Origin of the sequence: Novosphingobium profundi (assembly GCF_020524485.1) — a bacterium.
Lineage (GTDB): Bacteria > Pseudomonadota > Alphaproteobacteria > Sphingomonadales > Sphingomonadaceae > Novosphingobium > Novosphingobium profundi_A.
Genome location: NZ_JAIVLF010000006.1, coordinates 282726 through 339036, shown reverse-complemented (window position 1 = coordinate 339036; position 56311 = coordinate 282726). Strand labels below are relative to the sequence as shown.

General features: G+C 65.7%; 51 protein-coding genes and 1 tRNA gene (1 of these 52 running past the window's edge). 22 read left to right on the top strand and 30 right to left on the bottom strand.

Features of this window, described 5'->3' with window-relative positions:
- Together LC060_RS17965 and LC060_RS17960 are read left to right on the top strand one after the other, a co-directional pair.
- On the top strand, window positions 1-704 hold the 3' portion of the coding sequence (locus LC060_RS17965; protein ID WP_226638239.1) for a DUF445 domain-containing protein. Its footprint begins 529 nt before the window's first position; the window shows 704 of its 1233 coding nt (coding positions 530-1233); the start codon falls outside the window, past its left edge; it ends in the stop codon at window positions 702-704.
- Window positions 701-1270, top strand: coding sequence for a GNAT family N-acetyltransferase (locus LC060_RS17960; RefSeq protein ID WP_226638044.1), 570 nt, complete (start codon window positions 701-703; stop codon window positions 1268-1270). Before LC060_RS17965 ends, LC060_RS17960 begins: the two co-directional genes overlap by 4 nt.
- Here the strand turns inward: LC060_RS17960 and LC060_RS17955 are convergent.
- The 4 genes from LC060_RS17955 to sucC all read right to left on the bottom strand — a co-directional run bounded on the left by LC060_RS17955 (window position 1267) and on the right by sucC (window position 5477).
- Window positions 1267-2169 (bottom strand): TonB family protein, encoded by a 903-nt coding sequence (locus LC060_RS17955; RefSeq protein WP_226638042.1) that lies wholly within the window; start codon window positions 2167-2169, stop codon window positions 1267-1269. The genes LC060_RS17960 and LC060_RS17955 overlap by 4 nt on opposite strands.
- Window positions 2170-2319: 150 nt before the next feature.
- A complete protein-coding gene (locus LC060_RS17950; RefSeq protein WP_226638040.1) occupies window positions 2320-3249 on the bottom strand; it encodes an electron transfer flavoprotein subunit alpha/FixB family protein in 930 nt (309 codons plus the stop codon).
- A complete protein-coding gene (locus tag LC060_RS17945) occupies window positions 3249-3995 on the bottom strand; it encodes an electron transfer flavoprotein subunit beta/FixA family protein (RefSeq protein WP_226638038.1) in 747 nt (248 codons plus the stop codon). The genes LC060_RS17950 and LC060_RS17945 overlap by 1 nt, the downstream gene beginning before the upstream one ends.
- A gap of 285 nt (window positions 3996-4280) precedes the next feature.
- Complete coding sequence (gene sucC / locus LC060_RS17940) at window positions 4281-5477, bottom strand: ADP-forming succinate--CoA ligase subunit beta (RefSeq protein ID WP_148627032.1); 1197 nt, start codon at window positions 5475-5477, stop codon at window positions 4281-4283.
- Window positions 5478-5693: 216 nt separating this feature from the next.
- On the opposite strand from sucC, the gene LC060_RS17935 reads away from it, so the two are divergent.
- Entirely contained in the window at window positions 5694-6488 is a 795-nt protein-coding gene (locus LC060_RS17935) for a 3'(2'),5'-bisphosphate nucleotidase CysQ (protein WP_226638035.1), read from the top strand.
- Here LC060_RS17935 and LC060_RS17930 read toward each other — a convergent pair.
- Window positions 6476-6901, bottom strand: coding sequence for a hypothetical protein (locus LC060_RS17930; protein ID WP_226638033.1), 426 nt, complete (start codon window positions 6899-6901; stop codon window positions 6476-6478). The genes LC060_RS17935 and LC060_RS17930 overlap by 13 nt on opposite strands.
- A gap of 543 nt (window positions 6902-7444) precedes the next feature.
- Complete coding sequence (locus tag LC060_RS17925) at window positions 7445-8119, bottom strand: OmpA family protein (protein ID WP_226638031.1); 675 nt, start codon at window positions 8117-8119, stop codon at window positions 7445-7447.
- A gap of 193 nt (window positions 8120-8312) precedes the next feature.
- Here LC060_RS17925 and LC060_RS17920 point away from each other — a divergent pair, with 193 nt between their 5' ends.
- Entirely contained in the window at window positions 8313-9647 is a 1335-nt protein-coding gene (locus tag LC060_RS17920; protein WP_226638029.1) for a hemolysin family protein, read from the top strand.
- A 122-nt stretch (window positions 9648-9769) separates the two neighbouring features.
- Here LC060_RS17920 and LC060_RS17915 read toward each other — a convergent pair whose 3' ends face one another.
- The 10 genes from LC060_RS17915 to LC060_RS17870 all read right to left on the bottom strand — a co-directional run bounded on the left by LC060_RS17915 (window position 9770) and on the right by LC060_RS17870 (window position 18293).
- The gene (locus LC060_RS17915) at window positions 9770-10159 is read right to left on the bottom strand and encodes a hypothetical protein (protein ID WP_226638027.1); all 390 of its coding nucleotides are present in this window, start codon (window positions 10157-10159) and stop codon (window positions 9770-9772) included.
- 244 nt (window positions 10160-10403) lie between these two features.
- Window positions 10404-10820 (bottom strand): DUF3035 domain-containing protein, encoded by a 417-nt coding sequence (locus LC060_RS17910; protein ID WP_226638025.1) that lies wholly within the window; start codon window positions 10818-10820, stop codon window positions 10404-10406.
- A gap of 4 nt (window positions 10821-10824) precedes the next feature.
- A complete protein-coding gene (gene lspA, locus LC060_RS17905) occupies window positions 10825-11334 on the bottom strand; it encodes a signal peptidase II (protein ID WP_039392021.1) in 510 nt (169 codons plus the stop codon).
- A 5-nt stretch (window positions 11335-11339) separates the two neighbouring features.
- Window positions 11340-14162 (bottom strand): isoleucine--tRNA ligase, encoded by a 2823-nt coding sequence (gene ileS / locus LC060_RS17900; RefSeq protein WP_226638023.1) that lies wholly within the window; start codon window positions 14160-14162, stop codon window positions 11340-11342.
- Between the two features lie 75 nt (window positions 14163-14237).
- The gene (locus LC060_RS17895; protein WP_226638021.1) at window positions 14238-15170 is read right to left on the bottom strand and encodes a bifunctional riboflavin kinase/FAD synthetase; all 933 of its coding nucleotides are present in this window, start codon (window positions 15168-15170) and stop codon (window positions 14238-14240) included.
- Between the two features lie 9 nt (window positions 15171-15179).
- Window positions 15180-15662 (bottom strand): dihydrofolate reductase, encoded by a 483-nt coding sequence (locus LC060_RS17890; protein ID WP_226638019.1) that lies wholly within the window; start codon window positions 15660-15662, stop codon window positions 15180-15182.
- 8 nt (window positions 15663-15670) lie between these two features.
- Window positions 15671-16729 (bottom strand): 5-(carboxyamino)imidazole ribonucleotide synthase, encoded by a 1059-nt coding sequence (locus tag LC060_RS17885; RefSeq protein ID WP_226638017.1) that lies wholly within the window; start codon window positions 16727-16729, stop codon window positions 15671-15673.
- Between the two features lie 45 nt (window positions 16730-16774).
- Window positions 16775-17266, bottom strand: coding sequence for a 5-(carboxyamino)imidazole ribonucleotide mutase (purE, locus tag LC060_RS17880; RefSeq protein ID WP_226638010.1), 492 nt, complete (start codon window positions 17264-17266; stop codon window positions 16775-16777).
- A 1-nt stretch (window position 17267) separates the two neighbouring features.
- The gene (gpmA, locus tag LC060_RS17875; RefSeq protein WP_039390040.1) at window positions 17268-17960 is read right to left on the bottom strand and encodes a 2,3-diphosphoglycerate-dependent phosphoglycerate mutase; all 693 of its coding nucleotides are present in this window, start codon (window positions 17958-17960) and stop codon (window positions 17268-17270) included.
- Between the two features lie 87 nt (window positions 17961-18047).
- Window positions 18048-18293: a hypothetical protein gene (locus LC060_RS17870; protein WP_226638008.1), complete on the bottom strand. Its 246-nt coding sequence runs from the start codon at window positions 18291-18293 to the stop codon at window positions 18048-18050.
- Window positions 18294-18457: 164 nt separating this feature from the next.
- Between LC060_RS17870 and LC060_RS17865 the strand changes: the two genes are divergently transcribed.
- From LC060_RS17865 to LC060_RS17845, 5 genes are all read left to right on the top strand, one after another.
- Window positions 18458-18532: transfer RNA gene (locus LC060_RS17865), tRNA-Thr, on the top strand.
- A 206-nt stretch (window positions 18533-18738) separates the two neighbouring features.
- On the top strand, window positions 18739-21507 hold the full coding sequence (locus LC060_RS17860; protein WP_226638006.1) for a TonB-dependent receptor: 2769 nt from the start codon (window positions 18739-18741) through the stop codon (window positions 21505-21507).
- Window positions 21507-22613 (top strand): phytase, encoded by a 1107-nt coding sequence (locus LC060_RS17855; RefSeq protein WP_226638004.1) that lies wholly within the window; start codon window positions 21507-21509, stop codon window positions 22611-22613. The genes LC060_RS17860 and LC060_RS17855 overlap by 1 nt, the downstream gene beginning before the upstream one ends.
- A 66-nt stretch (window positions 22614-22679) precedes the next feature.
- Window positions 22680-23303, top strand: a complete 624-nt coding sequence (locus LC060_RS17850; RefSeq protein ID WP_226638002.1) for a lytic transglycosylase domain-containing protein — start codon at window positions 22680-22682, stop codon at window positions 23301-23303.
- Between the two features lie 100 nt (window positions 23304-23403).
- The gene (locus LC060_RS17845) at window positions 23404-23736 is read left to right on the top strand and encodes a DUF2322 family protein (RefSeq protein ID WP_226638001.1); all 333 of its coding nucleotides are present in this window, start codon (window positions 23404-23406) and stop codon (window positions 23734-23736) included.
- Window positions 23737-23952: 216 nt separating this feature from the next.
- On the opposite strand, the gene LC060_RS17840 is transcribed toward LC060_RS17845, so the two are convergent.
- A complete protein-coding gene (locus LC060_RS17840) occupies window positions 23953-24834 on the bottom strand; it encodes a UTP--glucose-1-phosphate uridylyltransferase (protein ID WP_226638000.1) in 882 nt (293 codons plus the stop codon).
- 142 nt (window positions 24835-24976) lie between these two features.
- On the opposite strand from LC060_RS17840, the gene murA reads away from it, so the two are divergent.
- Together murA and LC060_RS17830 are read left to right on the top strand one after the other, a co-directional pair.
- Window positions 24977-26260 (top strand): UDP-N-acetylglucosamine 1-carboxyvinyltransferase, encoded by a 1284-nt coding sequence (gene murA / locus LC060_RS17835; RefSeq protein WP_226637998.1) that lies wholly within the window; start codon window positions 24977-24979, stop codon window positions 26258-26260.
- A 70-nt stretch (window positions 26261-26330) separates the two neighbouring features.
- On the top strand, window positions 26331-26528 hold the full coding sequence (locus LC060_RS17830; RefSeq protein ID WP_226637996.1) for a hypothetical protein: 198 nt from the start codon (window positions 26331-26333) through the stop codon (window positions 26526-26528).
- A gap of 239 nt (window positions 26529-26767) precedes the next feature.
- Here LC060_RS17830 and LC060_RS17825 read toward each other — a convergent pair whose 3' ends face one another.
- Window positions 26768-27022 carry a ribbon-helix-helix domain-containing protein gene (locus LC060_RS17825; protein ID WP_226638238.1) on the bottom strand — a complete coding sequence of 85 codons (255 nt, stop codon included), beginning with the start codon at window positions 27020-27022 and terminating at the stop codon, window positions 26768-26770.
- A gap of 123 nt (window positions 27023-27145) precedes the next feature.
- On the opposite strand from LC060_RS17825, the gene LC060_RS17820 reads away from it, so the two are divergent.
- The gene (locus LC060_RS17820) at window positions 27146-27919 is read left to right on the top strand and encodes a helix-turn-helix domain-containing protein (protein ID WP_226637994.1); all 774 of its coding nucleotides are present in this window, start codon (window positions 27146-27148) and stop codon (window positions 27917-27919) included.
- A gap of 118 nt (window positions 27920-28037) precedes the next feature.
- Here LC060_RS17820 and phbB read toward each other — a convergent pair whose 3' ends face one another.
- On the bottom strand, window positions 28038-28760 hold the full coding sequence (gene phbB, locus LC060_RS17815; RefSeq protein WP_226637992.1) for an acetoacetyl-CoA reductase: 723 nt from the start codon (window positions 28758-28760) through the stop codon (window positions 28038-28040).
- Window positions 28761-28949: 189 nt separating this feature from the next.
- The gene (locus tag LC060_RS17810; RefSeq protein ID WP_226637990.1) at window positions 28950-29795 is read right to left on the bottom strand and encodes a hypothetical protein; all 846 of its coding nucleotides are present in this window, start codon (window positions 29793-29795) and stop codon (window positions 28950-28952) included.
- A gap of 303 nt (window positions 29796-30098) precedes the next feature.
- On the opposite strand from LC060_RS17810, the gene LC060_RS17805 reads away from it, so the two are divergent.
- From LC060_RS17805 to LC060_RS17785, 5 genes are all read left to right on the top strand, one after another.
- Window positions 30099-30566 carry a DUF3576 domain-containing protein gene (locus tag LC060_RS17805; protein ID WP_226637988.1) on the top strand — a complete coding sequence of 156 codons (468 nt, stop codon included), beginning with the start codon at window positions 30099-30101 and terminating at the stop codon, window positions 30564-30566.
- Between the two features lie 110 nt (window positions 30567-30676).
- Window positions 30677-33190: a leucine--tRNA ligase gene (leuS, locus tag LC060_RS17800; RefSeq protein ID WP_226637987.1), complete on the top strand. Its 2514-nt coding sequence runs from the start codon at window positions 30677-30679 to the stop codon at window positions 33188-33190.
- A complete protein-coding gene (lptE, locus tag LC060_RS17795) occupies window positions 33187-33696 on the top strand; it encodes an LPS assembly lipoprotein LptE (protein WP_039390055.1) in 510 nt (169 codons plus the stop codon). The genes leuS and lptE overlap by 4 nt, the downstream gene beginning before the upstream one ends.
- 6 nt (window positions 33697-33702) lie before the next feature.
- Window positions 33703-34758, top strand: coding sequence for a DNA polymerase III subunit delta (holA, locus tag LC060_RS17790; protein ID WP_226637985.1), 1056 nt, complete (start codon window positions 33703-33705; stop codon window positions 34756-34758).
- Window positions 34759-34880: 122 nt separating this feature from the next.
- The gene (locus tag LC060_RS17785) at window positions 34881-36281 is read left to right on the top strand and encodes a sugar transferase (protein ID WP_226637983.1); all 1401 of its coding nucleotides are present in this window, start codon (window positions 34881-34883) and stop codon (window positions 36279-36281) included.
- 97 nt (window positions 36282-36378) lie between these two features.
- Here LC060_RS17785 and LC060_RS17780 read toward each other — a convergent pair whose 3' ends face one another.
- Genes LC060_RS17780 through LC060_RS17770 form a run of 3 tightly spaced genes read right to left on the bottom strand, consistent with a single transcriptional unit; the run spans window position 36379 to window position 38192 of the window.
- Entirely contained in the window at window positions 36379-36900 is a 522-nt protein-coding gene (locus LC060_RS17780) for an LptA/OstA family protein (RefSeq protein ID WP_226637981.1), read from the bottom strand.
- Entirely contained in the window at window positions 36897-37547 is a 651-nt protein-coding gene (locus tag LC060_RS17775) for an LPS export ABC transporter periplasmic protein LptC (RefSeq protein WP_226637979.1), read from the bottom strand. The genes LC060_RS17780 and LC060_RS17775 overlap by 4 nt, the downstream gene beginning before the upstream one ends.
- 21 nt (window positions 37548-37568) lie before the next feature.
- A complete protein-coding gene (locus tag LC060_RS17770) occupies window positions 37569-38192 on the bottom strand; it encodes a ribonuclease D (RefSeq protein WP_213499809.1) in 624 nt (207 codons plus the stop codon).
- An 83-nt stretch (window positions 38193-38275) separates the two neighbouring features.
- Between LC060_RS17770 and ung the strand changes: the two genes are divergently transcribed.
- The gene (gene ung, locus LC060_RS17765) at window positions 38276-38992 is read left to right on the top strand and encodes a uracil-DNA glycosylase (RefSeq protein ID WP_226637977.1); all 717 of its coding nucleotides are present in this window, start codon (window positions 38276-38278) and stop codon (window positions 38990-38992) included.
- A gap of 99 nt (window positions 38993-39091) precedes the next feature.
- Window positions 39092-40636, top strand: coding sequence for a catalase (locus tag LC060_RS17760; protein WP_226637975.1), 1545 nt, complete (start codon window positions 39092-39094; stop codon window positions 40634-40636).
- A 154-nt stretch (window positions 40637-40790) separates the two neighbouring features.
- Here the strand turns inward: LC060_RS17760 and LC060_RS17755 are convergent, their stop codons facing one another.
- The 5 genes from LC060_RS17755 to LC060_RS17735 form a co-directional block, all read right to left on the bottom strand.
- Complete coding sequence (locus LC060_RS17755; protein ID WP_226637973.1) at window positions 40791-42554, bottom strand: methyl-accepting chemotaxis protein; 1764 nt, start codon at window positions 42552-42554, stop codon at window positions 40791-40793.
- Window positions 42555-42814: 260 nt separating this feature from the next.
- The gene (locus LC060_RS17750; protein WP_226637971.1) at window positions 42815-44248 is read right to left on the bottom strand and encodes a glutamate synthase subunit beta; all 1434 of its coding nucleotides are present in this window, start codon (window positions 44246-44248) and stop codon (window positions 42815-42817) included.
- 21 nt (window positions 44249-44269) lie between these two features.
- Entirely contained in the window at window positions 44270-48910 is a 4641-nt protein-coding gene (gene gltB / locus LC060_RS17745) for a glutamate synthase large subunit (RefSeq protein WP_226637969.1), read from the bottom strand.
- Between the two features lie 311 nt (window positions 48911-49221).
- Window positions 49222-51231: a hypothetical protein gene (locus tag LC060_RS17740; RefSeq protein WP_226637966.1), complete on the bottom strand. Its 2010-nt coding sequence runs from the start codon at window positions 51229-51231 to the stop codon at window positions 49222-49224.
- A 55-nt stretch (window positions 51232-51286) separates the two neighbouring features.
- Window positions 51287-52543: a TIGR04063 family PEP-CTERM/XrtA system glycosyltransferase gene (locus LC060_RS17735; RefSeq protein WP_226637960.1), complete on the bottom strand. Its 1257-nt coding sequence runs from the start codon at window positions 52541-52543 to the stop codon at window positions 51287-51289.
- A gap of 66 nt (window positions 52544-52609) precedes the next feature.
- On the opposite strand from LC060_RS17735, the gene LC060_RS17730 reads away from it, so the two are divergent.
- From LC060_RS17730 to ctrA, 3 genes are all read left to right on the top strand, one after another.
- A complete protein-coding gene (locus tag LC060_RS17730; RefSeq protein WP_226637957.1) occupies window positions 52610-52822 on the top strand; it encodes a hypothetical protein in 213 nt (70 codons plus the stop codon).
- On the top strand, window positions 52815-54194 hold the full coding sequence (locus LC060_RS17725) for a putative O-glycosylation ligase, exosortase A system-associated (RefSeq protein ID WP_226637955.1): 1380 nt from the start codon (window positions 52815-52817) through the stop codon (window positions 54192-54194). Before LC060_RS17730 ends, LC060_RS17725 begins: the two co-directional genes overlap by 8 nt.
- 218 nt (window positions 54195-54412) lie before the next feature.
- Window positions 54413-55108, top strand: a complete 696-nt coding sequence (ctrA, locus tag LC060_RS17720) for a response regulator transcription factor CtrA (protein WP_148627068.1) — start codon at window positions 54413-54415, stop codon at window positions 55106-55108.
- Between the two features lie 82 nt (window positions 55109-55190).
- On the opposite strand, the gene LC060_RS17715 is transcribed toward ctrA, so the two are convergent.
- Together LC060_RS17715 and LC060_RS17710 are read right to left on the bottom strand one after the other, a co-directional pair.
- Entirely contained in the window at window positions 55191-55892 is a 702-nt protein-coding gene (locus tag LC060_RS17715) for an LrgB family protein (protein ID WP_226637953.1), read from the bottom strand.
- Window positions 55889-56278 carry a CidA/LrgA family protein gene (locus tag LC060_RS17710; protein ID WP_226637951.1) on the bottom strand — a complete coding sequence of 130 codons (390 nt, stop codon included), beginning with the start codon at window positions 56276-56278 and terminating at the stop codon, window positions 55889-55891. Before LC060_RS17710 ends, LC060_RS17715 begins: the two co-directional genes overlap by 4 nt.
- Window positions 56279-56311 lie beyond the last annotated feature (33 nt).

Sequence of the window (56311 nt, the reverse complement as noted above, 5' to 3'; positions counted from 1 at the left end):
AGCGCCACCTGCCTGTCCTTGAGGCGATGCTGCGCAAGGTGGGAGAGGTGATCGAGGCCAACGAGCCGATGATCCGCGAGATGATTCACGCGCGCGCCAACACGATCATGCGCTGGACCGGCCTGGACGAGCGCCTTGCCAACGGGGTCCTCGACGGCACCTACCGCCTTCTGGCCGAGATCATCGTTCAGCCCGACCATCCCTTGCGCGGCAAGGTCGACGAGGCGCTGACGGCCCTCGTGCGCGACTTGCGCAGCGACCCGGAAATGCAGGCGCGGGTGGCGCGCATCAAGGCCGAACTGCTGGCCAATCCGGCGCTGGGCGCCTGGATCGAGGCGATGTGGGAGCGGGGCCGCACCGCGCTGCTCCAAGCCATGCGCAACCCTGATGCGGCGCTCTCCGGCTCGCTCGGCGCGACGCTGGGACAGGGCCTTGGCCAGCTTGGCGCGGCGCTTGGGGGCGACGCGCGCCTCCAGGTCATGGTCAACCGCTTTGCCCGCCGCACTCTCGTCGGCGTGAGTGCGCGCTACGGCAGTGAGATCGTGCGCCTCGTCTCCGAGACCGTGAAGCGCTGGGACGCCCAGACGGTCTCGGCCCGGATCGAGGGGGCGGTCGGCCGCGACCTCCAGTTCATCCGCATCAACGGGACGCTGGTGGGGGGCCTCTTCGGCCTTGCCATCCATACCGTGGAGCGTTTCCTGTGAGCCAGGAGCCCTGGCCCGAGGGCCTGACCGCGCCCCTGCTCACCACCGCGCGCTTTGAACTGTGGCAGCCGCGGGTGGGGGATCTGGCCGCGCACATGGCGCTTCTCGCCGATCCGGAGGTGACACGTTACCTCGCGCCCACACCGCCCGACCCGGAAAAGCACATGGAGCGTCTGATCCGCCATGCCGAAAGCTGGCTCCAGCACGGCTATGGGCTCTTCGCGGTGCGCCCGCATGGATCGGAGGCGATGATCGCGAGCTGCGGCCTGTTTCACTCGAACCGGGGCTTCGGCAAGGGCTTCGACGAGGTCACCGAGGCGGGCTGGATCGTGGCGCGCGACTGGTGGAGCCAGGGCGTGGCCCGCGAGGTCATGGAGGCGAGTCTCGCCTGGTTCGAGGAACGCCACGGCCCGCGCCGCATGGTCTGCATGATCGAGGAGGGCAACCTTGCGTCCGAGCGTCTTGCTACGGCGCTGGGCTTCGTCGCCTACGACCGCAAGGAGCCCGATGCCGAGGACCCGGTCGCGCTCAACCTTTACGAGCGTCAGCCTTCAGACCTGACCTAATTTAGTATGAAGGTGGCCGTGACAGCCCAGTAGCTCGTGACCGGGGTATCATCGGCAAGCCGCGCGGGCTCGAACGTGAGATTCGTCATCCGTTCGCATACCAGTTCGTCGAACCTGGGGTCATTCTGGGACAGGGGGACGCGGCAGCCCTGCATCTTTCCTTGCGGGTCGACCGTGACGACGACGTTGACGCGAGCTTGTGCGCCTTTGCGAATGAGATTCCTTGGAAATTTCAGACCCATCTGCCGGCGCAGTTCGCCATCTCCGGCAGGACGCGCTTCGTAGGCAACCTGATCCTGCACATCGGGATCGACGCCCCATTGGCGCAAGAGATCCCGAGTGCATGTGCGCAAGGCGGCCAGAGGCTTCTCGAGAGCGCCGGTATTGAATCTGAGTGTGCGGGGGCCGAGGTCGACATCGAAGTGGTCCACCTCGCCGGCAACGGGACGCACGAAATGCCGATCGGGCTCCTCGCCTTTGGCGAGGGCCGAGGCACGCTGATCGGCGTCCATGCGATCAAGTTCATCGTGATCGATGGCGATCTCGGTGGTGAAGAGCAGGGAGTCGTATGTGCCTTCGACCTTCGCTGCGATTGCATCGGCTTCGTAGGAGGGGAAGGGGGCAAAGGCGACGTCGATGTCCCGGTGCGGCAGGTTGAGCTTGGCCGGGCCTCCGGTGAGCTGGATCTGGTAGGTGTAGTCCGGCGTGAAGTTCATGAAACGCAGGAGGACGCCCTCATCGCCTTCGCCGTACATGCGTTGCAGGACGCAGGCGTTGTCGGCCCAGTCCACGTTCCAGGGCGAGGAGGCTTCCAGCACGAAGGTGTCCGGCTTGGCCTGCGCGCCCGGCGCCGTCAGGAGCCCAGATACCGCCGCAATGGCCCAACCCGTTCTGCGCATTTCGATATCCCCCGATCCAGTTGACCAAGACTGGCATGGGGCCGGGCAGGGGGCAAGCCGGTCGCGGGAGGGCAATGCCGTGCGATCTACGAAAAAGCCCCCGCCGGGCCGGAGCCGGACGGGGGCTTTTCAAACCTTCGGGCCGAAGCCTCAGAGCTTGCCGGTAAGTTCCGGCACGGCGTCGTAGAGGTCGGCGACAAGACCGATGTCCGCGACCTGGAAGATCGGGGCGTCCTCGTCCTTGTTGATGGCGATGATGGTCTTGGAGTCCTTCATGCCCGCAAGGTGCTGGATCGCGCCCGAGATGCCGACCGCGATGTAGACTTCGGGAGCCACGATCTTGCCGGTCTGGCCGACCTGGTAGTCGTTGGGGACATAGCCCGCATCGACTGCCGCACGGCTGGCGCCCACGGCTGCGCCGAGCTTGTCGGCGAGCGGCAGGATGGTCGCCTCGAAGGTGTCCGCATCCTTGAGGGCACGGCCGCCCGAGACGATGACCTTGGCGCTGGTGAGCTCGGGACGTTCGCTGGTCGCGATTTCCTGGCCCACGAAGCTGGAGAGACCCGCATCGCCCTTGCCCGAGACGGCCTCGACGCTGGCCGAACCGCCCTCGGCAGCGGCCTTGTCGAAGGCGGTGCCGCGCACGGTGATGACGAGCTTGGCGTCGGTGCTCTCGACGGTCGCGATCGCGTTGCCGGCATAGATCGGGCGGGTGAAGGTCTTCTCGCCCTCGACCGAGAGGATGTCCGAGACCTGCATGACGTCGAGCAGGGCGGCGACGCGCGGCGCGATGTTCTTGCCGGTGGTCGTGGCGGGCGCGAGGAAAGCGTCGTGATGGCCCATCAGTTCGACGATGAGCGGTGCGACGTTTTCGGCAAGGCCATGTTCGTAAGCCGGGTCCTCGGCGAGGTGTACCTTGGCAACACCTGCGATCTTGGCGGCTTCGTCGGCGACGGCCGCGCAGCCTGCGCCTGCAACGATGAGGTGAACCTCACCCAGCTTGGCGGCGGCGGTGACGGTGGAGAGCGTCGCGTCCTTGACGGCGGCGTTGTCGTGTTCGACCCAAACAAGCGTCTTCATTACGCGACTCCCATTTCCTTGAGCTTGGCGACAAGCGCGTCGACGTTCTCGACCTTGATGCCGGCGCTGCGCACCGGCGGCTCGGCGACCTTGAGCGTCTTGAGGCGCGGCGCGATGTCGACGCCGTAGTCGGCGGGCGTCTTGGCATCGAGCGGCTTCTTCTTGGCCTTCATGATGTTGGGCAGCGAGGCGTAGCGCGGCTCGTTCAGGCGCAGGTCGGTGGTGACGATGGCGGGCATCGCGAGCTTGACGGTCTCGAGACCGCCGTCGACTTCGCGGGTGACGGCGACGCTATCGCCCTCGACCACGACCTTGGAGGCGAAGGTGCCCTGCGGACGGCCCAGGAGAGCCGCGAGCATCTGGCCGGTCTGGTTGGAATCGTCGTCGATCGCCTGCTTGCCCAGGATCACGAGGCCGGGGGTCTCTTCCTCGACCACGGCCTTGAGGATCTTGGCAACCGCGAGCGGCTCGACTTCCTCATCGGTAGCGACATGGATCGCGCGGTCCGCGCCCATCGCCATGCCCGTGCGCAGGGTTTCGGCGGCCTTGGCGGGGCCGATCGAGACCACGACGACCTCTTCGGCGTTGCCCGCTTCCTTGATCTGCAGCGCTTCCTCGACGGCAATCTCGTCGAAGGGGTTCATGCTCATCTTCACGTTGGCAAGGTCCACCCCGGACCCGTCCGCCTTTACCCGCGGCTTCACGTTGTAGTCGATCACCCGCTTCACGGGCACGAGGATTTTCATGAGAATATGTCCTCTCAAACTCTGCTGCAGGCCTGTTTAGCCATGCGATTAAATTGCGCGGTGGATGCCATCGCGCCCCACGCTCAAGACGTCAACCCCCGCAATTGTTCCATCGCCCCAAGAGGGGCTTTAGTCATACAGGGGCAATTGGCCCGGGGAGTGCATGAGGGGGGCTGTCCCCGGCGTACAGAGCCGGGCCGGGCCCTGTTCAAAGGGCAAAAAGAAAGCGGCGGGAGCCTTGGGCCCCCGCCGCTTTGCGTGTCGTTTCGATGCCTGTGGGGCCGATCAGGCCGCCTTGACTTCGGCGACGATCTTCTTGGCTGCATCGCCCAGGTCGTTGGCCGGAACGATCGGCAGACCCGAGTTGGCGAGGATGTCCTTGCCCTGCTGCACGTTGGTGCCTTCGAGGCGAACCACGAGCGGCACGCCCAGGTTCACTTCCTTGGCCGCCGCCACGATGCCTTCGGCAATGACGTCGCACTTCATGATGCCGCCGAAGATGTTCACGAGGATGCCCTTCACGTTGGGATCGCCGAGAATGATCTTGAACGCCGCGGTCACCTTTTCGGTGGTGGCGCCGCCGCCCACGTCGAGGAAGTTGGCGGGGAACGAGCCGTTGAGCTTGATGATGTCCATGGTCGCCATGGCAAGCCCTGCGCCGTTCACCATGCAGCCGATGTCACCATCGAGCTTGATGTAGGCCAGGTCGTACTTGCTGGCTTCGATCTCGGCCGGATCTTCCTCGGTCTCGTCGCGCAGTTCACGCACGTCGGGGTGACGGTAGAGTGCGTTCGAATCGAAGCTCATCTTGGTGTCGAGGACGAGCAGCTGGCCGTCTTCGCTTTCCACCAGCGGGTTGATCTCGAGCATGTCGCAGTCGAGGTCCATGAAGGCCTCGTAGATCTGCTTGGCGATCTTCTGCGCCTGCTTGTTGAGATCGCCGGTCAGCTTGAGACCGAAAGCGACGGCGCGGCCGTGGTGGGGCTGGAAGCCTTCGGCCGGGTCGATCGTGATCGTGGTGATCTTTTCCGGAGTCGAGTGGGCGACTTCCTCGATGTCCATGCCGCCTTCGGTCGAGGCGATCATCGCGACGCGGCCGGTGGCGCGGTCGACGAGCATCGAGAAGTAGTATTCCTTGGCGATGTCGACGCCGTCGGTCACGTAGAGGCGGTTGACCTGCTTGCCTGCATCACCCGTCTGGATGGTGACGAGGGTGTTGCCGAGCATTTCCTTTGCGAATTCCTCAACCTCGTCGATCGACTTGGCGAGGCGCACGCCGCCCTTGGCGTCGGGGCCGAGTTCCTTGAACTTGCCCTTGCCACGGCCACCGGCGTGAATCTGCGCCTTGACGACGTAGAGCGGTCCGGGAAGCTGCTTGGCGGCGGCAACGGCTTCTTCGACGGTCAGGGCGGGGATGCCGGCGGGGATGCCCACGCCGTACTTCGCAAGCAGTTCCTTGGCCTGATATTCGTGAATGTTCATCGGTCAGTCGCTTTCTGCTGGAGTTTCCTCGAAGGAGGGCGCGAATGGTGATTTTTGCAACGCCGCCTAAGCATATCCCTGCGCGCTTGAAAAGGCCTCTAAGGCTCCGCATGACGTGGGAAATGGACATCCGGGCGACTTTGTCGGCAAATCGCGAGGGAGTTTCGGCATAATGCGAAGCAATATCAATAGATCGGTGCCGGAGGGCTTCCCGCGATGATCGACCGCGCACGTCTCGAGGCGATCGTGCGCGAGGCCGGGCGCATTGCGCTCGCCGCCTGGCCGGGCGACGGACATGTCCTGGCGCACTGGGAGAAGGACCCGGGCAGTCCGGTCAGCGCCGCCGACCTTGCCGTGGATGCCTACCTCAAACGCGAGCTGCACGCGCTGCTGCCCGCTGCGGGATGGTTGAGCGAGGAGACGCTCGACAGCGGCGCGCGTTGCGCGCAGGACCTGGTCTGGCTGGTCGATCCCATCGACGGCACGCGCGACTTCATTGGCGGGCGAGATGGCTGGGCGGTTTCCGTGGCGCTGGTCAACCGCCACCGTCCGCTCTTCGGCTATCTTTACGCGCCCGCGCGCCGTCGCGCGGAAGGCGGGGAGTTCTGGAAAGGCGAGCTGGGGCGGGGCGCCACGCGCAACGGCATCCCTCTCATGGCGAGCGCGCGTCCCGCGCTGGCGGGCGCGCGGGTACCGGCACGCAAGCTCGCGCCCGAGGACGCGGATCTGCTGCGCATCGAGCAGCCCAACTCGATCGCGCTGCGCATGGCGATGGTGGCGGCCGACGAGGCGGACCTGCTGGCCACGCTGCGCTGGGGGTTTGAATGGGACATTGCCGCCGCTGGGCTGATTGCGCGCGAGGCGGGTGCGGCCGTGACCGATGCCTTCGGCAAGCCGCTCAACTACAACAAGCACGATCCGCGCGCGTTCGGCGTCCTGTGCTGTTCGAGCGCGATGCACGGCGAGGCGGTGGCCCGCCTCGCCGACCGGGCCGCGCGTTACTCGGCGTAAGCCTGAGGGGCGTGGCTCTCGTTCGAGGCACGCCACAGCTCGCGCATCTGGCGAAGGCCCGCATCTTCCTGGGGTGGGATCACGTTCGGGGCGAGTTGGGGAAAGACGCTCTCCGGTTCGCCGCTGGTCGCTGGCGCCTTGGCGGAATGCGCCGTAGCCACAGAGAGCAGCGTCGACTTCAGTTCCTCGGCGCCGCAGGGCCAGGGCAGATAAGCGCCCGCACCCTTGAGGAGCGCGGCGGAACGGCGCTGCGGGCTCGCGTCGGCCGAGAAGGCGACGAAGGGCAGGTCCTTGTGGTGCATGTGCATGAGTCGGCACAGCGAATCCACCGCTCCGCCCGCATCCTCGACCAGCAGGACCGCGTCTCTGGGCCAGCACTGGGTGAGTTCGGAATAGTGTTCCAGTGGAATCACGTAACTTGCTAGATTGGTCAGCTCGTGGGCAATTTTTGCCCGTCGATGCACATCACTATCTATAAGTACAAACTGCGCTCTTTCCACTTTCGCCTCCATACTGAAAACAATTTCTCTCATGAAAATACATAAAATCACGAATGAATTGATTTCGTATTTCACGTAATGGATAACCAATAGTGCTTCTGATCTAAGGGTAATTACTAGGAGATCGGCCCGTATGAGGGTGGAAGGCGCAATTAAGCGTCAATGTGGTGGAAAGATAATCAGAAGTGCAAAACTGCGGGTGAGTCAGGTGCAACTGAAGCCGGATTCCCGAAGCGCGGAAAAGCGCGACTGTTGCGCTTTGCGCAACATCATTCGCCGTTTCGTCATTTGCCCGAATCCGGGCTTGAACGTACATGGGACGGGCCTTTCAGGCATCCTCTCCCAAATGAACTAAAACGGCCGGTCCGACATGGACCGGCCTTTTTTTTGCCCTGCGCGGGCGAGGATAGGGAAGCGTGCAGCCCATGGGGGCGCACGCTTCGCATCTCGGGGCGATCAGTTCGCCGAGCGGGCGTCCTCGGTCGTGACCGGGGTGATCTTGATCTCCACGCGGCGGTTGAGCGCTCGGCCCTCGGCGGTGGTGTTGTCGGCGACGGGGTAATCCTCACCCATGCCCTGGGTCTGCAGACGGGCCGAAGCGACACCGCGGCTGATCAGGTAGCGCGCGACCGAATCGGCGCGGCGCTTGGAGAGGTCGAGGTTGTAGCTGGCCGCGCCGGTCGAATCGGTGTGGCCGTAGACGTCGACGAGGCTGTTGGGATACTCGACCATCGACTGCGCGACCTTGTCGAGCGAGCTCTGGAACGAGGGGCTGATTGCGGTCGAATCGACGGCGAAGGTCACGTCGGGCAGGTTGACGAGAATGCCGTCACCTTCCTGCGTCACGTCGATGCCCGAACCGGCGGTGTCTTCCTTCAGCTCCTTGATCTGCTTGTCCATCTGGTAGCCGACCACACCGCCCGCGACGCCGCCGATGCCTGCACCGACGATGCGTGCAGTCTTGCCGCCGATGACGCTGCCCAGAAGGTAGCCCAGACCCGCACCGCCAGCACCGCCGATGGCCGTGCGCGACACCTTGCGCTCGCCCGTGTTGGGATCGGTGACGCAGGCCGAGAGGCCCACCAGCGAAAGAGCGGCCGCTGCACTGACGAACAAACGCGATTTTTTCATAACGATGCCTTTCCTAGATCCGCATGCCTGCAGGAGGTCTGTGCTGTCGTGCACATTAATCCCTCCTGTCCACCTTGCCCACAACGAACAATGGGTCAGGGTGTTCCGCAGGTAGGGCCAAACTCGTTTTTGAGAGGCAAGGGACACGCAACCGCTTCGCGCTGCCGCCGAACTCTGCTAGCGCAGATCCATTGTGACGCCATTTCCCTGGACCGACCTTCTCGTCATCGTTGGGCTGATCCTGCTCAATGGCCTTTTCGCCATGTCCGAGCTCGCCATCGTGTCGGCGCGTGTCCCGCGCCTGCAGGTCAGCGCGGACAAAGGCAATGCGGCGGCCCGGACTGCGATCGCGCTGGCGCAGGACCCGGGCAAGTTCCTCTCGACCGTCCAGATCGGCATCACCCTCATCGGCATCGTCGCGGGCGCCTATTCGGGCGCCAGCCTGGGCGGTCCGGTGGGCGAGCGTCTGGCCATGCTGGGCGTGCCCGCGGCCTATGCCGATGAAGCGGGCTTTGCTCTTGTGATCGTGGCGACGACCTACGCCAGCCTGGTGGCGGGGGAACTGGTCCCCAAGCAGCTCGCGCTGCGCGCGGCCGAGCCGGTGGCCATCGTGATGGCTCTGCCGATGGCCTGGATGGCGCGGATCATGGCGCCATTCGTGTGGCTGCTCGACCGCTCCTCAGGGCTGATCCTGCGCCTCCTGGCGATCCGTGGCGGCGCGCAGGAGCGGCTGACCTCCGAGGAACTCCAGATGATCTTCGCCGAGGCCACGCGTTCGGGCGTGATCGAGGAAGAGGAGCGCGCGATGATGGCGGGCGTCATGCGCCTGGCCGACCGCCCGGTGCGCGAACTGATGACGCCGCGCAACCAGCTCGACTGGATCGTCCTTGACGCGAGCGAGGCGGAACTGCGCGCCCGGATCGAGGAAACGCCGCATTCGCTGCTGCCTGTAGCGCAGGAGGAATCGCGCGACACCATCGTTGGCGTCCTCAAGGTGCGCGAAGTTCTCGCCGCGCTGGTTGCGGGTGAGCGCGTCGACATCGCGAAAATGATGACGCGCGCTGAGGTCATACCCGACCAGCTCGATGCCATGGACGCGCTGCGCAAGCTCCAGAGCGCGCCCGTCGCGATGGCCTTCGTCCACGACGAATACGGGCACCTCGAAGGCATCGTGACACCCACCGACGTGCTCGAGGCGCTGGTGGGCAATTTCGCCAGCCACCAGGACGTGGGCGATGCGCCGCTGGTGATCGACCGGGAGGACGGCTCGATGCTCGTCTCGGGAGCGATGCCCGCTGATGCGCTCGCCGACCGCCTCGCCATGACGCTGCCCGAAGATCGCGAATTCGCGACGGCCGCGGGCTATATCCTCGCCGTCCTCAAGAAGGTGCCGGGGGAGGGCGAACACTTTACCGAGCAGGGCTGGCGCTTCGAGGTGGTCGATATGGACGGCCTCAAGATCGACAAGATTCTTATCCAGCGGCAGGGCGACGAGGCGGAAGGCGACGGCGTTACCGGCGAGGGGTGAGACGCCACCAGAAGGATGATTCCGAGGGCCATTGCCCTCGGGCTCCCCAAACTGTCGAGCGCACCCTTGGCCCAGGCGGCGTGGACAAATTCATACGTCGGGTTTCGCCCCATTGCGGACATTCAGCGCCTAATCAGAGCAAAAGCAGGTTCACCGCTTGAAATAACGTCAAGGCAACCGGAACCAGTAATGAACCGATAATGCTTAGGCGATCCTTGTGAGATACGCCAACTCTCTGATTGCGCCTCGAAAAAAGGGTCGCCTTCTACTCTGTAGGCAAAGTGGTGGGGAACAAGACCAGCCCAATCCCCTGGATGGCTTTCCGTAGACAATGGAAACTCGTCCATCATTCGCACAATTACACCATATCCAAGAAAGCTCACCTCCAAGACGCGGTCATCATTCCAAATTTCGAATGTAGCGGTCTCTCGTTGCCAATCGAATGAGACCAGATCCGCTGCATCTGCATCTGCCCAAGGTGCTTTGCTCTCGATCGGGAAATACTTGATCATGTAATCAAGCTAATGATTGTACAGGATAAGCGCTACATCTTTGTATGTCGGCTTCCCACCCATTTCAGTCGTTCCGATCAGTGCCGAATTCGTCCAGGCGGCCTAGGGCGGTGAGGTCGCCTGGTTCGGGGTCAAGGGGCGATGGCCCCTTGAATCGGGCTTTTCTTCTCTCCCAACTTCACACGCAAAAAGGGCCGGGAGAGCATCGCCTTCCCGGCCCTTTTCGTAACTCTGGAAGCCTGGTTCAGCCGCCGACGGCGACCTGCGCTTCGCGGCCGTCGCCTTCAGGGGCGGACAGGATCGAGCGGGTCACCTGGCCCTTGGCCACGGTGTAGGTGTCGGGATCGCCCACGGTCGAGCGGATGCCGGGCTCTGCCTTGCCGGCCATGGCGAGGGCTGCGGTTTCCACGTCGCTGCGGGCCTGCGGGCCGCCGAACAGCGCATCGAGAGTCTGCTCCTGAAGCGCGCCGTCGGAGGGGCGCGGTTCGCCCTGCTTGGGCGGCTGCAGCGAGAAGTCGGGCGGCACGACCAGCGGCGTCTGGCGCTGGACGGCGAATTCGTCCGGCCGCGCGCGGTTGAACAGGCCGCTGCTGCCGCAGGCCGAGAGCAGGAATGCGCCGCTCGTGACAAGGATCAGGGCGCCGGTCTTCTTAACGAACATCAAATCAACTCTCCGGAGCGGGGCTTGCTGTGGTTTCGGGCTTGTCGCGCGAAAGGAGCGTGCGGGCAAGGATAATCAGGACGCCCAGGGTAATCGCGGCATCGGCGATGTTGAAGACCAGGAAAGGCCTCCATTCGCCGAAATGCAGGTCGGCAAAGTCGACCACGTAGCCGAAGCTGAAGCGGTCGCGGATGTTGCCGAGCGCGCCGCCCAGGACCAGGCCGAGCGCGCCGATCTCGGGCAGCTTGCGCTCGCGCAGCAGCCACACGAAGACGAACAGCGCTATGGCCGCGGTCATCGCCACCAGCGCCCAGCGCCCCTCGGGCGAGCCCGCGGTGAAGAGGCCGAGCGAGACGCCGAAGTTCTGCGTGAAGCGCAGCGCGAAGAAGGGCAGGATTTCCTGCACGTCGCCCACCCGGTCGATGCCGAGCGGGCCCGTGACCCAGGACTTCACGCCCTGGTCGACAAGGAACACAAGGGCTGCGGCCAGAAGGCCGAGCAGGCGCTTGCGCATGAGGGTCACGCGGCGGTCTCCGGCGCGTCCACCACGTCTTCACAGCGCCCGCACAGCGCGCCGTCTTCCGAAACTTCGGGAAGCAGGCGCCAGCAACGGCCGCACTTGTGGTGGGTGGTCTTGGTGACGGTCACGTCCTCGCCTTGCCCGCGCGAGACTGTCGCGGTGATGAACAGCGCGGCCAGGTCGGCGTCCGAGAAGCCCTCGGGCACGGCGCTGGCGGGAACGGTGACTTCGGCCTCGAGGCTGGAGCGCACGGTCTTCTCGCGGCGCAGCGGTTCGATGGCCTCGGTGACCTTTTCGCGCAGGGTGCGCAGGGCCGCCCAGGTGTCCTTGTCAGCCTTGGGCGCGGGGACTTCGGGCCATTCCAGAAGGTGGACGCTGCCGCCTTCGGGATAACGCGAGGTCCACACTTCCTCGGCCGTGAACACGGTGACCGGGGTCGCGTAGCGCACCAGCGCGTGGAACAGCGTGTCGAGCGCGGTGCGGTAGGCGCGGCGCTCGAGGCTGGCCGGATCGTCGCAGTAGAGACGGTCCTTGCGGATGTCGAAGAAGAAGGCCGAGAGGTCCTCGTTGCAGAAGTCGAGGAGACGCCGCACGTAGGTGTTGAAGTCGTAGTCGGCGACGGCCTGCTTCAGGTCCGCGTCGAGATCGGCCAGCAGCGCGAGCATGTAGCGTTCGAGCTCAGGCATGTCGGCGAGGCCAATGCGCTCGTCCTCGGCGAAATCGCTGAGCGCGCCGAGCATGTAGCGGAAGGTGTTGCGCAGGCGGCGGTACTGGTCGCCCACGCCCTTCAGGATCTCATCGCCAATGCGGTGGTCCTCGGTGAAGTCGACCGAGAGCGCCCAGAGGCGGATGATGTCCGCGCCGCTGGTCTCCATGACCTTGATCGGGCTGATCGTGTTGCCCAGCGACTTCGACATCTTGAAGCCCTTGGCGTCCATCGTGAAGCCGTGGGTGAGCACCGCCTTGTAGGGCGCATGGCCGCGCGTGGCGCAGGCTTCGAGAAGCGAGGACTGGAACCAGCCACGGTGCTGGTCGGAGCCTTCGAGATAGAGGTCCGCGTGCGGGCCTTCATAGCCTTCGGGGCGCAGCAATTCGGGCCACTTGCCCGATTCCAGGACGAAGGCGTGGGTCGAGCCGGAATCGAACCAGACGTCGAGAATGTCGACGACGCGCTCGTAATCCTCGGCCTTGTAGGCATCGCCCAGGTATTCCTGTGCGCGCTCGTCCGACCAGGCATCGACGCCGCTTTCGCGGATGGCCGCGATGATGCGTGTGTTAACCGCCTCGTCGACGAGGTATTCGCCGGTTGCGCGGTTCACGAAGAGCGTGATCGGCACGCCCCAGGCGCGCTGGCGCGAGAGCACCCAGTCGGGACGGCCCTGGACCATCGCGCCGATGCGGTTGCGGCCCTTGGCGGGCACGAAGCGCGTGTGGGCAAGCGCCATTTCGGCGGTTTCGCGCAGCGTCATGCCATCGGGCATGCCCGAGGTGGCCGAGGGCTTGTCCATGGGCACGAACCACTGCGGGGTGCAGCGGTAGATGACCTTGGCCTTCGAGCGCCACGAATGCGGGTAGGAGTGGCTGTAGTCGGCCGAGGCCGAAAGCAGCGCGCCAGCCTCCTTGAGGTCCGAGCAGATCGGGCCGTCGGGGGCGGTGAACTTGGGGTTGATGACCGAGGCCGAGCGTTCGTCGGTGCGCGGCAGCCACAGCCAGTCCTCGCGGTAGCGGCCATCGGCCTCGACCACGAACTTGGGATTGAGGCCGTTGGCCTTGCACAGGTCGAAGTCGTCCTCGCCGTGATCGGGGGCGAGGTGGACAAGGCCGGTGCCCGAATCGGTGGTGACGAAATCGCCCGCGAGCATCGGGCGCAGTTCGGCGTAGAAGCCGCCCAGGTGATGCATCGGGTGGCGCACCTTGGTGCCTTCGAGCCCTGCGCCCTTCATGAAGAAGTGCAGGTCGTGCGTTTCATGGCCCAGGCGCTTGATGAAGGCGTCGACCAGCGGCTCGGCGATGAGGTAGCGCCGGCCATCGGCCTCGATCAGGTGGTAATCGATGTGGGAGCCGTAGGCGAGCGCCTGGTTGACGGGGATCGTCCAGGGCGTGGTCGTCCAGATCACCGCGTAGGCGCCGATGAGGTCGGGGTCCTGCGATTCGACGATCTCGAAGGCGACGTCGATCTGGGTCGAGACGATGTCCTCGTACTCGACTTCGGCTTCGGCCAGCGCGGTCTTCTCGACCGGCGACCACATGACCGGCTTGGCGCCGCGGTAGAGCATGTTGCTCTGGGCAAACTTCAGGAGTTCGGTGACGATGGTGGCCTCGGCGTCGAAGTCCATCGTCAGGTAGGGCTGGTCCCAGTTGCCGTTGATGCCCAGGCGCTTCAACTGCTCGCGCTGGGTATCGACCCACTGGCGCGCGTAGGCGCGGCATTCGGCGCGGAATTCCTCGGCGGGAACCTCGTCCTTGTTCTTCTTCTTCTTGCGGTACGCCTCTTCCACCTTCCACTCGATGGGAAGGCCGTGGCAGTCCCAGCCCGGCACGTAGGGCGCGTCCTTGCCCAGCAGCGTCTGCGTGCGCACGACCATGTCCTTGAGGATATGGTTGAGCGCATGGCCGATGTGCATGTCGCCATTGGCGTAGGGCGGGCCGTCGTGGAGGATGAACTTTTCGCGGCCCGCGCGCGCGGCGCGAACCTGGTCGTAAATCCGCTCGTTTTCCCAACGCGAAAGAATACCGGGCTCCTTCTGGGCGAGGCCGGCCTTCATGGGGAAATCGGTCTTCGGCAGGAAGACGGTGTCTTTGTAGTCGCGTTGTTCAGTCATGACCGGCCGCCACTAGAGCAATTGCGCGGTTCTTGGAAGGGAGGAAGAGTCCATGAACGGACTCTCTTGTGCCAATCAGGTCAGGGGAGCGAGAAGTTCGCGTGCCTTGACGCAGTCGCGCCCGATCTGAGTCATCATTTCCTCGATCGAGGCGAACTTGGCCTCGGGGCGCAGGAAGTGGTGGAACTCCACCTCGATGACGAGGTCGTACATGTCCTCCGACACGTCGAAGAAATGCGGCTCCAGCAGCTCCAGCGGGGGCTGGATTGTCGGGCGGATGCCCAGGTTCGCCGCGCCCGGAATCCGGCGCCCGTCCGGGAAATTGCCGATTACGGCATAGATTCCGTAGTGCGGGCGCAGGTAGCTCGCCATGTCGATGTTGGCGGTGGGAAAGCCCATCTGGCGCCCGAACTTGTTGCCGTGCTGGACGGGCCCGCGCACCGCGAAGGGGCGGGTGAGAAGGCGTGCAGCGGCCTCGCAGTCGCCCGCGATGAGCGCTTCGCGCACGCGGCTCGACGAGATAGGTCCATACTGGTCGTGAACCGCAGGCACAGTGCGGTTGGTAACGCCGAATCGGGCTCCGATCTCGCGCAGCACGTCGGGATTGCCACCCCGGCCCTTGCCGAAGGTGAAATCCTCGCCGGTGACGACGCCGGCCACACCGAGCTGGCGGTGGAGGACTTCCTCGATCCATTCGGCCGCGGTCATGCTGGCCATCAGCCGGTCGAAGTGGAGCACGAGCATGGCATCGGCCCCGGCCGCGCCGAACAGGTCCTCGCGCTGGTCGAGCGTGGTCAGTCGGAAGGGCGCCGCGTCGGGCTGGAACAGGCGCACCGGGTGCGGATCGAAGGTCGCCACGATGACCGGGCGGCCCTCGGCGCGCGCCCAGCGGATCGCTTCGCCGACGACGGCCTGGTGGCCCTGGTGGAAACCATCGAAGTTGCCCAGCGCGACAATGGCGCCGTGGAGCGAATCGGGGACGGGTACGCGGTTGTCGAGGCGAATCATGTCTGGCGGCTATAGGTTGCGCTGGAGGGTCACGAAAGCGTGAGGCGGAAAATTGCCGTTTGCCGGATGTTCCTCGCGCGCGGTCTCGCGCCAGGTGTCGTCCAGGATCGGGAAATGCGTGTCGCCGACGTAGTCCTCGTGGATCTCGGTCAGCTCGATGCGGTGGGCGTGGTCCAGGAACAGCGCGTAGATCTCGGCTCCGCCGATGATCGCGATCTCGCCTTCGCCTGCCTGCGCCAGCGCGTCCTGGGCGGTGTGGACCACTTCGGCGCCCTCGGCCTGCCAGGCAACATCGCGGGTGAGCACGATGTGGCGGCGGCCGGGGAGGGGCGAGGGAAAGCTCTCGAAGGTCTTGCGGCCCATGATCATGGGCTTGCCCATGGTCAGCGCCTTGAAACGCTTGAGGTCCGCGGGAAGGCGCCAGGGCAGTTGCCCGTCGAGGCCGATCACACCGTTCGCCGCGCGGGCGGTGATGAGGAAGATGTCCTGCACCTGCCCGCTCAGTCGAAAGTCAGGCGGGTGACGTGGCCCATCTTGCGGCCCGGGCGCACATCGCCCTTGCCGTAGAGGTGCAGGTGGTTGGCCGGGTCCTTGAGGATCTCGGCCCAGTCGTTCGCATCCTCGCCGATGAGGTTGCGCATTTCCACAGCGTCGGCGGCAAGCTCGGTGCTGCCCAGCGGGAGCCCGCAGATCGCGCGAATGTGGTTCTCGAACTGGCAGGTGACCGCGCCCTCGATGGTCCAGTGGCCGGAGTTGTGGACGCGCGGGGCCATCTCGTTGAAGACGGGGCCCGCCTCGGTCGCAAAGAACTCCAGGGTCAGGACGCCGACGTAGTCGAGTGCGTCGGCGACCTTGGCGGCAAGCTCGCGCGCGGCAGGCACCTGCGCGGTGATCGCGGCGGGTGCGGGCACGGTGCTGAGCGCGAGGATGCCGTCCTCGTGGCGGTTGTGCGCGGAATCGAAATAGCGGATCTCGCCGTCCTGGCCGCGGCACAGGATCACCGAGAACTCGGCCGAGAAGTGGACGAAGCCCTCGTAGATGAGCGGCTGGTCGGGCAGGTCGAGGCCCTCGGCGTCTTCGGGCGACATGATCCGCCACTGGCCCTTGCCGTCATAGCCGTCGCGCCGGGTCTTGAGGATGCCGGGCGTGCCGATCTTGGCGATGGCGGCGCGCAGGTCCTCGGGCGAATCCACGGGCGCGAAGGGGGCTGGGGTGCCGCCCAGTTCGGTGACGAAGGTTTTCTCGTTGAGGCGATCCTGCGCGGTTTCAAGCGCGCGCGGGTGCGGGAAGACCGGCACCTCGCCCAGCGCGGCGAGCGGGGCGACGGGCACGTTCTCGAACTCGTAAGTCACCACCGCGCAGTCGGCCGCGAAGGCCGACAGGCCCGCCGCGTAGTCAAACGCGGCCTGGGTGTGCGCAGCGCTCACCTCGGCGGCGACCGAGTGGTCCTCGGGCGCATAGATATGGCAGCGGTAGCCAAGCCGCGCGGCGGCCATCGCGAGCATCCGGCCAAGCTGGCCGCCACCAAGAATTCCGATGGTTTCGCCGGGAGCAATCATGCGCTGTCGTATCTGCCTTTGCGGTCGTGTGAGGAAGGGGGGGGATCAGTCGGAGGTCGGGCGCTCGGCGACGCTCTGCGTCTGCTTTGCGCGGAAGGCCTTGAGCCGCTCGGCCAGGCCCTCGTCCGAGGTCGAGAGGATCGAGGCAGCCAGCAGGCCCGCATTGGCCGCGCCCGCCTCACCGATGGCGAGCGTGCCGACCGGGATCCCTGCGGGCATCTGCACGATCGAGAGCAGGCTGTCCTGGCCCGAGAGCGCGCGGCTCTGGACCGGAACGCCCAGCACCGGCAGATGCGTCATCGAGGCGACCATGCCCGGCAGGTGGGCGGCACCGCCCGCACCTGCGATCACGACCTTGAAGCCGTCCTCTTCCGCGCTCTTGGCGAAGTCGACGAGGCGGTCGGGCGTACGGTGGGCCGAGACGATGCGGGCATCGTAGGCGACCTCGAGCGTGTCAAGCATGTCGGCGGCGCGCTGCATCGTCGGCCAGTCCGACTGGCTGCCCATGATGATGGCGACGCGGGGCTTCTCGCTCATCTCAACGCTCCGAGAGGTAGTAGCGGTCGAGAACCGCAAGGTCGGTGTCGAGATCGTAGACGATCGGCTGGCCGGTCGGGATCTCGAGGCCGGTGATCTCCTCGTCGGAGATGCCCGAGAGGTGCTTGACCAGCGCGCGCAGCGAGTTGCCATGCGCCGAGACGATCACGCAGGCGTCCGCGCTTGTCTTGAGGTGCGGCACGATCGAGCTCTCATAATAGGGCAGGACGCGCGCGATGGTGTCCTTGAGGCTCTCGGTCTGGGGCACGTCGATCCCGGCGTAGCGCGGGTCGGAAGCCAGATCGAACTCGCTGCCGCGTTCGAGCACCGGCGGGGGCGTGTCGAAGCTGCGGCGCCAGATCTTGACCTGGTCCTCGCCGTGCTTCTCGGCGGTCTCGGCCTTGTTGAGACCGGTCAGGCCACCGTAGTGACGCTCGTTCAGGCGCCAGTCCTTGGTCTCCGGGATCCACAGGATGCCCGCCTCCTCCAGCGCGTAGTGCAGCGTCTTGATCGCGCGGGTCTGCAGCGAGGTGAACGCGACCGTGGGCAGGATACCCTTGTCCTTGAGCAGGCGTCCGGCGGCGCGGGCTTCGCCTTCGCCCTTCTCGGTAAGATCGACGTCCCACCAGCCGGTGAAGCGGTTTTCAAGATTCCACTGGCTCTGGCCGTGGCGGACAAGGATCAGACGGGGCAAGGCAGGTATCCTTTGCTGGTATCGTCGCCCCGGTGGCATCCGGCTGATGCACCGTGCGGGCAAGGCTACGGGTCTTGGCGCAAGCCCCTAGCTTTCCGGGGGCGGTTTGGGAAGCCTGCCTGATTCGTGTCCGGCGCGCGGAGAGGGCGAGTCGCTTGCCGATTCGCTGTCGGATCCGGCCGATTCGGGCACGGTGGTGGCGCGGGCCTGCGCCTTGCGGCGTCGCAGGTTCTCGCGCAGCTTGGCCGCGAGACGTTCCTCGCGGGTCAGGTTCTTCCCCCCGGAAACCGCAGACTTGTCGGGCTTGGGAGAGGATTTGTCGGGACCGCTCATGGCCTGTGCAATGGCCCTGCTCACGAGAAAGTGCAAGCAGCGCTTGACAATTCATTCCGGCACGACCAATAGCGCCCCCCTGTCCTCGGGACGCTTCACTTCCCCCGCGAAGAGAGGCCGATTTTCCAGGACGGCGCTTTGAAATTTTCAGCGCCCGGTTCGGCGCTGCTGTAGCTCAGTGGTAGAGCGCACCCTTGGTAAGGGTGAGGTCGGGAGTTCAATCCTCCCCAGCAGCACCATTCCCCCTTCTTCCAGATATATCTGTCTGTCGCATTGCAGCATCGGCGATGCGTCTTTTTCCTATCTGTTTCCCGCAGGTTGCTGTCATGCGAGCGTGTCGCACCTGTCATGGAACTGACAGAATAACAGCATTTGCCTGTCATATTACGCACCTAGGGGGCCCTTCAAACACGTTTGATCAGGGTACACAGGGGCTCTCTTCCTTATGAAAAATTCCGTCCGCATTCTTGCAGGGCTGCTCGCCACCGCCGCATTCCCGGCCATGGCCCACGCCGGCGAGGTCGCCGGTCATGTCTCGGACGCCACGGGCACCCGCGCGCTGCAGTCGGCAAGCGTGCGCATTGTCGAGCTCAACCGCATTGTCGAGACGAGCCGGGATGGCAGCTACATCTTCGGCGACGTGCCCGCCGGTGACTACACTCTCGAGGTGACCTACGTCGGCGCGATCGTCGAGACCCAGACCGTCTCGGTCCCCGCCACTGGCCGTGTCGAGGGCAACTTCGCGCTTGCCGGCATCGGCGGTGAGGCGATCCTGGTCGTGGGTCAGACCGCGAACCTGGCAAGCTCGCTCTCGCGCCAGAAGGCGGCGGACGGGGTCTCCTCGGTGCTGACGCGCGACGCCATCGGCCAGTTCCCTGACCAGAACGTCGCGGAATCGCTGCGCCGCCTGCCTGGCGTCAACATTCTCAACGACCAGGGCGAGGGCCGCTACGTCTCGGTTCGCGGCCTTGATCCCGATCTCAACTCGACCTCGCTCAACGGCGTGCGCGTGCCTGCGCCCGAATCCGATTCGCGCGGCGTCGCGCTGGACGTCGTCTCCTCCGACCTCATCGAATCGGTCACCATCAAGAAGTCGCTGACCCCGGACATGGATGCCGACACCATCGGTGCCTCGATCGAGATCAAGACCACCAGCGCCTTTGACCTCAAGAAGCCGACGTTCACCCTCACCGCCGAGGGCAGCTACAACGACTATTCGGACGCGGTCACGCCCAAGGGCGCGTTCAGCTTTTCGGCGCCCATCGGCGACAGCTTCGGTATCTCGGGCGGTGTGAGCTACTACGAGCGCAAGTTCGAGACCGACAACGTCGAATCCGATTTCTGGGCCGACGACGATGGCGTCCCCTACAGCGAGACGCTGGAATACCGCGACTATGACGTGAAGCGTAAGCGCCTCAACGCCAACCTCAACTTCGACTGGCGCGTGTCCGACACCACCACGGCCTACATCAAGGGCGTGTGGAGCCAGTTCGACGACCACGAATACCGCAACCGCACCACCTTCGAGTTCGACGAAGCGCCCAGCGCCTTCGGTGCGAACGGCCCGAGCTTCAGCGACGAGGACGGCGAGATCGCCATCGAGCGCGACCTCAAGGACCGTTTCGAGCGCCAGCGCATCCGCACCGTTGCCGTGGGCAGCGACACCGACACCGGCACCTGGAAGTTCAACTGGGTCGCCAGCTGGTCGAAGTCGACCGAACTGGAAGACAACTCGGTCGACCCGATCCGCTTCGCACGCGACTTCGACGGCGATGGCCTGACCATTGACTGGGACTACTCCGATCCGCGCGTGCCGACCTACACCGCCTCGAGCGGCGCGGCGATGCTCAACGATCCGGCCTCCTACGAGTTCGACAAGATCGACCACACCACCTTGTCGGACAGCCAGGACGAGGAATGGGCGATCAAGGCGGACCTTGCGCGCACCTTCGCGATGGGCACCGGCGACCTGACGCTGCAGGCGGGCGGCAAGGCCCGCTGGCGCAAGAAGTCCTATGATTTCAACGTCACCACCTACGAAGCGGGTGACATCGACTACACCATGGAGGACTGGACGGGCGAGCAGACGTACCGCCTTGCTGACATCAGCCTGGGCCCGGTCAGCTACAAGGGTGCGGGCAAGGACTTCCTCGCGCAGTACGGCGATACGCTCGAAGTTCAGGCGTACAGCTCGGCCTACGATTCGGCGGTCGACGACTACAGCGTCAAGGAAGACATCTACGCCGGTTACGCTCTTGCCCGCTGGGACTCGAGCGACCTTCGCGTGGTGGGCGGCGTGCGCATGGAGCACACCGAGAACCAGCTCGACGGCAACATCGTCACCGACGATGAGGACAACTTCGAGCTGCCCCCGATCGAGGCCGTGCGCTATGATCGCAGCTACACCGACTGGCTGCCCAGCCTGACCGTGCGCTATTCGCCGCAGGACAACATCGTGGCGCGCGTCGCGGGCTCCAAGAGCCTGGTGCGTCCCAAGTTCTCGCAGCTGGCACCGCGCAACACCGTCAACGAGGACAACGAGGCCGAATTCGGCAACCCCGAGCTGCTGCCCTTCATGTCCTGGAACTTCGATGCGGGCGTGGAGTACTACTTCTCCTCGAACGGCGCGCTGACCTTCAACGGCTTCTACAAGTCGATCGAGAACTACACCTACACGCAGACCTTCGACGACTACACCTACGAGGGCCGCACTTACGATGAGTTCCGCACCGCGCTGAACGGCGAGACTGCCGAGATCGTGGGCTTCGAGGCCAGCTACAGCCAGGCCTTCTCGATGCTGCCCGCGCCCTTCGACGGCCTGCTGACCCAACTCAACTACACCTACACCCATTCCAAGGGCGAGCTGGCCGATGGCCGTTCGATCTCGCTGCCGAGCACCTCGAAGAACACCTTCAACGCGGTGCTGGGCTACCAGAAGGGCCCGCTCAACCTGCGCTTCTCGGGCACCTACCGCGACCGCTACCTCGATGAGGTGGGCGACGACGTGACCGAGGATCGCTACGTCGACAACCACTTCCAGCTCGACTTCTCGGGCAAGGTGCGCGTCACCGAGAACGTGCGTCTCACGCTCGACGTCATCAACATCAACAACGCCAAGTACTTCGCCTACCAGAACCTCGCCGGCGCGCAGCGTCTGCTGCAGTTCGAGAAGTATGGCCCCACGGTGAAGTTCGGTGCACGGGTGAACTTCTGATGAAAACATCTTTCACGAATCTCAGCATGATCGTGAAGCAGGGGTCGGGCGCATTGCTCCCGGCCCTTCTGCTTGGCGCCTGCGCGACCACGCCCGAGGAACCGGCCGTGCGGCTACCCGCCGTCGAGGTGCCTGCAAGCGGTGAGACGAAGCCGGTGGGCACGGTCAACGACGATGCCGCCGATGACCCGGCCATCTGGCGCAACCGGGCCGATCCGGCCGCAAGCCTGGTGCTGGGCACGGACAAGAAGGCGGGTCTCTACGTCTATGGCCTGGACGGCGAGGTGCGCGATTTTGCCGCTGCGGGCCGTCTCAACAACGTGGACCTGCGCGAAGTAACTCTGGCCAGCGGGCAGACGGCGGTGCTGGTCGCGGCGAGCGACCGGGGCGATGAGGCCGAGCCGCGCATTGCGCTGTTCTGGCTCGACACAGCGACCGGCAAGCTTCGCGACCTGGGGACGCAGACTTTCCTCTCGGAAGGGCACCGCGCGATGGAGGCCTATGGCTTCTGCATGGGCGCTCCGCTGGGCGAGGGGGAACTGGCCCGCGCCTACGTTGTGATGAAGGACGGGACCGTGGCCGAGAGCGCGCTCACCGAGGTGGATGGCGCCGTCCATGCGGCCTTCACGCGCGATGTCAAGGTTGCGACGCAGGCCGAGGGCTGCGTGATCGACGATGCCACCCACACACTCTACCTTGCCGAGGAAGACGTGGGGATTTGGCAGGTTGACCTGAGTGCGGCCACGCTCGCACCTGAGGCGCTGGCGAAGGTCGGGGCCAAGGACGGTCTTGTCGACGATGTCGAGGGTCTCGCGCTGGCGCGCGGCGAGGACGGTAAGGCCTGGCTGCTGGCATCCAGCCAGGGCGACAGCGCCTATGCGGTCTTCACGCTTCCGGGTGGCGCTTACGCAGGGCGCTTCCGCATCAATGGCGGCGATCTTGGCGGCACCAGCGAGACCGACGGGATCGAAGTTGCCCTGGGTGATTTCGGCCCGAAGTATCCGGGCGGCGTGTTCATGGCGCAGGACGGCGACAACGCGCCCTATGCCCAGAACTTCAAGCTGGTCGCCTGGGACGCCATTCGCGCAGCCTTGAAGCTCGACTGACGGCGCGCGGCGGGTGGGCTGCGAAGAGCCTGTCCGCCGCCGCGTTTCTGGAGTAAGGAACAGGGTATGAAACACGGGTGGGCACGGCATCGCGTCGAGCGATTCGCGCTGGTGGCAGGTGCCGCCGGTCTTGCCGTGTTCGCTTCGTTTCCCGCCCAGGCCGACGTGCTCGAAATCGGGCAGTCGGGCGCGCAGTGGGTGGCAGGTGGCCCGCAGCCGAACGCCGAGCCGGAGCTGGCCCTGGACGAGGGCGCGCTCGCCATCGATCAGGCTTCGCTTACGCAGGCGCTCGATGCGGCCGGGCCTGAACGCTGGCGTGCGCATGTCGCGCAGCTCGCGGCCAAGTACGATATCAGCCCTGCGCTTCTGGAAGCTGTGGTCTGGCAGGAAAGCCGCTGGAACGAGGGTGCCCGCTCGCACGCGGGTGCGCGCGGTCTGGCCCAGCTCATGCCGGGGACCGCACAGCAGATGGGCGTTGATGCCGACAACCCGCACGCGAACCTGGAGGGCGGCGCACGCTATCTGCGTGAGCAGCTCGACACCTTTGGCGGGGATATCGAGAAGGCGCTTGCGGCCTACAACGCAGGGCCCCGGCGGGTGGCGCAGGCGGGCGGCATTCCCCGTATCCGCGAGACGCAGGCCTACGTCGCCGCGATCATGGGGCGCCTCGCCGATCCGGTTCGCAAGTAACCGTCTGGCGCGAAGGGTGCCGGCAAGGATGGTCGGCGGGGCAGGGCACTGCTACGGGCGCGGCCTTGAACCCTGACGAATTCTTGCGGAAAGGCCGCCGATGATTACCCCCACCGACACCTTCAAGGACAACCTTGCCCAGCTTCCCTCGATCGACGGCGTGGAGCGCATCGACTTCGTCGACGGGACCGGGGCCGTGCTCGACACGATCCCGAACGCACCGGGTAAGAAGGGCTCGCTGGCGCTCTACCAGTACCTGCAGCAGGAATTCGGCACGCTCGATGCCAAGGCCGCGGACCATGGCCTCGCCATCTTCGCCGAGATGGTCGAAGACGCGCGGGCCAATCCGGGCGCGCACCCGAACATCGACCGCCTCGTCGCCATCGTCAACGGCGCCGCGCCGCTGGGTATCGAGGTCATTCCTGTTTCGTAACGAAGCGAAAAGGAAAGTTCTATTTCAAGGGGCCATTGCCCATTGACCCCAAAATCGGCGACCTCACCTTTCTCAGCCAGCTGGGCGAGCGAAAGGTGAGGTCGCCAGTTTGGGGAGCCCGAGGGCGATGGCCCTCGGATATCTCTTTCTGCCAACTCAAAAAAGGGGCGCTGTTCGTGTGAACAGCGCCCCTTTTTGCAGCAATATCCGGGACAATCAGCCCAGGATGCGCTTGGCCATCGCGCGCACGTCCTCGCCCATGTCCTCGCGGTCGAGGGCGATCGAGAGCGTGGCTTCGACGAAGCCCAGCTTCGAGCCGCAGTCGAAGCGCTGGCCCTCGAAGGTGACGGCGTGGAAGGGCTGGGTGTCGATCAGCTTGGCCATCGAGTCGGTCAGCTGGATCTCGCCGCCTGCACCCTTGTCCTGGCTGGCGAGCAGGCCCATGACTTCGGGCTGGAGGATGTAGCGGCCCGAAACGATCTTGTTGGAGGGCGCTTCTTCCACCTTGGGCTTCTCGACGAGGCCCTTCACTTCGGTCAGCTTGCCATTCACCGCACCGGGCTTGATGACGCCATAGCTGGAAACTTCGTTCTCGGGCACTTCCAGGACCGAGACCAGGTTGCCGCCGACCTCGTTGTAGGCCTCGATCATCTGGGCCATGCAGCCTGGCGAGCCGTACATGAGTTCGTCAGGCAGGAAGATCGCGAAGGGTTCATCGCCAGTGACTGCACGGGCGCACCAGACCGCGTGGCCCAGGCCCAGCGGCACCTGCTGGCGCACGGTCACGAGGTTGCCCGGCTTCATGCGCGTGGGCTCGAGCGGAGCAAGTGACTTGCCGCGACCGCTCATCGTGGCTTCGAGTTCATAGGCCGTATCGAAGTGCTCGACGATCGCGGTCTTGCCGCGGCCAGTCACGAATACGAATTCCTCGATACCCGCTTCGCGCGCTTCGTCGACCGCATACTGAATGAGCGGGCGGTCTACGACGGGGAGAAGTTCTTTCGGAATGGCTTTAGTTGCGGGGAGGAAGCGGGTTCCAAGTCCGGCCACCGGGAATACGGCTTTGCGGACAGGCTTTCGGAAGTTGTTGGTAGTCATGGACCTCGCAGTACCCTTCAGATGTTGCAATGCAATTAAAGCGTTTTCGGTGTTGCAGTGCAACCAAGCCATTCCACAAACACATTAGCTTGCCAATGGTTGCGCGCTTGCTGGCGCGCCAAATCACGCTAAATGGGTGGGGATGGACAAGATCGTTATTCAAGGCGGCAAACGCCTTTCCGGCACTATTCCCGTTTCCGGCGCAAAGAACGCAGCGCTCACGCTGCTGCCCTGCGCGCTCCTGACCGAGGAGCCGCTGACGCTGCGCAATCTGCCGCGTCTTGCGGACATCGACGGCTTCCAGCACCTGATGAACCAGTTCGGCATCTCAACGGCCATCGCGGGCTCGCGGCCGGAGGACTTCGGCCGGGTGATGACCCTGCAGGCGACCCGCATCACCAGCACGGTCGCGCCCTACGATCTGGTGCGCAAGATGCGCGCCTCGATTCTGGTGCTGGGTCCGATGCTGGCGCGCATGGGCGAGGCGACTGTCTCGCTGCCCGGCGGCTGCGCCATCGGCAACCGCCCGATCGACCTGCATTTGAAGGCGCTCGAGGCGCTGGGCGCGCAGATCGAGATGGCGGCGGGCTACGTGAAGGCGATTGCGCCCGATGGCGGCCTTCCCGGCGGACGCTTCTCGTTCCCCGTGGTCTCGGTCGGTGCGACCGAGAACGCGCTGATGGCCGCGGTCCTGTGCAAGGGCAAGTCGACGCTCCACAACGCCGCGCGCGAGCCGGAGATCGTCGACCTGTGCAACCTGCTGACCGCCATGGGTGCCCGGATCGAGGGCATTGGCACTTCGGATCTCACCATCCATGGCGTGCCGCGCCTGCACGGGGCGACCTACATGGTCATGCCTGACCGCATCGAGGCGGGGTCCTATGCCTGCGCTGCGGCGATCACGGGCGGCGAGGTTCTTCTCAAGGGCGCGCGGATCGAGGACATGGAAGCAACCGTGCAGGCGCTGCGCGATGCAGGCGTGCTCGTCGAGCCGCGCGAGGACGGCCTCTATGTTGCGGCCAATGGCCCCTTGCGTCCGGTCACGCTCTCGACCGCGCCGTTCCCGGGCTTTGCCACCGACATGCAGGCGCAGCTCATGGCACTCCTGTGCAAGGCGGAAGGCTCCAGCGTTCTGACCGAGACGATCTTCGAGAACCGCTACATGCACGTGCCAGAGCTCAACCGCATGAGCGCGCATATCGAGACAAAGGGCCGCACCGCCATCGTCCATGGCGTCGAGACGCTGACCGGCGCCGAGGTCATGGCGACGGACCTGCGCGCCTCAATGAGTCTTGTCATCGCCGGGCTCGCCGCCGAGGGCGAGACACAGGTGCACCGCCTCTACCACCTCGACCGCGGCTACGAGCGTCTGGAAGAGAAACTGGCACTGCTCGGCGCACAGATCGAACGTATCGGCGCCGATTGAGGAACCGCACGGGCCCCTTGTGCATTTTCCCATCAAACGCCCGCAAGGGCGCCTGAGAGGAGATTGGACAATGGGCCTTATGCGAATGGCCGCGCTCGGTGCGGCAGGCTACGCGTTCTACAAGTACACGCAGAAGGACAAGGGCGACACGCCCAAGGTCCGGGATGCAGGTGCGGCGAACATGGAAACCACGCCCAAGTCGTGGTCCAAGACCGACGAAGCGCTCGACGAGACCTTCCCGGCCAGCGACGCGGTCGCCAACTACTGATTACACGTGCATGTCCCTGATGCAGCGTACCCGAGGGGCGGAGCCGAAAGGCTGTCCGCCCCTTTCCCGTTGGGGCGTCGGAAGACGCAAAGAGAAGCAAAGCCGAATTCAAGGGGGCATCGCCCCTTGACCCCAGAACGGGCGATCTCACCCTTCTCAGCCAAGGGTGCGCGGGGAAGGTGAGCTGGACAGTTCGGGGAGCCCGAGGGCGATGGCCCTCGGATAAATCCCTAGTCTCCTCACTCTTCAAGCGGGGTCACCGAGCCAGCAAAGCGCAGCATCAACCAGACCCGGATCGCACTCGCAAGGCCAGGTGGCACTTCGGCCTGTGCGCGTTCGAGGTCGATGCGCGCGACAAGCGCGTTGATCGGCACGCGCTCTTCCTCGGCGGCCGAGACCAGCGCGTCCCAGAACACCGGTTCCAGGCTGATCGAGGTCTTGTGTCCGGCGATTTCCACCGAGCGTTTGACGGGTGGGTGAAAGGGGGAGACCATCCCCATGCAATAGGGGCTCGCCCCCGGGCCGCCTACGATTTTTTTGGGGTGCCGCGCCTGCGGGACGCTCTCTAGGCTTTGCGGGGCAAGTGATTGCGCGGACGCGTGGAGATGGATGGGATCATGGCAGAAGGGGACCTTCAGGACGGCTACGCGGCCCTCACGGAGCGAGAGAAGGAAACGCTGCGGCTGATGGCGCGCGGGCATGACGCCAAGTCTCTGGCGCGCCACTTTGAACTGTCGGTCCACACCATCCACGAGCGCCTGCGCAACGCGCGGCGCAAGATGGCGGTTTCGAGCAGCCGGGAAGCGGCCCGTCTGCTCCTGGATCGCGAGGAAGGGCTGGGCGCGAACTCGACCCCCAAATTGCAAGGGGACACGGAAATGGGGGCTGCGCTCTACCCGGATCGCACGGCAGATCGGGGGGAGCCGAAACGCGCTTCGAAGACCCGGCTCCTTCTGGTCTGGGCGCTCGGCGGAGTCCTTGTCATGTCGCTTGCCCTCGTTGCCGCTCTCCTGATGCAGAGCCCGTCCGCTTCGCCCCCGTCCGTACCCGAGGCTCAAGGCGTGGAGAGCGCGTCGGTCGCTTCGGCGCGTGCCTGGCTGCGCCTTGTCGACGAGGGAGAATGGCAGAAAAGCTGGGCCGAAACCGGAGAGGCCTTTCAGGCCCAGAATACGGCCGCGCGCTGGGCAAGCCTGGCTGCGCAGGTGCGCCCGCCGCTTGGCGAGGTCGTCACCCGGCGCCTGCTGGGCGAAGAAGCCGTGCCCGGCCCGCCGAGCGGGCTCAAGGTCGTCAAGTTCCAGAGCGAGTTCGCCAACAAGGCGAACGTCATCGAGACTGTCTCGCTCAGCCCGGAAGGCGGACGTTGGAAGGTGGTCGGCTACTGGATGTCTTGAAGCCAGGTTGGAAAGAGAGGGTTTCCGAGGGCCATCGCCCTCGGGCTCCCCACCCCGTCTACCTCACCTTTCGCACGCCGCCTTGGCCGAGAAAGGTGAGGTCGCCCGTCCTGGTGTCTTAGTACATGTGCTGGCCGCCGTTGATCGACAGCGTCGAGCCGGTCACGAACTCGGCGTTTTCCGAGCACAGGAAAGCGACGCCGCGGGCGATCTCGTAGGCGTGGCCGAGGCGGCCGACCGGGATCTTGGCGACGATCTTTTCCAGCACCGGCGCGGGCACGGCCGCGACCATGTCGGTGTCGATGTAGCCCGGCGCAATCGCGTTGACGGTGACGCCGTACTTGGCGCCTTCCTGGGCCAGCGCCTTGGTGAAGCCGTGGATGCCCGACTTGGCCGCGGCGTAGTTGACCTGGCCGTACTGGCCAGCCTGGCCGTTGATCGAGCCGATGTTGACGATGCGGCCCCACTTGCGCTCGCGCATGCCGGGGAAGGTGGCCTTGGCCATGTTGAAGCACCCGCCGAGGTTGATGCGCATCACCTCGTTCCAGTCCTCGAAGCTCATCTTGTGGAGCACGCCGTCGCGGGTGATACCCGCGTTGTTGACGACGATGTCGACCGGACCGACTTCCTCGGCGACCTTGGCCACGCCTTCGAGCGTCGCTTCGTGGTCGCCCACGTCCCACTTGTAGGCGGGAATACCCGTTTTGTCGGTAAAGGCCTTGGCCTTTTCATCGTTGCCTGCGTAGCTCGCAACAACCTTGTGGCCCCTGTCCTGCAGAGCCAGGGAAATAGCCTCTCCGATACCGCGGGTGCCGCCAGTAACAATCGCAACGCGTGCCATATTCAGCCTTTCGCTTTCGTGTGCATCCACTAAGCACATTGCTAAGAAAGGAATATGAATGCGGCAAGCTCAGTGTGGCGATATTTGCATTCGCCCTGGCGAATTAAGGGTGCGACAAGTGCAACTGCGCTTGCGTGCCTGCGAATTACAGGCACCTGGCGGCCACATTTCAACAATTTAGCAATAGTGTCAGAAGCTGAACTGGGTTCCGACATAGACCGCCTGGCTGTCCTGACGGCCATCGGTGAGCGGCTGCAGGCGTTCACGGTCCTGCGAATAGCGCACGCCCGCCGTCACGTTGAGGTTCTTGGCCACGCGGTAGGCGCCGCCCAGATCCACTTCGCCCTCGATCCCCGCGAAGGTGCGCGGAGCGCGCCCCGCCGCACGCTTTTCGTCGATCGAGATGCGGGGGGTGAAGCGCGATTCCTTTTCCTCCTTGGTGCCCGGCGACAGGCTGTAGGACTGAAGGTCGGGGAGGGCGGCCACGGAGCGCTTCTCCGAAGGCTTCACGAGGTCCTGCGCAAAGTTCTGGTACCCGCGCGACATGCCCAGGCTGAACGAGCTGGCAGCGATCTGCGGGTTGGCGGCTGTGCGCGGGCTCTCCGCCTTGGGCGCTTGATAGCGTCCGCGCACGATGATCGCCTTGGCCGCGACCGGATCGTCGCGCACGACCACCAGCACAGAGCGTTCGGGGCGATGCGGGGTGCCGGCCGGGGTGAAGGCGAATTCGCCGCCCTTGGCGAGCGAGCGCATGGCGACGGCGCGCGAGAGCGTTTCGCCCGAGGCCTGCGATTCGAGCGAACCCAGGCTTTCGCCTTGCGGATCCTCGCCATGGAACGACGCGGAAAACGCCATGACCGCGCTGGGCAGCGCGAGCAGACCGACCGATCCTGCCAGCAGGGCGCCTGCCCGCACACCACCGCGCGAAGCGGCCGGGGCTTCTGTCGGGAGGGCAGGGGTCTGGGCGGTCACGTCGAAGCACTCCCTTGAGGTGGCCAGCGCACTGGCCAGGATCATGGCGTCTTGGTCTTGCACGATTCTTCTTAACACAGTCTGAGCCGGAAGGGAAAATGGGGATCGCACCGGCGTGGCTCAAGAGGGAGGCCGGGGTGGAGGACAGGCCACCATTCATCGCGGGTTTACCTGCCAGCGGCTCTACAGGGCGCCAGATCCAAGCCCGCGCACGGCCTGGGCTGTCCCGTTTGCGGGAGCATCAAAGGCAAGGGCGCTCTTGCTCCGAGGCAATGGCGGTTATAGAGGCAATGCAACATGTCGGGGACCGCAGGGCCAACCTCTGGGCCGATCCCTGCCGACACAGACCAGGAACCGGGAAGTAAAATGACAGGCAGCACTGAATTCGGCCTTTTCGCCCCGCGCAAGAGGATGACCGCCGCGGTATGCGTGGTCGCGGCCCTCGCGCTGGCCGGCTGTGGCGGCAAGAAGAATGACGTGTCGGGCGCGCTGGCGCCCTCGCATGTCACCACCATTGGCGTGAACAGCTACCTGTGGCGCGCGAGCCTCGATGCGCTCTCGTTCATGCCGCTGGTCCAGTCCGACAGCAATGGCGGCGTGATCATCACCGACTGGTACGTGAACCCGGACAAGCCGAGCGAGCGCGTGAAGGTTTCGGTCACCATCCTCGATCAGGACCTGCGCGCCGATGCGCTGCGCGTCTCGGCCGCCCGCCAGGTCCGCGAAGGCGACGCCTGGGTGGGGGCTCCGGTCCAGGCCGCGACCGTCCAGAAGCTGGAAAACGTGATCCTGACCCGTGCGCGCGACCTGCGCCGCGATTCGGTCGGCGGCTGATCCGGCCCTTACGCCGACCCAACCCGAATTTCGAAAGGTCCCCTGCGTGGGGACCTCCACCATGAAAGAACGCAAGGGCCGCAAGGGTCCTTGCAGGAGACCAGACTGAAATGACCGAGCGGTTCGACCCGGCGCAGGCGGATGTCCGCTGGCAGGCAGCGTGGGACGAAGCCCAGTGCTTCAAGGCGGACGACACCTCGACGAAGCCGCGCAGCTACGTCCTGGAGATGTTCCCCTATCCTTCGGGCCGCATCCATATCGGTCACGTGCGCAACTACACGATGGGCGACGTCCTTGCGCGCTACAAGCGCATGCGCGGGCATGAGGTGCTCCACCCGATGGGCTGGGACGCCTTCGGCATGCCGGCCGAGAACGCGGCGATGGAAAAGGGCGTCCATCCGGGCGGCTGGACGCGCGACAACATCGCCAACATGAAGGCGCAGTTGAAGCGTCTGGGCTTCGCGCTCGACTGGTCGCGCGAACTCGCCACCTGCGAGCCCGACTACTACGGCCACGAGCAGGCGCTGTTCCTCGACATGTACGCGCATGGCCTTGTCTACCGCAAGGAATCGGCGGTGAACTGGGATCCGGTCGACATGACCGTGCTCGCCAACGAGCAGGTCATCGACGGGCGCGGCTGGCGCTCGGGCGCGCTGGTCGAGAAGCGCAAGCTGAACCAGTGGTTCCTCAAGATCACCGACTTTGCCGACGAACTGCTCGAAGGGCTGGGCAGCCTCGACAAGTGGCCTGAAAAGGTCCGCACGATGCAGGAAAACTGGATCGGCAAGAGCCAAGGCCTGCAGTTTAGCTTCGACCTTTCGGATGGTGGCAGCGTCGAAGTCTACTCGACCCGCCCCGATACAATCTTCGGCGCGAGCTTCGTGGCCGTCGCCGCCGATCACCCGATTGCGCAGGGTGTGGCGAAGGACAGTGCCGAGGCGCAGGAGTTCATTGCCGAGTGCAAGCGCGGCGGCACCACCGCAGCCGAACTCGAAACCGCCGAAAAGCTGGGCTTCGATACGGGCATTACCGCGAAGCACCCCTTCACCGGCGCAGACCTCCCAGTCTTCATCGCCAACTTCGTGCTGATGGATTACGGCACCGGCGCGGTCATGGCGGTTCCGGGCCACGACCAGCGCGACTTCGAGTTCGCGACCAAGTACGAGCTCCCCATCCTGCGCGTCGTCGCGGCCAAGGCCGAAGATGCCGACGCACCCTTCGCAGGCGAGGCGGAAGCCGGAGATGGCGTGCTCGTCCACTCTGATTTCCTGAACGGCATGAGCGTGGCCGAGGCCAAGGCCGAAGTCATCCGCCGCGCTCAGGACGGCGGCTGGGGTGAAGGCAAGACGGTGTGGCGCCTGCGCGACTGGGGCATTTCGCGCCAGCGCTATTGGGGCACCCCCATTCCCTTCATCCACTGTGAGGTCTGCGGCGTGGTGCCGGTGCCCAAGAAGCACCTGCCCGTCACGCTCCCCGAGGACGTCGATTTCCAGACGCCCGGCAATCCGCTTGAACGGCACCCGACCTGGAAGCACGTCGACTGCCCGCAGTGCGGCCATGCCGCGCGCCGTGAGACCGACACGCTCGACACCTTTGCCGACAGCTCGTGGTACTTCCTGCGCTTTGCCAGCCAGCCCGGCGACAAGCCTTTCGACAAGGAGGCCATCGCCAAGTGGCTGCCGGTCGAACAGTACATCGGCGGCATCGAGCACGCGATCCTGCACTTGCTCTACGCCCGCTTCTGGACTCGCGCGCTGGCCCGCATCGGCCTTGTCGACGTGAAGGAGCCGTTTGCGAGCCTGTTCACGCAAGGCATGGTCACGCACGAGGTCTACTCGCGCAAGGAAGGCGGACGCGATGTCTTCTTTGCGCCCTCCGAGATCACGCGCACGGCCGATGGCGCCACCTTGAAGGCCGACGGTTCGGCGATCGAGGTCGGCAAGGTCATCAAGATGTCCAAGTCGAAGAAGAACGTGGTCGATCCCGATGAGATCGTCGCGACCTACGGCGCGGACGCGATCCGCTGGTTCATGCTGTCCGACAGCCCGCCCGAGCGCGACCTGCCCTGGTCGGAAGCCGGAATCGAGGGCTGTGCGCGCTTCGTGCAGCGCCTGTGGAGGCTCTTTGCGCAGTTCGATGCTTCGGCTGAGGGTGAGGACAAGGCGCTCGACCGCAAGTTGCACCAGACGATTGCGGCGGTGGCCGAGGACATCGAATCGCTGGGCTTCAACAAGGCCGTTGCGCGCATCTACGAGCTGACCGGCGCGGTCGAGAAGGCCAAGCCTTCGGCAAGCCGCTCCACCGCGATCCGCGAATTGCTGCTGCTCATCGCGCCAATGATGCCGCACCTGGCGGAAGAAGCCTACGCCACCTTTGGCAAGGGTCTCGTCGCCGAGGCGCTGTGGCCCGAAGTCGACCCGGCGCTGCTGGTCGAGGACGAGGTGACCATCGCGGTCCAGGTCAAGGGCAAGCTGCGTGACACGCTAACGGTTGCCAAGGGCGCGTCGAAGGAAGACCTCGAGGCGCTTGCGCTGGCCAGCGAGAAGGTCCAGCGTGCGATTGATGGCGCTGAAATTCGCAAGGTAATCGTCGTGCCCGATCGTCTGGTCAATATCGTCGCGTGAGGTCCCTTCGCGCCTTTGCGGCCGCGCTTGCGCTGGCCGTTCCGCTGGCTGGATGTGGCCTCTCGCCGATGTACGCGGGCGGTGGCAGCGGCGAGGTCGCGCGCGGCCTCTCCGACATCCAGGTCGCCGCGATCGAGGGGCGCGCGGGCTGGCTCGTGCGCAACGCGCTGATCGACAAGATGGGCGAGCCGCCCGCTGGCACCACGCCGCGCTACCGGCTCGATGTGCGCCTTGATGACCAGCTCGAAGGCTTCGGTCTCCTTTCCGATGACACCATCGGGCGCGAACGGCGCACCCTGCGCGCGCGCTTCCAGCTTGTCGACACGGCCAGCGACGAGATCGTCGTCGACGCGACGGCGGGCTCGGATGCCGGTATCGACGTGGTCTCCTCCGACTACGCCACCATCGCCGCGGAACAGCGCGCGCTGGAGAACCTGGCCAAGGACGTCGCCGACCGTATCGTGACCAATCTCGCGCTGCGTCTGCGCGACGATGCACGTCCCTAAGGTCCCGTGAAGGCCACCCAGAAGGACTTCGCCTCGGTTGCGGCCCGAGTCGCGCGCGAGGCTCGGCTGTTCTTCCTGTGCGGGCCGGACGAATCGGGCGCGAGCGATGCGGCCGCGAAGATCGTCTCGCTTCTCGACGATCCGGGCGAGCGCATCGAGATGAGCGGGGCGGAACTGCGCCGCGATCCGGTGCGCCTGGGCGATGAGGCCCGCTCGACCTCGCTGTTCGGGGGCACCCGCCATATCTACGTGCGTGCGCAGGGCGACGAGGCGCACGATGCGGTCAAGACCCTCCTCGAGAACGAGGTCGAGGGCTGCCCGGTCCTGATCGTGGCGACCGGCGCGACCGACAAGTCGCGCACGGCCAAGCTGCTTTCCGGGCGCGGCGATGCGCTGGTGGGCATGTTCTATCCGCCCGATCTTGCCTCCGTGACCGCCACGGTGCGTATGCTGGCCAACGGGGCGGGGCTCAAGATGGGGAGTGAAGTTGCCCAGCGCATTGCGCGCGCGGCGGGGCTCGACACACGCCTTGCGCGCTCCGAGGTCGAAAAGCTGGCGCTCTATCTCGATGCCGTGCCCGAGGCTCCGCAGGCAGTGACGATGGAGGCCCTCGATGCGATCGGGGCCTCGACCGAGGACGATGCCTTCGGTCCGCTCGTCGACACGATTCTGGGCGGCAAGCGCGAGCTGCTCGCCTCTGAACTCAAGCGAATGCACGATCTGCAGATCAATCCGGTGGGTCTGTTGCTGGCGTTGGAGCGGCGTGTGGCCCAGCTCGCCGCGCTCAACGCGCAACTGGGGGCGAACGGCGATGTCGGTGCCCTGCTCGAATCCGAGGCAAAGGCGCGCCGCGTATTCTGGAAAGACAAACCGGCCCTGGCGCAGCAATTGCGGGTCTGGCGCGGCCCGCGTCTCGACCGTCTCGTGTCGCGTCTTGTTGCACTGCACCAGAATCTCTTGTCCAATAGTCAGGATTCAGAGCTCTTGTTGGCCGATGGTCTCGTGCGAATTGCCCGAATGGCGATAGGATCTACAAAACAACGCGTAAGCAGAACCGTCTAAGGTTTTTCGATTGCTACTTGGGGTTCATGGGGACTATACGTATTGCGCTGCAGCATTACCGTCTTCGAACTAACGCAGGGGGGCAGGGCAAGGTGAAGCTGGCTGTCGGGAGTGCCGAATCCATGAATGCGCCGTTCGCGCCACGTGCCATGCTCAATATTTCGCCGGAGCAAGGGGTTAGCCCCGTTGCGCCAGCTCTCGTGCGGCGGCGTTTGCAGTGTTATCTGGGCATCATGCTCGGCGACATGCTGGCGATCGCGATCGGTTTTGCGGTGATCGGCTGGGCGATTCATGGCCAGGTCGGCTTCGCGCGGGCGCTCGTTTATGGACAGCTGGTCCTTCCCATCTTCCTGACACTGGCCCTCTATAACGGCAGCTATTCGCTCACCACCCTGCGCAACGCCTGGTCTGGGGTGGCCCGCACGATGATGGCGATGACGCTTTCGGTGGCTGTCGCGGTCTTCGTGCAGTTCCTTATCCGTCCCTCCGGCGAACTGCCCCGTCTCGCCTTTGTCCTTGGTTCGGTCACGGCGATGATCCTGATGGCCATTTCGCGTCGCCAGATGCGGGCCCTGGTCCGCTGGCGCTGCGGCACCCAGGTGCTCAATGAACTGGTCATCGACGATGGCGGTCCCAAGGTCGATTTCCCCGGGGCCATTCGCGTTTCAGCCACCGCAATGGGGCTGCGTCCCGATCTCAAGGATCCCGATGCGCTTGACCGTTTCGGTCTGGTGCTGCGCAATATCGACCGCGTGATTGTAAGCTGTCCGGTCGGCCGCCGCGCGGAATGGGCGATGATGCTCAAGGGTGCGAACGTCGATGGTGAAGTGCTTGACGATGTCGTTGTGCGTCTCGGCGCGCAGGGGGCCCGCGTCTCGGGCCAGCATGGTCTGCTCTTGGTTTCGGCAGGGCCGCTGGGGCTGCGCGAGCGGGCGATCAAGCGCATGTTCGACCTCGCCTTCGCGGGCAGCGCCATCCTTGCGCTCTCGCCGCTTCTGATCGTGATTGCGCTGGCCGTGAAGTTCTATGACGGGGGCTCGGTGCTCTTCGTTCAGCGGCGCATGGGGCGCGGCAACCGCTTCTTCAACATGTACAAGTTTCGTTCGATGACCGAGGCCTTGTGCGATGCCGATGGCAACCAGTCGGCCTCGAAGAACGACCAGCGCATCACGCCGGTCGGCAAGTTCATCCGCAAGACCAGCATCGACGAGTTGCCCCAGCTCTTCAACGTGCTGCTGGGCGACATGAGCCTCGTTGGCCCGCGCCCGCACGCCACGGGATCGCTGGCGGGCGACAAGCTGTTCTGGGAGGTGGACCTGCGCTACTGGCAGCGGCACAGCCTCAAGCCGGGCCTGTCGGGCCTTGCGCAGGTGCGTGGCTATCGCGGCGCGACCGACAAGGAATCGGATCTCGTCAACCGCCTGCAGTCGGACCTGGAATACCTCGAAGGCTGGACGATCATGCGCGATGTGCAGATCATCTTCCTCACCTTGCGCGTGCTGGTCCACGACCGCGCGTTCTGAGCGCGCGGTGAGCCAAGCCAGGCACGAAAAAGCCCGCCCGGTCGAAGTGACCCGGCGGGCTTTTTCGTGGCCGTGTCGGCCAGGGTTTTGGTCAGGATCAGTTGGACGAGGTGGGCACGTTGAAGGTGCCCTTGACGCGTCCGCCCGAGGCCGAGGAGACGCCGGTCTTGAGATCGACCACGAAACGACCGCCGCGCAGCGTGTCGGTGCTGCCGCGCTTGAGCGAGGCGTTGCCGACCATGGTGATGATGCGCTTGTTGAAGTCGTAGACGGCAACGTCGCCGGTGGCGACTTCGTCGCGCCGGGTCACGCGCACGCCGCCGGTTGCGGTGATGCGCTGGACCTCGAGGCGCTCGGCGTTGGTGAAGTTGACCACGGTGCGAGCGGCCTTCAGCGTCAGGCCGGCCTGGCGAATGTCGACATTGCCGGTGAGCACGACGCGGTCCTCGCGGTCCTGAAGTTCGATCTTGTCGGCCGAGAAATCGACCGGTGCGTCGGTGTTGTGGCCTTCGAGGGCCTGCGCCCCGATCCGCTGGGAGGCAACAAGGCCGCCTGTTGCCAGGATCGCGAGGGCAAGGGCCGAACGCAGCGCAAGGGAGGGCAGGCGAACGGACGTCATTGGGGTATCTCCAGCTTGCTGCCGGGGGTCATCCGCAGCTTGGCATTGCCTTCAAGGGTTACGGTGCGCGCTTCGAGGTCGGCCTGCATGGTCTCGGCCTTGAAGGTGCCGCTGGGCACCCGGCCTTCGACACCGCCCGAGCCATGGGCGAGCTTGGATGCGATATCGACCGAGACGTTGTTCGCGGTCATGTGGTAGCCATCGCTCGCGGCGAAATCGACAGGGCCATCGACGTCGAGCAGGTCCTCGTCGTAGTTGTAGCGCCCGCGTGGGGCGACGATCTTGCCGGGCCCGTCGCTGAGTGCAAGCTGCGCGGCAAGGTCGAACATCTCGACAATCGGGGTGGCCGCGCTTTCCTGAACGGCCGTGCCTGCCGTGACGGTGAAGGCGCGCCCCCGGTCGTCCTTGCCGCTGTAGGCGGCGTCGTCGACCGAGAGGCGGTTTTCAGTGACCTCGACCTTGTTGCGATCAAGCAGGAAGCTGACTTCGCCGCGCGGGCTGAGCGGGACGAGGATCATCACCGCCGCAACCACACCGATCGCGGCGGGCAGGGCCTTTATCAGGAAACCCACCAGGCGGTCGTGCGAGCCGCCGGGCGCGGCCAGGTGCCGGCGGCGGTTGCGGATCTGTCTGGCTTCCTCAGACATGGGCGCGTGGTTCCTGCAGCGTCAGGCCGCTTGGTGGCTGAAAATGTCGTGGTCGGGCCACCCGGCGAGGTCGAGACGCGCGCGGGCGGGAAGGAAATCGAAGCAGGCCTGGGCCATCTCGGTACGGCCTTCGCGGGCGAGGCGCTCGACCAGGATGGTGTGCATCGCGTGGAGGTGGCGCACGTCCGAGGCCGCGTATTCCTTCTGCGGGTCGGACAGGTCCGGTGCGCCCCAATCGCTCGACTGCTGCTGCTTGGACACTTCCTTGCCGAGAAGTTCGCGCACCAGGTCCTTGAGGCCGTGGCGGTCGGTGTAGGTGCGCACCAGCTTGCTTGCGATCTTGGTGCAGAACACAGGCGCGGCCATCACGCCCATGTAGTGCTCCATCGCGGCGAGGTCGAAGCGCGCGAAGTGGTAGAGCTTGAGACGCGCAGGGTCCGCCAGCACCGCCTTCAGATTGGGCGCGGCATAGTCGCTGCCCGGTGCGAAGCGGACGAGATGCTCATCGCCTCCGCCATCGGAAATCTGGACCACGCACAGGCGGTCGCGGCGGGTGATGAGTCCCATCGTCTCGGTGTCGACGGCAACGGGCCCCGGCGCCAGGACGCCCTCGGGGAGATCTTCTTCGTGGAGATAGACAGCCATGATGCGAAAGTGCTTAGGGATTGCCGGTCGGTTGCGCAATGGGCGCAAGCCCACCTTGTTGCCGGGCGCGGAGGAAATTTGCGATGAGCGGATCGGAAAGCCACGCCGGTGCTGAGGGCGCCGAGGCGCTGCCGGAAAGCTGGCGCACCGCGCTTGCCCCGGTTCTGGAAGCCCCTGAGGCCCGCCGCCTGGGTGCCTGGCTGCGCGCCGAGGAAGATAGCGGCAAGACCGTCTATCCCCCGCGCGGCAGCCGCCTGCGCGCGCTGGAACTGACCCCGCTCGATGCGGTCAAGGTCGTGATCCTGGGGCAGGACCCCTATCACGGGCCGGGACAGGCGCACGGGCTGGCCTTTTCGGTGCAGAAGGGCGTGCGTGTGCCCCCCTCGCTGGTCAATATCTACAAGGAACTGGCCAGCGACTGCGGCGTGACGGCGCCCGGGCACGGCAACCTGGAAGGCTGGGCCCGCCAGGGCGTGCTGCTCCTCAACAACGCGCTGACGGTCGAGGCGGGGCAGGCCGGTTCGCACCAGAAGCGGGGCTGGGAGGCGATCACCGATGCCGCCGTGGCGGCCGTTGCGGCGCGCCGCGAGCCGTGCGTGTTCCTCCTTTGGGGCTCGCATGCGCAGAAGAAGGCGCAGCGGGTGCCGGGTCTCATGCAAAGCCAGCACCTCATCCTGCAGGCGCCGCATCCCAGTCCGCTCTCGGCGCACCGCGGGTTCCTGGGATGCGGGCATTTCAGCCGTACCAACGCCTTTCTGGAAGAAAACGGCCGCCAGCCGATCGATTGGGGCTGCGTCTGATTGACGCAGCCGATCAGGCTGATCGCAAGCCCTGTGGCAACCACTTGCGCGCCTGACGCATTCTCTTGGTGAACCCCCAATCGCCGAGAGGACCCATCCATGGCCGACAAGCCCACCCTGACCACCAGCGCCGGTGCCCCTGTTCCCTCCAATGAGAACTCGCTGACCGCGGGCACGCGCGGGCCGGTGCTGATGCAGGACTACCAGCTCCTGGAAAAGCTCGCCCACCAGAACCGCGAGCGTATTCCCGAGCGCACCGTCCACGCCAAGGGCTGGGGCCTGCAGGGCACTTTCACGGTAACCAAGGACATCACGAAGTACACCTGCGCCAAGATGTTCTCCGAGGTGGGCAAGGAGACCGAGGTGCTCTCGCGCTGGTCGACCGTCGCGGGTGAAGCGGGCGCGGCGGATGCCGAGCGCGACGTACGCGGTTTCTCCCTCAAGTTCTACACCGAGGAAGGCAACTGGGACATGGTGGGCAACAACACGCCCGTCTTCTTCGTGCGCGATGCCTACAAGTTCCCCGACTTCATCCACACGCAAAAGCGCCACCCGCGCACCAACCTGCGCAGCCCCGAGGCGATGTTCGACTTCTGGGCCGCCCAGCCCGAGAGCGTGCACCAGGTCACAATCCTGATGTCGGACCGCGGCATCCCCAAGAACCCGATGCACATGAACGGCTATGGCAGCCACACCTTCTCGATGTGGAATGCGGCCGGTGAGCGCTTCTGGGTAAAGTTCCACTTCAAGACCCAGCAGGGCCACGAGTTCTACACCAACGCCGAGGCCGAGAAGCTGATCGGCAAGACGCGCGAATCCTACCAGGAGGACCTCTATAACGCGGTCGAAAAGGGCGAGTACCCCAAGTGGACGCTCTACATCCAGGTCATGCCCGAGGAGGACGCGCTCAAGACGCCCTACAACCCCTTCGACCTCACCAAGGTCTGGCCCCACGGCGATTACCCGCTGATCGAGGTGGGCGTCCTGGAGATGAACAAGAACCCGGACAACTACTTCCAGATGGTCGAGAACGCGGCGTTCAGCCCTTCGAACATCGTGCCGGGTATCTCGTTCTCGCCCGACAAGATGCTGCAGGCGCGCGTGTTCTCCTATGCCGATGCGCACCGCTATCGCCTGGGCACACACTACGAAGCGCTGCCCGCCAACGCGGCCAAGGCCGCCAAGGTGAATCACTATCACAAGGACGGCGCGATGCGCTTCTTCACCAACGACTTCGGCAACCCGGACGCCTACTACGAGCCGAACCAGTACGAAGGCCCGGTTGCCGATGCGGGCGCGCAGGAGCCGCCGCTGCGTATCGACGGGGACATGGATCGCTATGGCAACCCGCAGGAAATGGACGACTTCACGCAGCCGCGCGCGCTCTATGAGATGTTCACCGACGAACAGAAGCAGCGCCTCTACACCAACTACGCGCAGGCCATGGGGCCGTGCTCGAAGGGCGTGAAGGAACGCTGGTTCGCGGTCCTGGAGAAGGTCCACCCCGACTACGCGGCGGGCGTGCGCAAGGCTTGCGAAGAACTCGACAGCGACGTGAACGCGGTGCCGATCACGAGCGAGACCGCGACCGACGCCGAAGAGGTGAATACGGCGCCCGATACCGTGAAGGCGCACGCGGAGTAAGCAGGACGTCCTATACAAGGGGCGATCGCCCCTTGACCCCCGAACGGGCGAGCTCACCCTTCTCGGCCAAGGCGGCGCGACAAAGGTGAGCTCGACATTTCGGGGAGCCCGAGGGCGATGGTCCTCGGATTTCTCTTTTTTCCTTTCTGGAGGTTCAGGCGACCGCGCTGGTCCGCCGCAAGGGCTCGCCCTGTCCTGCGATCTCGGGGCGCGCCTCGCGCATACGGGTGCGGAAACCCGACATGAGTTCGCTGAGACCGCGCGCCTCGCTTTCCAGGCTCCGGGTCGCGGCGGTGGTTTCCTCGACCATGGCCGCGTTTTGCTGGGTCATGCGGTCCATTTCACCGACCGAGGTGTTGACCTGGTCGAGGTCGCTGGCCTGCTGGCGCGCAGAAGTGGCCATCTGCGCGATGAAGCTGCGCAGTTCGCCCACCTGAGCCAGGATCGCCTCGAGCCGGGTGCCAGTTTCGCCGACCAGCTCGACGCCGCCTTCCACTTGTGCGCTGCTCTTGGTGATGAGCTCCTTGATCTGGTGCGCGGCGTCGGCGGAGCGCTGGGCGAGGTCGCGCACCTCGTTGGCGACGACCGCGAAACCCTTGCCCGCATCGCCCGCGCGCGCCGCTTCGACCCCTGCGTTGAGGGCAAGGAGATTGGTCTGGAAGGCAATGCCATCGATGAGGTCGATGATGGTCGAGATCTCGCGCGCGGACGTCTCGATGGCGGACATCGCGGAGACCGCCGCGCGCACCACTTCGCCGCCTTCGCTGGCCTCGTCGTGGGCGGTGGTGATGGCCTCCTGGGCCTGGGCCGCGGTGCCTGCCGATTCGCGTATGCGGTCGGTCACCTGCGCCATGGCTGCGGCGGTTTCCTCCAGGCTCGCGGCCTGCTGCTGGTTGCGCTGGGCGAGGTCATCGGACCCTGCGCGGATTTCCGAGATCGCGTTCATCACGCTGGAGGCTCCGACGCGCACGGTGCCCATGGCCTTGCACAGGGCGGTCACGGCCTCGTTGAAGTTCGTGCGCAGCGCCTCGTAGCTTTCCGGGAAAGGTTCGGTGATGCGGTATTCGAGGTCCTTGGCCGCAAGCTTGTGAAGGCCGACCGAGACATTCTCGACCACGCGCCGCTGTTCCTCGTCCGCGCTGGCCTTCTCGATCCCGGCGCGGCGGAAGACGTCCATCGAGCGGGCCATCGTGCCGAACTCGTCGCGTCGCTCGGTGCCGTCAATGACGATGTCGAAGTCGCCCGAGGCGAGGTGGCCGAAGCTGCGGCTGGCGTTCTCCAGCGGGGTGACGATCCTACGGTCGATCAGCCGGGCGGCGTAGGGGATGGCGCCCGCCAGCAACAACGCGATGAGAGCGCTGGCCAGCAGGCAGGCGGCGGTGATCCAGGTGTCGGTGCGCATCTCGGCGGTGGTGAAGGCGCGCGAGAGGGCGACGAGTTTGAGCACTTCCTGGCGCTGGCGGTCGTAGATGGGGGAGAGCTCGCGCACCTGGATCCAGTACATGGCATCCCGGTCGCGGCCCTTGGCGGCCTTGGCGAACTTGCCGTCGACAATGCGCCAGAAGTGGTCCGCGACCCGGATCACGCGGGCCAGCTGGTCGCGCACTTCGGGGGGCACCTCGTTCTCCTGCCAATAGGCCTGGCGTTCGCGGAATTCGCCTTCGAGACGCGCCAGCTCTTCAAGGACGAGCGGGGCATTACCCGGGTTGGCGGTCGCCTGCGTGACCTGGAGGTAGGGTTCGACGACGAAGGCGGGCGGCGGCAGGATGTCGGCCAGCATCTCGTTCTGGAGGGCGTGCTTGCGCTCGATCGGACCGCCGAAGCGGATCATGTAGACGGCAAGGCCGGTCAGCAGCACGGCGAGCGCCACGAGCGCGGTGAGCCCGCGTCCGGCCTTCCGGGTCTGGTCCTTGATCACCGCTGCGCTCCATCCCTTCTGCGCATCCAGGCGCGCGTCCTTGCAGGCGGCCCGTGGCCGGGCTGCCGCGAAGAGAGGAGGTAACGGCGCACGGTGAAATGGGCGCCAAGGCGCACCTAGGCGACTTTGCGGGGGAGCCGGGCAGGAAGCGGCAAGATGCCACTACGTTGGAGTGCGCGCGCAGGGCCTTCGCAAGGCCATGAAAAAAGGGGCGTCCTTGCGGACGCCCCTTCGTATCTCGGTTGCCGTGTAGGCCTTTCTTAGCGCGGCAGTTCGCTCGCGCCCATCAGGGCCTCGTCGACGGCGCGCGCGCACTGGCGGCCTTCGCGGATGGCCCAGACGACGAGGCTCTGGCCACGGCGCATGTCGCCGCAGGCCCAGATCTGCTCGTCCGAGGTCTGGTAGACCTGGGTGTCGGCCTTGACGTTGCCGCGCGCGTCGAGCTCGACGGCGGCCTGGTCGAGCATGCCGGCCTTCTTGGGGCCCACGAAGCCCATGGCGAGAAGGATGAGATCGGCTTCGAGCGTGAACTCGCTGCCCTCGATCTCGACCATCTTGCCGTCCTTCCACTCGACGCGGACGCATTCGAGGCCCTTGACGTCGTTGTCGCCCACGACGCGCTTGGTCAGCACGGCCCACTCGCGGTCGGCACCTTCCTCGTGGCTGGTCGAGGTGCGCAGCTTCAGGGGCCAGAACGGCCAAGACATGGCCTTGTCCTCGTGGACCGGGGGCTTGGGCATGATCTCAAGCTGGGTCACCGACTTGGCGCCCTGGCGGTTGGAGGTGCCCACGCAGTCCGAACCGGTGTCGCCGCCGCCGATGACGATGACGTTCTTGCCGGTGGCGGTGAGCGATCCGCGCGGCGCGGCGCGCAGTTCATCATCGCCCGCATTGCGCTTGTTCTGCTGGGTGAGGAACTCCATCGCGAGGCGCACGCCGGGCAGTTCGGCGCCCGGGATCTGCAGCTTGCGCGCATCCTCGGCGCCGCCTGCAAAGACGATCGCGTCGTAGTTGTCCTTGAGCGAGCTCACCGAGACGTTCACGCCCACTTCGGTGGAGGTGCGGAAGGTCACGCCTTCGGCCTCCATCTGCGCGGCGCGGCGGTTGATGAGGTGCTTCTCCATCTTGAAGTCGGGGATGCCGTAGCGCATCAGCCCGCCCACGCGGTCGTTCTTCTCGAACACCGTGACCGAGTGGCCCGCGCGCGCCAGCTGCTGCGCGCAGGCGAGGCCCGCCGGGCCCGAACCCACGACCGCGACCGACTTGCCGGTCTTCGCCTCGGGGATCTTCGGCGTGATCCAGCCTTCCGACCAGCCCTTGTCGACGATCGCGCACTCGATCGACTTGATCGTGACGGGCTCGTCGATGAGATTCAGCGTGCAGGCCGCCTCGCACGGAGCGGGGCAGATGCGGCCGGTGAACTCGGGGAAGTTGTTGGTCGAGTGGAGGACCTGCAGCGCGTTGCGGAAGTCGTCCTCGTAGACCAGGTGGTTCCAGTCGGGGATGATGTTGTTCACCGGACAGCCGGTGTGGCAGTGCGGCACGCCGCAGTTCATGCAGCGCGAGGCCTGCCCCTTCAGCGTTTCCGCCGAAAGGGGGACCACGAACTCCTTGTAGTTCTTCAGACGCTCGTCGACGGGTCCGTACGTACGGTCCTGGCGGTCAAGCTCGAGAAAGCCGGTTTCCTTGCCCATGTCTTCTATATTCCTTCGAACTTATTCCGCCGCGACCGTGGCGGCTTCGAGACGCTCGGCTTCGAGCATCTTGAGCGCCTTGGCGTAGTCGCGCGGCATCACCTTGACGAACTTGCCCAGCGCATCCTCGAAGTTGTCGAGGAGTTCGCTGGCCCGGCTCGAGCCGGTGTGCAGCTTGTGGCGTTCCAGCAGGACGCGGATGCGCTCGGCGTCGTGACGCAGCATGTCGCCCATGCCCAGGTCATTGACGCTGACCGTGCGCTGCTGCGGACGGCCGGTGCCCTCGTCCTCGTCCGGGGTCGCCGAGACGCTTTCGAGATCCACCATGGCGGTGTTGGCGAGGTCCTTGAAGCGGCCTTCCTCGTCGTAGACGTAGGCGATGCCGCCCGACATGCCGGCTGCAAAGTTGCGTCCGGTCTTGCCCAGCACCATCACCACGCCGCCGGTCATGTACTCACAGCCGTGATCGCCGCAGCCTTCGACAACCGCGATCGCGCCCGAGTTGCGGACCGCGAAACGCTCGCCGCCCACGCCGTTGAAGAACGCCTCGCCCGAGACCGCGCCGTAAAGCACGGTGTTGCCGACGATGATGTTCTCGGTGGGAACGCGCTTCACGTTGTCCGGCTGGCGCACGATCACGCGGCCACCCGACAGGCCCTTGCCGACGTAGTCGTTGGCATCGCCGACGAGGTCGAGCGTCACGCCGTGGCCGAGCCAGGCCGCGAAGCTCTGGCCAGCAACGCCGGTCAGCTGGATGTTGATGGTGTTGTCGGGCAGGCCTTCATGGCCGTAGCGACGCGCCACCTCACCCGAGAGCATCGCGCCCACGGTACGGTTGACGTTGATCACCGGCTTTTCGATGCGCACGGCCTCGCCGTTCTCCAGGGCAGGGGCCGCAGCCGCGATGAGCTCGTTGTCGAGCGCGTTCTCGAGGCCGTGGTCCTGGCGCTCCGACCAGTTCAGCGAGGGGCTGTCGCCCAGCGGTGCCTGGTAGAGGATGCGGGAAAGGTCGACGCCCTTGGCCTTCCAGTGGGTGATCGCCTTCTTCATGTCGAGCTTGTCGACGCGGCCGACCATCTCGGCGACCGTGCGGAAGCCAAGCTGCGCCATGATCGCGCGCAGTTCCTCGGCGACGAAGAAGAAGTAGTTGATCACGTGCTCGGGCTGGCCGGTGAAGCGGGCGCGCAGAACCGGGTTCTGCGTGGCAACGCCGACCGGGCAGGTGTTGAGGTGGCACTTGCGCATCATGATGCAGCCAGCCGCGATCAGCGGAGCCGTTGCAAAGCCGAACTCGTCGGCGCCCAGAAGCGCGGCGACCGCCACGTCACGGCCCGTACGCAGGCCGCCGTCCGCCTGGACAGCGACGCGGCTGCGCAGGTTGTTGAGGATCAGCGTCTGCTGGGTCTCGGCAAGGCCGATTTCCCAGGGGGAGCCCGCGTGGGTCAGCGAGGTCAGCGGCGAAGCGCCGGTGCCGCCCTCGTAACCCGAGACGGTGATGTGGTCCGCACGTGCCTTCGAGACACCCGCGGCAACCGTACCCACGCCCACTTCGGAGACGAGCTTGACCGAAACGCGGCTCGTCGGGTTCACGTTCTTGAGATCATGAATGAGCTGCGCAAGGTCCTCGATCGAGTAGATGTCGTGGTGCGGCGGCGGCGAGATGAGGCCCACGCCCGGGGTCGAGTGACGGGTCTTGCCGATCACCTTGTCGACCTTGTGGCCGGGCAGCTGGCCGCCTTCGCCGGGCTTTGCGCCCTGCGCCATCTTGATCTGGATGTCGTCGGCGTTGACGAGGTACTCGGTGGTGACGCCGAAGCGGCCCGAGGCAACCTGCTTGATCGAGGAACGCATCGTGTCGCCGTTTTCCAGCGGCTTGAAGCGCTTGGGATCCTCGCCGCCTTCACCGGTGTTCGACTTGCCGCCGATGCGGTTCATGGCGAGCGCCAGCGTGGTGTGCGCCTCCCACGAGATCGAGCCGTAGCTCATCGCGCCGGTGGCGAAGCGCTTCACGATCTCGCTCGCGGGTTCGACTTCCTCGATGGGGATGGCCGTGTCGGCCACCTTGAAGTCGAGCAGGCCGCGGATGGTGAGCATGCGGGCCGACTGATCGTTGATGCTTTCGGCGAACTCCTTGTACTTGGCGGGGACGTTGCCGCGCACCGCGTGCTGGAGGTTGCCGATGTTGTCGCTGGTCCAGGCGTGGTCTTCACCGCGCACGCGCGAGCCGTAGATGCCGCCCACGTCGAGCATGCCCGCGTAGATCGGGTTGTCGCCATAGGCCTCGGCGTGGCGACGCACGGTCTCTTCGGCGATTTCGGCAAGGCCAGCGCCTTCGATGGTCGTCGCGGTGCCTGCGAAGTAGGTCTCGATGAAGTCGCTCGAGAGGCCCACCGCGTCGAAGATCTGCGCGCCGCAGTACGACTGGTAGGTCGAGATGCCCATCTTGGACATCACCTTGCGGATGCCCTTGCCCACGGCATAGACGTAGTTCTTGGCCGCATCGTCGGCCGAGATCGGCAGCTTCTTGCGGACCCGCATCTCCTCGATCGTCTCGAAGGCGAGGTAGGGGTTGATCGCTTCCGCGCCATAACCCGCCAGCGCGCAGAAGTGCTGGACTTCGCGGGCTTCACCGGTCTCGATGACGAGGCCGGTCTGCATGCGCAGGCCCTGACGCACGAGGTGGTGGTGCACCGCCGCGGTCGCCAGCAGAGCAGGCATCGGGATCCGGTCCGGGCCCTGCGCACGGTCGGACAGGATCAGGATGTTCTTGTCCGCGAGCACGGCTTCGGTCGCCGCCCAGCACATTTCCTTGATCGCCATCTCGAGGCCCGCAGCGCCGCTTGCAGCGTCCCAGGTCATGTCGATGGTCTCGGTGCGGAAGGCGCCGTCAAGGGCGGCTTCCACCGAGCGGATCTTGGCCAGACCCTTGTCGGTCAGGATCGGCTGGCTGACTTCAAGACGCTTGTGGGTCCCGGCATCGTGGCCAAGCAGGTTCGGGCGCGGACCGATCATCGAGACGAGGCTCATGACCAGTTCCTCGCGGATCGGGTCGATCGGCGGGTTGGTGACCTGCGCGAAGTTCTGCTTGAAGTAGTCGTAGAGCAGGCGGGCCTTGTTCGACAGGACCGGGATCGGCGTGTCGGTGCCCATCGAGCCGATCGGATCATCGCCGTTCATGGCCATCGGCTCGAGGAAGCGCTGAGTGTCTTCCTGCGTGTAGCCGAAGGCCTGCTGGCGGTCGAGCAGCGTGCCGGTGGGCGCGGGGATCTCGGCCAGTTCGGGCTCGATCACGTCGAGGTCGGCGAGCTTGTACTGCGCCTTGTCGAGCCACTTCTCGTAGGGTTCCTCCTCCGAGAGCTTGGACTTGATTTCCTCGTCCTCGATGATGCGACCTTCCTCGAAGTCGATCAGCAGCATGCGGCCGGGCTGGAGGCGCCACTTGCGCACGATGCGCTCCTCGGCGATCGGCAGGACGCCGCTTTCCGAGGCCATGACGCACAGGTCATCGTCGGTGACAAGGAAGCGCGCGGGGCGCAGGCCGTTGCGGTCGAGGGTGGCGCCGATCTGGCGACCATCGGTGAAGGCCACGGCGGCCGGACCGTCCCAGGGCTCCATCAGCGCGGCGTGGTATTCGTAGAAGGCGCGGCGCTTGGCGTCCATCAGCGGGTTGCCGGCCCAGGCTTCCGGGATGAGGATCATCATCGCGTGGACCAGCGAGTAGCCGCCCGCAAGCAGCAGTTCGAAGGCGTTGTCGAGGCACGCGGTGTCCGACTGGCCGTGCGGGATGATCGGCCACATCTTGTCGAGGTCCGCGCCCAGCAGGTCGCTTTCCATGGTGCGGCGGCGCGCGTTCATCCAGTTCACGTTGCCGCGCACGGTGTTGATCTCACCGTTGTGGGCCATGAAGCGGTAGGGGTGCGCGAGGCGCCAGCTCGGGAAGGTGTTGGTCGAGAAGCGCTGGTGCACGAGGCCGAGTGCCGAGACGAAGTCCGGATCGCGCAGATCGTCGTAGAACGAGCCGACCTGGGTTGCCAGCAGCAGGCCCTTGTAGACGATCGTGCGGCTCGAGAAGCTCGGCATGTAGAGCTCGGTCAGGCCGGGCATGTCGTTCTTCTCGGCAAGCTCGTGCAGCGGGTTCTGCGTCTGCTTGCGGATCACCAGCAGCTTGCGCTCGAACGCGTCCTGGTCGGCGCAGTCGCCGTCGCGCGCGATCACGCACTGGCGCACCACCGGCATCGATTCGAGCACGGCCTTGCCCAGGCCATCGAGTGTGACCGGCACGTCGCGCCAGCCCACGAGGCGCTGGCCTTCCTTGGCAATGAACTTTTCGAACTTCGTGACCACGAAGTCGCGCGAAGCTTCGTCGCGGGGCAGGAAGCACATCGCAACGGCGTAGTCGCCCGGCTGCGGCAGCTCATGGCCATTGGCCTCGGCCCACTTGCGGAAAAGCTGATCGGGAATCTGCGTGAGAATGCCCGCACCATCGCCCAGCAGCGGGTCCGCCCCCACGGCGCCGCGGTGGTCGATGTTTTTCAGAATTTCCAGAGCCTGGGTAATAATGGCGTGCGATTTCTCACCCTTGATATGGGCTACGAAGCCCACACCGCAGGAGTCATGTTCATTTCGCGCATCATAAAGGCCCTGGGGCTTAGGAAATCCCATCGATAATACCCATCCTGTCATTTTGTCAGGGGTCGCAAAACCCGCTTCGCCCGCGCAGCGCGCACGAATCGAGCGCCGCTCTTGAGCGACATAGTGACCCCACGGTCCCCATGCAGATTGAGGGCCGGTTTTGCAACCGACTTCGGGCCTCGACGGATGAAAAATTCCAATTGACGCCGATTCTAGGGCATTTTGTTATCAAGAATCGGTGTTTGAGAACTGTCGCAATGGTTTGGTGATGCAAGTGTCCGTGGAGCGGAACCCGCTTCGCAGACCGGAAGGCCGTCGATTCCGTTCGCTGGCCTGTGTGATCAGGCGGCGCCGCTCATCCGCTGGAGCGTGGCGAGGGCTGCGCGCAGGGCCTTCTCGGTCTCTTCCGCGTCCTCGCGCGGCGGGGCATCGAAGGGGCGGGGCTGCGCGCGGGAGGCATCGGCCTGCAGCTGACGCGGGAAGGCCAGGGGTTCGGACCCTCCGGCAGGGGCCGCATCGAAGGGGCGCGGCGCCTCGCTCGATGCGCGGGCGGCCTGGCTGCGCGCCTCTTCGCCCGGGAAGATCACCACCGGTTCGATCTCGTCGTGGTCGTCGGGTTCCTCGACGCGCACGAAGGTCGGCGCGCCCTCGGCCGGGCGCGAAAGGCCGAGAAGCGAAGAATAGCCCTGTTCGAGCACGCTTTCTTCCTCGGCGTCGTTTTCCTCGGGCTCTGCGGGCGCAAGACCGGCGGGCGCGGCGAAAGGGGCCGGGGCCGAGAGCGGGGACGCTGCGGACGGGGGCGCGGGCGCGCGGATCTGGCGGGCCGGGATGTAGTCGGGCAGCGCCTCGTTGTCGTCGTCCTCGAAGGCGTCGAAGTCGATCCCGCGCATCGCGGCTGGCAGGCCCAGCTTCGCGGTGGGCGCTTCTTCGGGAGTCGTCTGTGCCGCCTCGTGCGAGGCAGGCTCGCTGGTGGCTTCGGAGATCGGCGCGGCGAAGGGGCCGCGGGCCAGAGCGACCGGGGTCGGCTCGGGAGCTTCAACCTGCGGGGGTGTTGCCTCCTCTTCGGCCGATGGCGTCGGAATTGGCGGCACCTCGGCGGCGGTTTCCGGCGAATAGGGCTCCGGGATGGCGGGTTCGCTCGTGGACGGCGCTGGGGTCGCCTCTTCCGGTGTCTCCTGGGCCGCGTCCCGCGCCTCGGTCTCGCGGCGGCGCGTCATGGCCAGGGCGAGGCGCTCGAGCAGTTCGATCGGCGAGAGTTCATCGAGTTCGCGCGCGGCGATGCGCTCGGCGCCGCTGCGCGGGGCTGTGCCTGCGCCTGCGGTGAATTCGGCCATGGCGGCTGCGGCGAAGGGCAGCACTTCAGGCGCGTCGGCCGGAGCGGTTTGGGCGCTGCGGGGGTCGTCCGTCGCGGTGGGCTCGGACATGTCCGGGGTATCGTCCCAGATCTGTGCGCTTTCGGTGCTTTCCTCATCCTTGTGCGGGAGCAGCGAGAAGCCAGGGGCTGCGGTCCTTGCGGCGATCGCCTGCGAATAGGCATCAAACAGGCGCTGGCCGGGGGCGGCCGGTACGTCGGCTTCGGGTGCGGAGGCGGATGGGGCGCTTGTCCGGAAGACCTGCGCCTCGGGCGGGATGGGGCGCGATGGGGCCACGTTGTCCTCCGGAACGACAGGCGCATCTGGGGCTTTGGCTTCGCTTGGCGCGGGCATTGCGTCCGGCTCGGCGGCGGGCTCCTGCGCACTGTCGAGATAGGCGTCGAGATCGAACGCGCGCATGTCGAGGATGCCCTCGGCGATGTCGCCATGTTCGGTCTCTTCCAGGGGCGCTGCGGCAGGTGCAGGTGCAGGTGCAGCGGCCGTTTCGGGCTGCGCGAAGGGTGCGGCAGCCTCGGGAACGCTATCTTCCTGCGCCTCGGCGATCTCCGCATTCGCTTCCAGGGCGCTCGCGGTTTCCAGCTCCATGTTGGCCAAGGCCCGGCGGCGGCCCGCAGGAGGGGCGGCGGGCGTGGTGGCCGGGGCCTCGTCCCGAGCCATCTCGGTGCGCTCTGCACGGGCGCGGGCGGACGGGTGCGGGCGCACGATGCGCAGGGCCAGGAACCCGCCGAGGAGGGCGCCGATCCCGGTCATGGCAAGGGCAAGGGCAATCCGGAAGGTGGCCCCCAGTGGCGGAGCGGCCATGGGCACGAGCGTGTCGAGGCCGGTGGCGAGAATCGCCTGTTCGACCACGGCGGGGCGCAGCGCGATGCTGCACAGCCCGGCCAGCGCGCCGCACCACAGCGCGATGATGGCGGGGAAGATCGGATGCTGGCTGATCGGCGGCTTTCCGCCCTTGGTCTTGCGCATCTTATCGGCCACGTCGCACACCCCCAGGAGTGATTATCGGGCCGGGAATCGCGGAACCGATCGCGTTCTAGTGCCCATGTTGCGCCACCACAGGTGACAGCATTTGGTAAACGTCTTGATAACGCCTGGCATTGGCGGACCAGTCGTGCGCGCGGCGCACATGAGCAATGCCCGTGGTGCGTAGGCGTTCCCAACTATCGCGCGCGCCGAGCAGTTCGGCAAGCGCGTGCGCGAGATCCTGTGGATCATCGGGCGCAAAGAGCACGCCGGTCTTGCCATGGGTGACCAGTTCGCGATGTCCGCCCACGTCACTGGCCGCGACGATCTTGCCCTGGGCCATGGCTTCCAAGGGCTTGAGCGGGGTGACGAGGTCGGTGAGGCGGCTGCGCTTACGCGGATAGGCCATGACATCGCACAGCGCGTAGTAGCGTTCGACCTCGGCGTGGGGAACGCGGCCCACAAAGCGGATCGCGTGGGCAGCCGGAGACTCTTTGGCCTGTGCAGCAAGCGCCTCGGCACGCGGGCCTCCGCCGACCAGCAGCAGTCGGGCATCGGGCTCTCGGGCGAGCAGGGCGGGCATGGCCGCGATGAGGTCGTCGAGCCCTTCGTAATCATAGAAGCTGCCGATGAAGCCGATGACGGGGCAGGGGCGCCCGTCCGCACGCTGGAAGCCAAGCGTCTGGGCAAGAGCCTCGTCGCGCGGCGCAGGTGTGCCGAAAAGGTCGAGATCCACGCCGTTGGGCATGACTGTGATCTTGTCGGCGGGCACGCCGCGCCCGGCAAGGTCGGCGCGCAGGCCCTCGCAGATCGTCACCACCGCATCGGCGCGCGCGACGACGTGGTTCTCAAGGCCGCGGGTCAGCCGGTACTTGAGCGAGCCCTCGCGTCCCGTGCCGTTGCCCACCGCGGCGTCTTCCCAGAAGGCCCGGATCTCGTAGACGAGGGGGATCGCGTGGCGCCGGGCGGCCCGCAGCGCGGCCGCGCCGCACAGCGCGGGCGAATGGGCGTGGAGGATGTCCGGGCGCCAGGCGGCGATCGCGGCCTCGATCCCGGTGTGGAAGCGGGCGATCTCGCGCGCCTCGCGCCAGACGGGCGGGCCCTTGGCGGTGCCGGGCGTGCGGTGGAAAAGCAGGCCATCGGCCTCTTCGGGCGCCGCGTCGGCGGGAGAGGTCTGGGTCTTGTGGCGCAGCCCCGTGACGCCGCGCACCTCGTAGCCCATCGCCTGCTGCGCCTTCAGGATCGCGCGGGTGCGAAAGGTGTAGCCGCTTTGCAGCGGCAGCGAATGGTCCAGCACGTGCAGGATGCGGGGCGGGCGTGTGCTCATGGCGCTCGTTTGCTACAGGACAACGCTTAACGCGGCGTCAACCCGGGCGCCTTAGCAGGTTTTGCGATGGTCGACATCTTTGCCCTTGCCCTCTCCCACGGCCTGATCGCGCTGGCCGTGTGGCGCCTGTTGCAGAGGCCCGATCTCGACCGCGAGGGCGAGCCCCCAGCGCCGCGCCGTGCGCCGCGCGGGCAGGGGATGCGTGTTCCCGGCTCTGTTGCCGAAACGCAATCCGAGGAGGATGCGCGCGCGCCGCGTCCGGGAGCGCCCGGTGCTTAACCTCGCCTTCACCGGCTTCTTTGTCGCGCTTCTGCTGGCCGGGCTGCGCCGCCCGTTCCTGTGGGTGCTGTGTTATCTCTACATCGACATCGTGGCGCCCCAGATCATTTCCTGGGGGTTCCTCTCGGTCATCCCGACCTCGCTGATTGCCTTCGTCGCGGCCTTTGGGGGGTGGCTGGCGCTCGACGGGAAGGAGGGGACGCGCTTCACCTGGCGCCAGGGGGTGATGCTGGCGCTGCTCGCCTACTGCGCGGTGACCACGCTGCGCGCGGACTATCCGCTGCCCGCGCTCGAGAAATGGAGCTGGGTGTGGAAGGCACTGGTCTTCGCGATCTTTCTCCCGCTCACCCTGCGCACGCGCCTGCGCATCGAGGCGGCCGCGCTGGTGATGGTGCTGGCGGCCAGCGCGCTCATCATCGACGGGGGGATCAAGACGGCGCTGGGTGGGGGCGGCTATGGTACCTTGCGCATCTTCGTGGAGAACAACACAGGCCTCTACGAAGGCTCGATCCTCTCGTGCGTGGCCATCGCGATCATCCCGATCATCCTGTGGCTGGCGCGCCATTCGACGATCTTCCCCTCCGACTGGCGGGTCTGGACCTTCGCGGGGGCGCTCATCTTCGCGTGCTGTCTGATCCCGGTGGGCACGCAGGCGCGCACCGGCCTCGTCTGCCTTGCGGCCCTATGCATCCTCTACCTGCGCACCGCGCGCCACCGGGTGTTGATCCTGGCGGGCATGACGCTGGCTGCCTTTGCCGCGATTCCCTTCCTACCCCAGTCTTTCGTTGCGCGCATGAACACGATCGAGAACCACGAGGCCGACCAGTCGGCCGGCACGCGGCTGGGGGTGTGGAAGTGGACCTGGGACTACGCGCGGGAGAACCCGCTGGGCGGCGGCTTCGAGGCTTACCTTTCGAGCCGGGTCGAGTACGACACGGTCGTGCACGACACGAGTGGAGACGTGACGACGGTGCGCCGCGAGCATGTCGTCGAGACAGGCCGCGCTTACCATTCCAGCTACTTCGAGATGCTGGGGGAGCAGGGCTATCCCGGCCTGTTCCTGTGGTTGCTGCTTCAGGCCTCGGGGCTGTGGCAGATGGAGGCGCTGCGCCGCCGCTACCGCAAGCAAAGCGCGCCCGAGGTGGCCTGGGTGGCGCCGCTTGCCAATGCACTTCAGCTCTCGCAGGTGTCCTACCTCGTCGGCTCCCTTTTCGTGGGCATTGCCTTCCAGCCCTTCATTCTCATGGTGATCGGCCTGCAGTGCGGCCTGTGGAGCTATCTTGCACGGGTCGGTACACCACAGGTGAAGGGCGACCGCGCGAAGCCCCGTGCGCGCGTGGAAAGGAAAATGAAGGTGCGCCCCTTAACCTGAAGGGCACACCGCCGTTTTGGTTACCGTGGGGATGCGCGGTGGCACGACTAAGAATCTTTCCATAGTCTGCACTTCGCGTCCGCATTTACGGCAAATTAACCTTTAACCTTCATCCCACCTATGGTTAATTCTCGGCAAGGTCCGTTGCGAAGCGGTTACCGCAGTCTACACCGGGAGCCGATAGGGTCGGCAAATAAGGGCAACAAGGGGATCACCCAATGCGAGTTCTGTTGATCGAGGACGAACCCACCACTGCACGTGCGATCGAGCTGATGCTCACGGCAGAAGGGTTCAATATCTACTCGACGGACCTGGGCGAGGAAGGCCTCGATCTGGGCAAGTTGTACGATTACGACATCATCCTGCTCGACCTCAATCTGCCCGACATGCACGGGTACGACGTGCTCAAGAAGCTGCGCGTGGCCAAGGTGCAGACCCCGGTGCTCATCCTCTCGGGCATTGCGGAAATGGATTCCAAGGTCCGCTCGTTCGGCTTTGGCGCCGACGACTATGTCACCAAGCCCTTCCACCGTGAAGAACTTATCGCGCGTATTCATGCGGTTGTGCGTCGTTCCAAGGGGCACTCGCAGTCGGTCATCCGCACCGGCAAGCTGGTCGTCAACCTCGATGCCAAGACTGTCGAGGTCGATGGCGCGCGCGTGCACCTGACCGGCAAGGAATACGCGATGCTGGAGCTGCTCAGCCTGCGCAAGGGCACCACGCTGACCAAGGAAATGTTCCTCAACCACCTCTATGGCGGCATGGACGAGCCCGAACTGAAGATCATCGACGTCTTCATCTGCAAGCTGCGCAAGAAGCTCAGCCACGCCTGTGGCGGGGCCAACTACATCGAGACCGTCTGGGGCCGCGGCTACGTCCTGCGCGATCCGGACGAACTGCAGGAAGTCGCCTGAGCGCAGAGCGCCCCGATCTGACCGATTCGCAAACGGCCGGCGTTCCTTGATGGAATTGCCGGCCGTTTCGATTCGCACCGGCTCAAAGGAAGACGGCGAGCAGTGAAAGCAGGGCCGCCGTCATCACTGCGTTGAGCGCCATGCCCAGGCTTGCAAAGGCGCCTGCGGTCTCGCTGACCTGGAACGCGCGCGCGGCTCCGAACCCGTGCGCGGAAACGCCAAGGGCAAAGCCGCGCGGGCGGTAATCGTCGAACTTCATCGCGTTGAGGAGCGGGGTGGCCGTCATCGCCCCCACGATACCGGCGAACAGGACGATGCAGGCCGCCAGCGCGGGCACGCCGCCCAACTGCTGAGCAATGGCCATGGCCACCGGCGTCGTCGTCGCGCGGGGGGCAATCGAGGCAAGGATGTCCGCAGGCGCTCCGAACAGGGAAAGAATCCCGACTGCGCTGACGATCGAGGTGACCGCACCGGCCGCGAGGGACAGGACAATCGGGACGGCAAGGCGGGCAATGCGCTCACGCTGCGCCCAGATCGGGACCGCAAGGCCAACCACGGCAGGGCCGAGCAGGAAGCTGAGGAGAAAGGTGTCGGCCTGGTAGTCGGCATAGGGCGTCCCCGTGGCCCAGAGCAGCGCGATCAGCACCGGTGTGGTCCAGAGCACCGGGTGGCACAGCGGGTGGCGCCCCGAGCGCTGCGAAAGGCGTTCGAAGATCTCGAAGACTCCCAGCGTCGCGGCCAGCCACAGGAGCGGGGTGGCAAGAAGACCCGTCAGGGCACTCATGCGCCGGGCTCCGCAGGCTGTACGGGGCGCTTGCCGACCTCCTCGGGGGTGAAGCGGTGGAGCGCCCAGCGAAACACCAGCGCCGTGATAATGATGGTTAGAATGGTGGAAACCCCGGTCGCGAGCGCGAGCCCCAGCCCATAGCGGGCAAGCGCAGGACCTTCCTGCATGAGGCCGACCGCGGCGGGCACGAACATGATCGAGAGATGGGCTGTCAGCCACCCACTGACAGCGCTGAGCGTCGGACGCTCGCGCCGCACCAGCGCCAGCCAGCCCAGCAGCAGCACCATGCCGATGACCGAACCGGGAAGCGCGAGCCCGGTGATCCGGTGCAGCGCCTCGCCAACGAGCTGGCAGGCAAGAAGGAGGAAGATGGCGGCGAGCATGGTGAAAGGTCCGGTTCTGCTGGGGGCGGGTGG

What these genes read in the sequence shown, in the direction of transcription:
- LC060_RS17955 (WP_226638042.1), bottom strand. Translation starts at nt 2,169, where the DNA reads ATGCGCAGAACGGGTTGGGCCATTGCGGCGGTATCTGGGCTCCTGACG.
- LC060_RS17950 (WP_226638040.1), bottom strand. Translation starts at nt 3,249, where the DNA reads ATGAAGACGCTTGTTTGGGTCGAACACGACAACGCCGCCGTCAAGGAC.
- LC060_RS17945 (WP_226638038.1), bottom strand. Translation starts at nt 3,995, where the DNA reads ATGAAAATCCTCGTGCCCGTGAAGCGGGTGATCGACTACAACGTGAAG.
- sucC (WP_148627032.1), bottom strand. Translation starts at nt 5,477, where the DNA reads ATGAACATTCACGAATATCAGGCCAAGGAACTGCTTGCGAAGTACGGC.
- LC060_RS17935 (WP_226638035.1), top strand. Translation starts at nt 5,694, where the DNA reads ATGATCGACCGCGCACGTCTCGAGGCGATCGTGCGCGAGGCCGGGCGC.
- LC060_RS17925 (WP_226638031.1), bottom strand. Translation starts at nt 8,119, where the DNA reads ATGAAAAAATCGCGTTTGTTCGTCAGTGCAGCGGCCGCTCTTTCGCTG.
- LC060_RS17915 (WP_226638027.1), bottom strand. Translation starts at nt 10,159, where the DNA reads ATGATCAAGTATTTCCCGATCGAGAGCAAAGCACCTTGGGCAGATGCA.
- LC060_RS17910 (WP_226638025.1), bottom strand. Translation starts at nt 10,820, where the DNA reads ATGTTCGTTAAGAAGACCGGCGCCCTGATCCTTGTCACGAGCGGCGCA.
- lspA (WP_039392021.1), bottom strand. Translation starts at nt 11,334, where the DNA reads ATGCGCAAGCGCCTGCTCGGCCTTCTGGCCGCAGCCCTTGTGTTCCTT.
- ileS (WP_226638023.1), bottom strand. Translation starts at nt 14,162, where the DNA reads ATGACTGAACAACGCGACTACAAAGACACCGTCTTCCTGCCGAAGACC.
- LC060_RS17895 (WP_226638021.1), bottom strand. Translation starts at nt 15,170, where the DNA reads ATGATTCGCCTCGACAACCGCGTACCCGTCCCCGATTCGCTCCACGGC.
- LC060_RS17885 (WP_226638017.1), bottom strand. Translation starts at nt 16,729, where the DNA reads ATGATTGCTCCCGGCGAAACCATCGGAATTCTTGGTGGCGGCCAGCTT.
- purE (WP_226638010.1), bottom strand. Translation starts at nt 17,266, where the DNA reads ATGAGCGAGAAGCCCCGCGTCGCCATCATCATGGGCAGCCAGTCGGAC.
- LC060_RS17870 (WP_226638008.1), bottom strand. Translation starts at nt 18,293, where the DNA reads ATGAGCGGTCCCGACAAATCCTCTCCCAAGCCCGACAAGTCTGCGGTT.
- LC060_RS17860 (WP_226638006.1), top strand. Translation starts at nt 18,739, where the DNA reads ATGAAAAATTCCGTCCGCATTCTTGCAGGGCTGCTCGCCACCGCCGCA.
- LC060_RS17855 (WP_226638004.1), top strand. Translation starts at nt 21,507, where the DNA reads ATGAAAACATCTTTCACGAATCTCAGCATGATCGTGAAGCAGGGGTCG.
- LC060_RS17850 (WP_226638002.1), top strand. Translation starts at nt 22,680, where the DNA reads ATGAAACACGGGTGGGCACGGCATCGCGTCGAGCGATTCGCGCTGGTG.
- LC060_RS17845 (WP_226638001.1), top strand. Translation starts at nt 23,404, where the DNA reads ATGATTACCCCCACCGACACCTTCAAGGACAACCTTGCCCAGCTTCCC.
- LC060_RS17840 (WP_226638000.1), bottom strand. Translation starts at nt 24,834, where the DNA reads ATGACTACCAACAACTTCCGAAAGCCTGTCCGCAAAGCCGTATTCCCG.
- murA (WP_226637998.1), top strand. Translation starts at nt 24,977, where the DNA reads ATGGACAAGATCGTTATTCAAGGCGGCAAACGCCTTTCCGGCACTATT.
- LC060_RS17830 (WP_226637996.1), top strand. Translation starts at nt 26,331, where the DNA reads ATGGGCCTTATGCGAATGGCCGCGCTCGGTGCGGCAGGCTACGCGTTC.
- LC060_RS17825 (WP_226638238.1), bottom strand. Translation starts at nt 27,022, where the DNA reads ATGGTCTCCCCCTTTCACCCACCCGTCAAACGCTCGGTGGAAATCGCC.
- LC060_RS17820 (WP_226637994.1), top strand. Translation starts at nt 27,146, where the DNA reads ATGGCAGAAGGGGACCTTCAGGACGGCTACGCGGCCCTCACGGAGCGA.
- phbB (WP_226637992.1), bottom strand. Translation starts at nt 28,760, where the DNA reads ATGGCACGCGTTGCGATTGTTACTGGCGGCACCCGCGGTATCGGAGAG.
- LC060_RS17805 (WP_226637988.1), top strand. Translation starts at nt 30,099, where the DNA reads ATGACAGGCAGCACTGAATTCGGCCTTTTCGCCCCGCGCAAGAGGATG.
- leuS (WP_226637987.1), top strand. Translation starts at nt 30,677, where the DNA reads ATGACCGAGCGGTTCGACCCGGCGCAGGCGGATGTCCGCTGGCAGGCA.
- LC060_RS17785 (WP_226637983.1), top strand. Translation starts at nt 34,881, where the DNA reads ATGAATGCGCCGTTCGCGCCACGTGCCATGCTCAATATTTCGCCGGAG.
- LC060_RS17780 (WP_226637981.1), bottom strand. Translation starts at nt 36,900, where the DNA reads ATGACGTCCGTTCGCCTGCCCTCCCTTGCGCTGCGTTCGGCCCTTGCC.
- LC060_RS17775 (WP_226637979.1), bottom strand. Translation starts at nt 37,547, where the DNA reads ATGTCTGAGGAAGCCAGACAGATCCGCAACCGCCGCCGGCACCTGGCC.
- LC060_RS17770 (WP_213499809.1), bottom strand. Translation starts at nt 38,192, where the DNA reads ATGGCTGTCTATCTCCACGAAGAAGATCTCCCCGAGGGCGTCCTGGCG.
- ung (WP_226637977.1), top strand. Translation starts at nt 38,276, where the DNA reads ATGAGCGGATCGGAAAGCCACGCCGGTGCTGAGGGCGCCGAGGCGCTG.
- LC060_RS17760 (WP_226637975.1), top strand. Translation starts at nt 39,092, where the DNA reads ATGGCCGACAAGCCCACCCTGACCACCAGCGCCGGTGCCCCTGTTCCC.
- LC060_RS17750 (WP_226637971.1), bottom strand. Translation starts at nt 44,248, where the DNA reads ATGGGCAAGGAAACCGGCTTTCTCGAGCTTGACCGCCAGGACCGTACG.
- gltB (WP_226637969.1), bottom strand. Translation starts at nt 48,910, where the DNA reads ATGGGATTTCCTAAGCCCCAGGGCCTTTATGATGCGCGAAATGAACAT.
- LC060_RS17735 (WP_226637960.1), bottom strand. Translation starts at nt 52,543, where the DNA reads ATGAGCACACGCCCGCCCCGCATCCTGCACGTGCTGGACCATTCGCTG.
- LC060_RS17730 (WP_226637957.1), top strand. Translation starts at nt 52,610, where the DNA reads ATGGTCGACATCTTTGCCCTTGCCCTCTCCCACGGCCTGATCGCGCTG.
- ctrA (WP_148627068.1), top strand. Translation starts at nt 54,413, where the DNA reads ATGCGAGTTCTGTTGATCGAGGACGAACCCACCACTGCACGTGCGATC.
- LC060_RS17715 (WP_226637953.1), bottom strand. Translation starts at nt 55,892, where the DNA reads ATGAGTGCCCTGACGGGTCTTCTTGCCACCCCGCTCCTGTGGCTGGCC.
- LC060_RS17710 (WP_226637951.1), bottom strand. Translation starts at nt 56,278, where the DNA reads ATGCTCGCCGCCATCTTCCTCCTTCTTGCCTGCCAGCTCGTTGGCGAG.